A 45,827-nucleotide genomic window follows, 5' to 3' on the forward strand; every position below is an offset into this window, starting at 1 on the left:
AGCGGCTTCCCGAATCCGCTGTAATGCTCGCTTTGATTTCTGACTGACTAGAGAGGGCTCGCCCATGACCAAAACGTCGCTGGATAAATCGAAGATCAAGTTCCTGCTGCTCGAAGGCATCCATCCTTCCGCACTCGAAGTGCTGCGCAACGCGGGCTACACCAATGTGGAGACCGTGACGGGCGCGCTGGAAGGCGAGGAGCTCAAGCGCAAGATCGCCGACGTGCACTTCGTCGGCATCCGTTCGCGCACGCAGCTGACGGCCGACGTGTTCGCCGCCGCGCAAAAGCTCGTGGCCGTGGGCTGCTTTTGCATCGGCACCAACCAGGTGGACCTGGACGCGGCGCGCGAGCGTGGCGTGGTGGTCTTCAACGCGCCTTACTCCAACACGCGCTCGGTGGCCGAGCTGGTGCTGGCCGAGGCCATCCTGCTGCTGCGCGGCGTGCCTGCCAAGAACGCCTCCGCCCACCGCGGCGGCTGGCTCAAGAGCGCCGAGAACTCCTACGAAATCCGCGGCAAGACGCTGGGCATCGTGGGCTACGGCTCCATCGGCACCCAGCTGTCGGTGATGGCCGAGTCGGTGGGCATGCAGGTGCTCTTCCATGACGTGTCCACCAAGCTGCCGCTGGGCAATGCGCGCCAGGCCGCATCGCTGGCCGATCTGCTGGCCAGCAGCGACATCGTCACCCTGCACGTGCCCGAGCTGCCCTCCACCCAGTGGATGATCGGCGCCAAGGAAATCGCGGCCATGAAGCCCGGCGCCATCCTGATCAATGCCTCGCGCGGCACCGTGGTGGAAATCGAGCCGCTGGCCGAGGCCCTGAAGGCCGGCAAGCTGCTGGGCGCCGCCATCGACGTGTTCCCCACCGAGCCGCGCAGCAACAAGGATGAATTCGTCTCGCCCCTGCGCGGCCTGGACAACGTCATCCTGACCCCGCACGTGGGCGGCTCCACCATGGAGGCCCAGGCCAACATCGGCCTGGAAGTGGCCGAGAAGCTGGTCAAGTACAGCGACAACGGCACCACCACCTCGGCGGTGAACTTCCCCGAAGTGGCCCTGCCCGCCCACCCCGGCCAGAACCGCATCCTGCACGTGCACCACAACCAGCCCGGCGTGCTGTCGGCCATCAACCAGGTGTTTGCCGAGAACGGCATCAACATTGCCGGCCAGTACCTGCGCACCGACGAGAAGGTGGGCTATGTGGTGATCGACCTGGCAGCCCAGTCCTCGGGCCTGGCGGTCGAGAAACTGACCCAGGTTCCCGGCACCATCCGCTGCCGCGTGCTGTTCTGATGGCCAGGTTTCAGGATGCTGCGCTTGGGCGCACTTCCTGAAACTGGCGCATTGCCGGGTCGCCCTATCTGCCCGGCTGCAGCAGCAGCCGCATCAGGTCCGTGCGCGTGATCAGGCCAGTCAGCCGGCCTTCGCGCATCACGGGAATACAGGGCACGCTGTGCCGGGCCAGGGCGTTGAGCAACTGGCCCACGGGCGTGTCCTCGTCCACGCTGAGTTCAGGCGCATGAACCAGCTGGGGCAGCTCCGACAGACGGGGCACGGCCCGGCTCTTGCCGGGCAGGCGCTGGCCCAGCCAGTTCAACAAAGAAGGCTTTGCCGCAGATTCGGCCGGGCGCACGGGGCTCATCCACAGCCACTCGTACAGCTCGGCACGGGAGACCGTGCCGGCCAGGCCGCCATCGGCGTCCAGCACCGGCAGGCTCTTGGCCGGGTGAGCGCGAAAGCGTGCGGCCACGGCGTGCACGTCGTCGTCCAAGGAGCAGCTCACGGGATCGCGCGTCATCAGCTGGGCGCAGCGCACGCCGCCCAGCCGGTGCTCTATGGCGGTTTCCTCGGCGGCGGCCAGCAGCTCGGCCAGGTCATCGGCTTCCAGGTTGTTTTCCTGGCCGAAGCGCAGCAGCAGCCCCTCCAGATCGGCATGGGACAGGCCCAGGCGCGAGGCATGGCGGTGGGCCGCATCGGCGGGCGCGGCCTTGGGCGCCGTGTCGGCATGGTGGGGATAGCGCCGGCCCGTGGCGCGGTGGAGCGCCGTGGCCGCCAGGACCAGCGCCAGCGTCAGCGCGCCCACGGGCACGAAGGGCAGCATCCAGCCGGCGGCCAGCGAGGCCTTGGCGTTGAGCACCGTCAGCAGGGCCATGGCGCCACCCGGCGGGTGCAGCGAGCGCGTCAGCAGCATGCAGCCTATGGCGCCGCCCACGGCCAGCGCAGGGGCCAGCTGGGGAGGGCTCCACTGCAGCACGAACAGGGCCCAGAGCGCAGACACCGTATTGCCCACCACGCAGGACCAGGGCTGGGCCAGCGGGCTGGTGGGCACGGCGAACAGCAGCACAGCCGTGGCGCCCAGCGGCGCGAACAGGCGCAGGGGAAGATCCCAGGTGCCCGCATGCGCCAGCCAGACCAGGGCCGTGGCCATTCCCATGCCCACGATGGAGCCCATGGCCACGCGCCACATGTCCGCAGGCGCGGGGCGTGGCACCACCGGCCCCCATGCTTTTCTGTTCCAGCCCATGGCCTTGTTGTCTTGTTGTCTTTGCCTGCGCGGCCCTGGGGCAGGGCTGCAAAAGCGCGTCATTTTAGGAAGGGACGCCGCTCTTGCTGGCAGCATGGGCTTTGCACCCTTTCGGTGCAGCGCGCCTGCCGGCTCAGTCCACCACGGACTGGTACACGCCCTCGCGCATCACCCAGCGGTAGGGAATGCGCTGAGCCATGGACTGCATCATGAGGATGGCGAACAGGTCCTCCTGCGGATCGATCCAGAAGAAGGTGCCGTAGATGCCGCTCCATGAAAAGTCGCCCACGCTGCCCGGCAGCGGGTTGAGGCCCGGCGCCGTGCGCACCGCAAAGCCCAGGCCGAAGCCCTGGCCCACCTCGGGCGAGGGCAACTGGGCGCCGAAATACGCCATGTCCGGCCCCATGCGCACGCTGGCGGGCAGGTGGCTGGAGGTCATCAGCTCCACGGTCTTGCGCGAGACCAGGCGTACACCGTCCAGCGTGCCGCCGTTGCGCCAGAACAGGCACAGCCGCGCGTAGTCCGCCATGGTCGAGACCATGCCACCGCCGCCCGACTCGAACATCATGGCGCGCGTGACCGGGGGGATGGGCGGCATCTGTTTCTGCGGCCCTTCGGGCTGGGGCCGCGCGGCGCGTGCGATCTCGCTGTCGGGCGCATGAAAGCCCGTGTCGGCCATGCCCAGCGGCCCGGTGATGTGCTCGCGCACGAAGGCGGCCAGCGTCTGGCCGCTGACCACCTCGACCACGCGGCCCAGCACATCGGTGGACATGCCGTATTCCCAGGTCTCGCCGGGCTGGGCCACCAGCGGCAGCTGCGCGAGCCTGGTGATGAACTGCGCATTGGTGAACTTGCCGCTGAACAGGCCCGCATCCAGGTACATCTTCTTGACGGGGTGCTCGGTGCCGGCGAATCCATAGGGAATGCCGGAGGTGTGGCGCAGCAGGTCCTGCAGCGTGATGGAGCGTGCCAGCGGCGCGCGCTCCAGGCCCACGCGCAGCGCGGCCAGCTCGGGCAGGTACTGCTCCACGGGCTCGATGATGGACAGCCGACCCTGCTCGGCCAGCATCATGATGGCCAGCGAGGTGATGGGCTTGCTCATGGAGGCGATGCGGAAGATGGCATCGGGCCGCATGGCCGTGCCGGCCTCGGGGTCCAGCAGGCCGAAGCTCTCCAGATAGGCCAGCTTGCCGCGCCGCGCCACCAGGGCCACGGCGCCCGGGATCTCGCCGGTGTCCACGCCGCGCTGCAGCCGGGCCGACAGGCGCGCCAGGCGCGCGCCGCCCAGGCCTACGGCTTCAGGGGAGTCGGCCCAGGGCAGGCCGGGGATGTGCAGGCGGTCGGTGCTGGTGGTCATGCTGTCTCCTCAGGTGCGATGGCAGGGATTCTGGAGACATGCAGGCGCAGGCGCTGTTCGGTGCGGGACAGCCGGCGCGGAGCGTGCACACGAAAAAAAGCCCGCCACGGTGGGCGGGCCTGGTGGACCGGGTGGACCGGGCGTGTGGTCAGGCCAGCTTGGCCTTGAGCAGCTCGTTGACCTGCGCCGGGTTGGCCTTGCCCTTGGAAGCCTTCATGACCTGGCCGACCAGGGCGTTGAAGGCCTTGTCCTTGCCTGCGCGGTACTGCTCCACGTTGGCCGGATTGGCGGCGATCACCTCGTCGATGATCTTCTCCAGCGCGCCCGTGTCGTTCATCTGCTTGAGGCCCTTGGCCTCGATGATGGCGTCCACGTCCTGGCCCTCACCTGTCCACAGCGCCTCGAACACCTGCTTGGCGGCGTTGTTGGAGATGGTGCCGTCGCCGATGCGCTGGATCAGCGCGGCCAGCTGGGCGCTGGAGACCTTGGCGGCCTCCATGCCGATTTCCTCGGTGTTCAGGCGGCGCGAGATCTCGCCCATGATCCAGTTGCTGGCCAGCTTGGGCGCATTGCAGGCCCGGGCCGTGTCCTCGAAGTAGGCGGCCATGGCCTGGCTTTGCGTCAGCGTGGTGGCGTCGTACTCGGGCAGGCCATATTGCTCGACAAAGCGCGCGGCCATGGCGCGCGGCAGCTCGGGCATGTCGGCCCTGACCTGTTCCACCCACTCGGGCGCGACCACCAGCGGCGGCAGGTCGGGGTCGGGGAAGTAGCGGTAGTCGGCCGCGTCTTCCTTGGTGCGCATGGAGCGCGTCTCGCCCGTGTCGGGGTCGAACAGCACGGTGGCCTGCTGGATGCGGCGGCCGTCCTCGATTTCCTCGATCTGCCAGCGGATCTCGTAGTCGATGGCCAGCTGCATGTTCTTGAAGCTGTTGAGGTTCTTGATCTCGCGGCGCGTGCCCAGCGGCTGGCCGGGCTTGCGCACAGAGACGTTGGCGTCGCAGCGAAAGCTCCCTTCCTGCATGTTGCCGTCGCAGATGCCGATCCAGGTGACGATCTGGTGCAGCGTCTTGGCGTAGGCCACGGCTTCTTCCGTGCTGCGGATGTCGGGCTCGGTCACGATCTCCAGCAGCGGCGTGCCGGCGCGGTTCAGATCGATGCCCGACTGGCCGATGAAGTCCTCGTGCAGCGACTTGCCGGCATCTTCCTCCAGGTGGGCGCGCACCAGGCGGATGGTCTTCTTCTCGTCGCCGAGGAAGAAGGACACCTCGCCGCCCTGGACCACGGGAATCTCGAACTGCGAGATCTGGTAGCCCTTGGGCAGGTCGGGATAGAAGTAGTTCTTGCGTGCGAAGATGCTGCGCGGCGCAATGTGCGAGCCCAGCGCCAGGCCGAGCCGGATGGCGCACTCGACGGCCTTTTTGTTCATCACCGGCAGCGTGCCGGGCAGCGCCATGTCCACGGCGCAGGCCTGGGTGTTGGGCTCGGCGCCGAAGGCGGTGCTGGCGCGGCTGAAGATCTTGGACTGGGTGGCCAGCTGGGCGTGGGTCTCGAAGCCGATGACGACTTCATAGCCCTGGATGAGTTTCGCGGTCATGGGGTCTCAGATGCCCTTCGGAGCTTGAAGGTGGAAATCGGTGGCCTGCTGGAAGCGGTGGGCGGCGTTGAGCAGCTGGCCTTCCTTGAAGTAGTTGCCGATCAGCTGCAGGCCCACGGGCATGCCGGCCTCGCCAAAGCCTGCGGGCACGCTCATGCCGGGCAGGCCGGCCAGCGATGCGGGCAGCGTGAAGATGTCGGCCAGGTAGTTGGCCAGTGGGTCGCTCTTTCCGCCCAGCTGCCAGGCCACGGTGGGCGCGGCGGGGCCGGCGATCACGTCGCACTGCTGGAAGGCGGCCTGGAAGTCGTCGGCGATCATGCGGCGGATCTTCTGCGCCTGCAGGTAGTAGGCGTCGTAGTAGCCCTCGGACAGCACGTAGGCGCCGATCATGATGCGGCGCTTGACCTCGTCGCCGAAGCCTTCGGCGCGGGTCTTCTTGTACATGTCCACCAGGTCCGTGTAGTCCTTGGCGCGGTGGCCGAACTTCACGCCGTCGAAGCGCGAGAGGTTGGACGATGCCTCGGCCGGGGCCAGGATGTAGTACACGGGAATCGACAGCTCGGTGCGCGGCAGCGAGATAGGCACCAGGCGGGCGCCCAGCTTCTCGTATTCCTTGAGCGCGCCATCCACGGCGGCGCGCACGTCGGCCGACAGGCCTTCGCCGAAGAACTCGGCGGGGATGCCGATGCGCAGGCCTTCGATGCCGTCGTTCAGGCGGGCCGTGAAGTCCTCGGCGGGCACGTCCAGGCTGGTGGAGTCGCGGTCCAGGTCGGGGCCGCACATCTCGGACAGCAGCAGGGCGCAGTCCTCGGCGCTCTTGCCCATGGGACCGGCCTGGTCCAGGCTGGAGGCGAAGGCGATCATGCCGTAGCGGCTGGCGCGGCCATAGGTGGGCTTGATGCCCGTGATGCCGCAAAACGATGCGGGCTGGCGGATGGAGCCGCCCGTGTCGGTGCCGGTGACGGCGGGCGCCAGGCCGGCGGCCACGGCCACGGCCGAGCCGCCCGAGGAGCCGCCGGGCACGCGGTCCAGGTTCCAGGGATTGCGCACGGGCGCGGGTGCGTCGAAGCCCACGGGCGCGACGGCCGAGTTCTCGTTGGCCGAGCCCATGGCGAATTCGTCGCAGTTGAGCTTGCCCAGCGTCACGGCGCCGGCCTCGGCCAGGCGGGTGACCACGGTGGCGTCGAAGGGCGAGCGATAGCCGGCCAGCATCTTGCTGGAGGCCGTGGTCGGGAAGTCGCGCGTGACGAAGATGTCCTTGTGCGCAATGGGCACGCCAGCCAGGCGACCGCCCTTGCCTTGGGCAATAAGGGCGTCGGCAGCGCGGGCCTGGGCCAGGGTGGCCTCTTCGTCGATGCTGACGAAGGCGCCCAGGTTCTGGTGCGCCTGGGCGCGGGCCAGGAAATGCTGGGCGGCTTCGACGGCGCCGAGCTTGCGCTCGCGCAGCAGGGCCGACAGGGCCGACACGCCGAGCGTGTGCAGATCAGTGGTTTGCTGGGTCATGTATGGGATGCGGAAAACGGGGACGGATGCCAGGGGACAGGAAGCAGGGCGAGCGACGCCCGGCGCTCACTCGATCACCTTGGGGACCAGGAACAGGCCGCGCTCGACGGCCGGGGCGCTGCGCTGATTGGCGTCGCGCTGGTCGGGCTCGCTGGCAATGTCCTCGCGCAGGCGCAGGGCAATGTCCTGGATGGCGGCGACCGGATGTGACAGCGGGCTGACGCCCGAAGTATCCACAGCCTGCATCTTCTCCACGATGCCGAAAAAATCATTGAGCTGGCCTAGCATGCGCTCACTCTCTGCGGAAGAGAGCTCGAGCCGTGCGAGGTTCGCGATGCGTGCGATGTCTTGTGCGTTCAGTGCCATAGGAATTTTGAAGGGGGCAACGGGATGTAAACCCGCATTTCAAGCCCCGGCAGTACAAGTTATTCACAGGGGATACGGTATTATCTCGGCTTTGCCGCAAGACCCTCTCCGAGCTGGTCATTGTGCGAAAAGCCAACCCCATCCAGACTCCCTAACTTTCATCCCGGCGATGGCAGGCCGACGAGCATGCCGTGCCTGAGAGGACTCTCGTAATGTTCGGAGCTTTCCGTCGGTATTTCTCCACCGACCTTGCCATTGATCTTGGCACAGCCAACACCCTGATTTTCGCCCGCGACAAGGGCATTGTTCTGGACGAACCCTCCGTTGTCGCCATCCGCCACGAAGGCGGCCCGCATGGCAAGAAGGTGATCCAGGCGGTGGGCCGTGAAGCCAAGGCCATGCTGGGCAAGGTGCCCGGCAACATCGAGGCCATCCGCCCGATGAAGGACGGCGTGATTGCCGACTTCGTCATCACCGAGCAGATGATCAAGCAGTTCATCAAGATGGTGCATCCGCGCTCGGTGCTCACGCCCAGCCCGCGCATCATCATCTGCGTGCCCTGCGGCTCCACCCAGGTCGAGCGCCGCGCCATCAAGGACGCGGCCGAGGCGGCAGGCGCCACCTCTGTCTACCTGATCGAGGAACCCATGGCCGCCGGCATCGGTGCCGGCCTGCCGGTGTCCGAGGCCTCGGGCTCCATGGTGGTGGACATCGGTGGCGGTACCACCGAAGTCGGCGTGATCTCGCTGGGCGGCATGGTCTACAAGGGCTCCGTGCGCGTGGGCGGCGACAAGTTCGACGAAGCCATCATCAGCTACATCCGCCGCAACTACGGCATGCTGATCGGCGAGCCCACGGCCGAATCCATCAAGAAGAACATCGGCTCGGCCTTCCCCGGCTCCGAAGTCAAGGAGATGGAAGTCAAGGGCCGCAACCTCTCCGAAGGCGTGCCGCGCAGCTTCACCATCTCGTCCAACGAGGTGCTCGAAGCCCTGACCGACCCGCTCAACCAGATCGTCAGCGCCGTCAAGAACGCGCTGGAGCAGACCCCGCCCGAGCTGGGCGCCGACATTGCCGAGCGCGGCATGATGCTGACCGGCGGCGGCGCGCTGCTGCGCGACCTGGACCGCCTGCTGGCCGAAGAGACGGGCCTGCCCGTGCTCGTGGCCGAGGAACCGCTGACCTGTGTGGTGCGCGGCTGCGGCATGGCGCTGGAGACCATGGACCGCCAGGGCAGCATCTTCACCAGCGACTGACGCGGCGCAGGCCGGGGCCCGTTGTCGCGGGCCCGGGCGGCAGCCGACCGACTGCAACGTTTTTCTTCTCCCTTCCGTGGTGACCTGCATGCTTGCCCTGCCTTCCTTCGCACCGGGCCCGGCCCGTGCTTTCCAGGCCGCAGCAAGTGCGGCAGGGCAGGCCCTGCCGCGCGGGAGGGGCGCATGAATCCCAACACCCTGGACCACTCGGCGCCCTCGCTGTTCAAGCGGCGGCCCTCGCGCGTCTCCCAACTGGCCATCTACAGCGCATTGGCGCTGTTTCTGATGGTGGCCGACGCGCGTTTCAGGATCACCGACCCCGTGCGCGTGGCCGTGTCCACCGTGCTGTACCCCGTGCAGTGGGTGATGCTCAAGCCGGTGGAGGCCGTGCACGACGCCAGCCGCTACCTGGGCTCGCTGGACGAGGCCCAGGCCCGGGAGCAGGGCGCGCGCAAGGAACTGGTGGCCATGGCCCAGCGTGCCTCGCTGGCCGACGAACTGATCCAGGAAAACGACCATCTGCGCGAGCTGCTGCAGCTGCGCGACCGCCTGACCACGCCCGGCACGGCGGCCGAAGTGGTCTACGACAGCCCCGACCTCTATACCCGCCGTGTGGTCATCGACCGCGGCCAGGTGGACGGCATCGCCCAGGGCTCGCCCGTGCTCGATGAAAAGGGCGTGGTCGGCCAGGTCACGCGCGTGTATCCGCTGCGTTCCGAGGTCACCCTGCTCATCGACCGCGACCAGGCCATTCCCGTCTTCAACCCGCGCACCGGTGCACGCAGCGTGGCCTATGGCGACCCGTCGCCGCTGCGCACCGGCGGCATCGAGCTGCGCTTCATGCCCAGCAATGCCGATGTGCAGGAAGGCGACCTGCTGACCACCAGCGGCGTCGACGGCCTGTACCCGCCGGGCCTGCCCGTGGCCAAGGTGGTCTCGGTGGAGCGCCGCGCGGACTCGGCCTTCTCCCGCATCTACTGCGAACCCGTGGGCCGCGTGCAGGGCGTGCGCCACGTGGTGGTGCTCAAGCCGCTGGACCGCGCCACGCATCCCGAGGCGGAAGGCGCTGCCGAACCCCTGCGCGCCGGCAAGGGCAAGGAAAAAGACAAGGGCAAGGAAAAAGACAAGCCCAAGGATGGCAAGGGCAAGGAAGCCTCCAAGGACGGTGGCAAGGCCGGCAAGACAGATGCGCCGGCCACGCCTGCAGCACCCGCTGCTCCCGCCGCACCCGCCTCCGCCAGGAAGGAGCCCGCATGATCATGCCGCGCGGCCAGCAGCTGCTGCTGCCGGTCAATCCCCTGTTCATCGTCGTCAGCCTGCTGGCGGCGCTGGCACTCAACATGCTGCCCTTGGGACGCCAGGCCTGGCAACCCGACCTGCTCATGGTGCTGCTGGCCTTCTGGGCATTGAACCAGCCCCAGCGCGTGGGCATGGGCGTGGCCTTCCTGCTGGGCCTGTGCATGGATGTGGACCGCTCCTCCCTGCTGGGCCAGCATGCGCTGGCCTATGCGCTGCTGGTGTTCGCGGCCGGCGCCATGGGCCGGCGCCTGTCGTGGTTCTCCACGCCCGTGCAGGCGCTGCACCTGCTGCCGCTGTTTGCCGTGGTGCACGGCCTGCAGGTGCTGCTGCGCATGGTGGCCGGTGGCATCATGCCCGGCCCGCTGGTGGTCGTCGCGCCTTTGATCGAGGCCCTGCTGTGGCCCCTGGTCAGCGGCCTGCTGCTGGCGCCTCAGCGCCGCCCGCCGGACAGTGACGAGAACCGTCCCCTGTGAGGCTTGACGCGTGATGGAAATCCGCAATACAGAAGCCGAGCTGCAGCGATTCAGGTTGCGCGCATGGGTGATGAGCGTGGTGGTGCTGCTGGCCTTCGGGCTGGTGGTGGCGCGCTTGCTGGTGCTGCAGGTGCAGCGCCATGAGGAGCTGTCCGAGCGCGCCGAAAGCAACCGCACGGCCGTGGTGCCCATCGTGCCCAACCGGGGCCAGATCCTGGACCGCAACGGCGTGGTGCTGGCCACCAACTACTCGGCCTACACGCTGGAGATCATGCCCTCGCGCGCGGGCAACCTTGAAGAGACCATCGACAGCCTGGCCGAGATCGTCGAGATCACGCCGCGCGACCGGCGCAAGTTCAAGCGCCTGGTGGACGACTCCCGCAGCTTCGACTCCCTGCCCATCCGCACGCGCCTGACCGATGACGAGGTCGCGCGCTTTGCCGCGCAGCGCTACCGCTTCCCGGGCGTGGACATCAAGGCGCGGCTGTTCCGCACCTATCCCATGCAGGACACGGCCAGCCATGTCATCGGCTACATCGGCCGCATCAACCAGCGCGAGAAAGAGGCGCTGGAAGACTCCGACGACGCCGCCAACTACCGTGGCACCGACGTCATCGGCAAGCTGGGCGTGGAGCAGAGCTACGAAACCGACCTCCACGGCCAGACCGGCTGGGAGGAAATGGAAACCTCGGCCGGCGGACATGCCGTGCGCAAGCTCGGCAGCCGCCCCGCCACGCCCGGCGACAGCCTGGTGCTGTCGCTGGACATCAAGCTGCAGCGCATGGTGGAGGAGCTGTACGGCGACCGCCGCGGCGCCCTGGTGGCCATCGATCCGCGCAGCGGCGAAGTGCTGGCCATGGTCAGCCGTCCCACCTTCGACCTGAACCTCTTCGTCGATGGCATCGACCAGGAGAGCTGGACCACGCTCAACGAATCCATCAACCGCCCGCTGCTCAACCGCGCGCTGCGGGGCACCTATCCGCCGGGCTCCACCTACAAGCCCTTCATGGCGATTGCCGCGCTGGAGTCGGGCAAGCGCCGCCCGGACACCACCATCATGGACAACGGCAGCTGGACCTTCGGCGGCCACACCTTCCGCTCGGGCCACCCCAACGGGCCGACCAACCTGCGCCGCTCCATCATCAAGTCGTCCAACGTGTACTACTACATGCTGGCCAACGACATGGGCGTGGACATGATCCACGACTACATGAAGCCGCTGGGCTTCGGCCAGCTCACCGGCATCGATGTGCGCGGCGAGGCGCGCGGCGTGCTGCCCAGCACCGAGTGGAAGCGCAACACCTACAAGCGGCCCGAGCAGAAGAAGTGGTACGCGGGCGAGACCATCTCGCTGGGCATCGGCCAGGGCTACAACAACTTCACCATCCTGCAGCTGGCCAATGCCATGTCCACGCTGGCGGCCAAGGGCGTCAAGCACCGCCCCCACCTGGCCGTGGGCCGTGTCGATGCCGTCACGCAGCAGTTCTCGGCCATCAACAAGGACCCAGGCACCAGCATGGGCTACAAGCCCGAGAACGTGGAGGCCGTGCGCGCCGCCGTGGCCGCCGTGACGGTGGAGGGCACCTCGCGCGGCATCTTCGGCAACGCGCCCTACACCTCCACCGGCAAGACCGGCACGGCCCAGGCCGTGGGCGTGCGCCAGAACGAGAAGTACAACGCGGCACGCCTGTCCGAGTTCCAGCGCGACCACTCGCTGTACATCGCCTACGCGCCGGCCGACAACCCCACTATTGCCGTCGCTGCCATCGTGGAGAACGCCGGCTTCGGCGCCGCTGCCGCCGCACCGCTGGCGCGCCGCGTGTTCGACTACTGGCTGCTGGGCCGCTACCCCAGCCTGGAAGACATGGCCGCCATGCGCAAGGGCCAGGCCGGCGTCCCCATAGGCACCCCGCGCCGCGTCTCCGAAATCACGCTGGATGCGGAAACCGTGAACCTGCCCGGCCTGCCGCGCTACGAGCCGCCCGAGGCATCGGCGCCTGTGGCATCCAACCGCGCTGCCGCGCTGCCGCCGCCGTCTGCTGGCGAGCTGGAGGATTGAGAAAGCAAAAAAGCCGGCATTGCCGGCTCTTTGCTTTCTTGAGCAGCCTGTGTGCGCAGGCCCGGGCCTCAATGCCCCATGCGACCGATGAACGCCGCGATCCGCTCGCTGGCCGGGTTGCCGAAGAATTCGGCCGGTGGCGCCTCGTGGGCGATGCAGCCCTGGTCGAAGAACATCACGCGGTCGGCGACCTCGCGGGCGAAGCCCATTTCGTGGGTGACCACGATCATGGTCATGCCGCCGCGTGCCAGCTCGCGCATCACGTCCAGCACCTCCTGGACCATCTCCGGGTCCAGCGCGCTGGTGGGCTCGTCGAACAGCATCACCTGCGGCTCCATGGCCAGGGCGCGGGCAATGGCCACGCGCTGCTGCTGGCCGCCCGACAGCTGCCACGGGTACTTGTGGGCGTGGGCCTGCATGCCCACGCGCTCCAGCAGGGCCATGGCCTTGGCATTGGCCTGGGCGCGCGGCGTTTTGTGGATGCGGCGCGGCGCCAGGGTCACGTTGTCCAGCACCGTCATGTGGCCGAACAGGTTGAACTGCTGGAACACCATGCCCACTTCGCAGCGCTGCTTTTGCAGCGTGGCTTCGTTGTCGGTGACTTCGACGCCGTCGATGGTGATGCGCCCGCCATCATGCGGCTCCAGCCGGTTGATGGCGCGCAGCAGCGTGGACTTGCCCGAGCCCGAGGCGCCGATGATCACCGTCACCTCGCCCGTGCAGAACTGCGTGGAAACGCCCTTGAGCACCTGGTGGCTGCCGAAGGATTTGGTGACCTTGTCGGCCACGATGTAGGGCATGCCCCGTGCCAGCTTGTCGGCGCTCATTTGTGGCGGCCCTCCACGTCGAAGCGGTACTCCACGGCAGCCGTGACCTGGGTCACCAGCGTGGTCAGCACCAGGTAGGTCACGCCCACGGTGACCAGGGTCTCCACGGGCTGGAAGGTGGCCGACTGGATGCGGTTGCCCACATTGGTCAGCTCCACCACGCCGATGGCGTACGCCAGCGACGAATCCTTGAGCAGGGCCACGAAGTTGCTCACCAGCGGCGGCAGCGAGATCTTGAAGGCCTGCGGGAACACCACGTCCATGAAGACGCGGCTGCGCGGCAGGCCCAGCGCGCGCGCGGCCTCGGCCTGGCCGCGCGGCACGGCCTGCAGGCCGGCACGCACGGCTTCGGCGTTGTAGGCGCCCACGTTCAGCGCCAGCGCAATGCAGGCGGCGGCGAAGTCGGGCAGGTTCAGGCCCGGGATCAGCACCGGCAGCGCGAAGTAGATGAACAGGATCTGCACCAGCAGCGGCGTGCCGCGGATCGCCCAGACGTAAAAGCCTGCAGCCCAGCGCAGGGCGGCCGTGCGTGAGGTGCGCGCCAGCGCGGCGGCGATGCCCAGCACCAGGCCGGCGGCGCCGCTGGCCAGCGTCAGGTACAGCGTGGTGCGCGCGCCATCGGCGAAGGTGTCGGCATTGGAGCCTATGGGCTCGGGCAGCAGGGACAGCAACTGCCCCAGCAGCGAAACCACGAGCACCATCAGCAGCAGGGCCGTGACCAGGGTGGCGTTGCTGCGCTGCGAGCGGCTCCAGTGGGCGGGCCAGAGGACGGTAAGCATAGGTGGGCTAGAAACAAAAAGGCGCCCTGCAAGTGGGCGCCGGTCGGGCAGATCTGCCCGGGGCCTCAGTCAGGGCAGCGGATGTCTTCGTGGAAATATTTCTGCGACAGCTTGGCGTAGCTGCCGTCGGCCAGGGCGTCCTTGAAGGCCTTGTTCCAGGCGTCGGCCAGCGACTTGTTGTCCTTGGCCACGGCGGCGGCGATGCGCTCGACCAGCAGCATCTCGCCCTGCTTGAGCTGGGCATTGGGGTTCTTCTGCTGCAGTTCCTTGGCAATGAAGCGCTCGGTCACCCAGGCGTCCACCCGCTTGGACAGCAGCGCATTGCGCGCGGCCTCGTTCGTGGGGAAGTTGACCAGGCGCTTGATGCCGGTCACGTTCTTCTCCATGTACTGCAGATAGGTGGAGCCGGTCTGCACCGACACCGTCTTGCCCGCCAGGTCCTTGGCCGAACGGATGGCCGGGTCCAGCGACATCACGATGCCGCCCGAGCAGTAGTGGGGCTGGGTGAAGGTCACGGCCTTCTCGCGCTCGGGCGTGATGCCGTGCGAGGAAATCACCAGATCCCAGCGGTCCTGCTGCAGGCCGGTCAGCAGGGCGTCGAAGCTGATGGTCTTCCACTCGTACTTCACGCCCATCTTGCCGGCCAGCATCTGTGCCAGCTCGACCTCGAACCCGGTCAGCTGCTTGCCCTCGAAATGGGCAAAGGGCGCGTAATAGCCTTCGGTGGCCAGGCGCAACGTGCCTTCCTTCTGGATGGCGTCGAAGGGGCGGGCCTGAACGCCTGCGGCGGTCCACAGGGCCAGCGCGGCGGCGGCGATGACGGTAATGCGTTTCATGGAAGCTCCAGGAGGGCTGTCGCTCAGGACCTGACCCCGGCGCCGCAAGAGGGGGAAAGCGCCAACGCACGGATCGGTGCATGGCCATGGACGGCGGGGCCGATTGCGTGGCTGCGCGGCGGGTCGGGTGCAGCCGCTGGCAGGGGTGCGACATGCACCTGCCGCCGCAGCTCAAGGCGAAAAGTCGGCAATTATAGAAGGTTGCCGTCGCCGATGCCGATGGCAGGTGTTGCGGATGCCGCTGGCCTGCGTGCTCAGGCGATGAAGGCGTCGTAGCCGGTCTTGAGGATCAGCAGGCTCACCACGCCGATGAAGATGACCCGCACGAAGCCCGTTCCATGGCGCAGGGCCATGTGCGTGCCCAGCATGGCGCCCAGCACGTTGGCCACCGCCATGGGGACGGCCAGGTGCCACCAGATATGGCCCTTGAGCGTGAACAGCGCCAGCGCCGCCAGGTTGGTGGCCATGTTCAGCAGCTTGGCCGAGGCCGAGGCGTTCAGGAAGTCATAGCCCATCAGCCGCACGAACAGGAACACGAAGAAGCTGCCCGTGCCGGGGCCGAAGAACCCGTCGTAGAAGCCGATGGCCAGGCCGATGGCGCAGGCGATCAGCGTCTCGGCGCGGCCCGAATAGCGCGGCGTGTGGTTGCGGCCCATGTCCTTGCGCGCCAGCGTATAGACCAGCACGCCCAGCAGCACCAGCGGCAGCAACTGGCGCAGGAAGTCGGGGGAGATCTGCGTGACGGCCCAGGCCCCCGCAAAGGAGCCCGCCATGCCCACGCAGGCGGCCGGCATCATCGCGCGCCAGGGCAATTGCACCTTGCGGCCGTACTGCCAGGTGGACATGGCCGTGCCCCAGACGGAGGCGCTCTTGTTGGTGCCCAGCAGGGTGGCCGGTGGTGCGGTGGGGAAGGTGGCGAACAGCGCGGGCAGCAGGATGAGGCCTCCGCCGCCCACGATGGCGTCCACGAAGCCGGCCAGCATCGAGGCCAGCGAGACGATGATCCATTCCATAGGGCGGCGATTGTCGCACCGCCACGGTGCCGGATCAGGCTGGCCGCAGGCATAAAAAAAGCGCCGGACTTGCCGGCGCTCTGGGAAATGCATCTTGGGATGCTATTTATGAATGTTGATCTGGTTGTGTACGAGTTGTCTCCTCGGCCCCTCTTGTGCAGCACTGTGGTACCGCGAGAGTGGATGGACTTTAATGGCCGCACCTGGGTGGTGCATCGGGGATTTCCCGCAGTTGCCGCGAAAGTGCGGGATTGCACCAGCAAGGGGCTGGGACGATGATTGCCGGTTGCCGGACGTTCAGCGCATGCGCAGCACCAGCTTGCCGAAAGCACCCCGCTCCAGATGCTCCAGGGCTGCCGGCAGATCGGCCAGCGCGTATTCGCTGTCGATCACAGGTTGCAGCTTCAGCCAGTCCACGGCACGCACCAGATCCTGCAGCGCACGCCGGTGTGCCACGCCGATGCCCTGAACGGTGGCGCGCCCCAGCAGCAGCGGATAGACCGAGCCGCGCAGCTCGTCACCCTGCAGATTGCCGATCACCGACACGCGGCCTCCCTGTGCCAGGGCCGATAGCGAGCGGCCGAAGTTATCCCCCCCGGCCAGTTCCAGCACATGGTCGGCGCCGCGTCCTCCCGTGAGGGCGCGCACCTCGGCGGCCCAGTCCGGCGTGCGGTGGCGGTGGATGCCGTGGTCTGCACCCAGCTGCGCAGCCCGCGCCAGCTTGTCGTCGCTGCCCGAAACCACCACCACGCGCGCACCCTGGGCATGGGCGATCTGCATGGCGAACAGCGCCACGCCGCCCGTGCCCATGATGACCACGGTGTCCCCGGGCCGCGTGGGCGCGGACTCGGCCAGCGCGAACCAGGCCGTTGCGCCCGCGCACGTCAGGGTGCTGGCCTGCGCAAAGTCCAGCTGACGGGGCGCGGCGACCAGGTTGTCTTCGCCCAGCACCACGTATTCCGACAGCATGCCCGGCCCGGGCGAGCCCAGCGGCAGGCTGGTGCGCGGCTGCACGCCGTCCTGCCAGCCGCAGAAGAAGGTGCTGATCACGGCGTCGCCAACCGCGAACTCCGCGACGCCCGGGCCGATGGCGACCACCTCGCCAGCCATGTCCGAGCCGGGCACCAGGGGCAGGGCCGGCCCCATGCCCATGCCGTCGCGCAGGGTCAGCAGATCGCGGTAGTTCAGCGATGCCGCATGCACACGCACCAGTACCTGGCCCTGCCCGGGCTCGGGAATGGGGACTTGCACCAGCTGCAGGTTTTCATGGCCCAGGGCGGGCAGTTGCCATTGCTGCATGAATGGGGAAGACGCAGGCACGGTCATGGAAGGCGGTCCTTTCGAGGCAGATATCAAACAGGACTTCAGTCTATTGATTCCTCCATAATTGCATTGATTCAATTGAGGCTATGGTTTGTAGAATTTATGGAACCAATTGCAAATGACAGGCTGGCAGGCGTCAGCGCTTTCGTCGCCTCGGCCGAGGCCGGCAGCTTCGCCCAGGCGGCCGAGCGCCTGGGCCTTACGCGCTCGGCTGTTGGCAAGGCCGTGGCGCGGCTGGAAGAGCGCCTGGGCGCGCGGCTGTTCGTGCGCACCACGCGCAGCCTGGGGCTGACCGAGGACGGCCAGATGTTCTACGAGCGCTGCGCGCAGGCGCTGGAGGACCTGGATGCCGCCCGGCACATGCTGGAAGCCGGGCGGCGGGAAGTGGTGGGCCGGCTGCGCATCAGCGCACCCGTGGTCTTCGGCCGCCACCACGTGGCTCCCTTGCTGCTGGAGCTGGCGCAGCTGCATCCGCGCCTGCGCATCGAGGCCAGCTTCACCGACCGCCAGCTGGACTTCGCCGATGACGGCATCGACCTGGCCATACGCAGCGGGGAACTGTCTGACAGCGACTGGCTGGTTGCGCGGCGCCTTGGCATGCAAACCATGGTGCTGTGCGCATCACCCGCCTATCTGCAGGCCCATGGCGCGCCGCGCAGCGTGGCCGACCTGGCCGGGCATCGCTGTATTGCCTATATGCGCAGCGGCCGCGCCGCCCCCTGGAGGCTGGCCGGTGAGGATGGATCGCTGGCCGCGCCCGTGCTGGAACCGGCGCTGGGCTTTGACGACATAGAAACCATCGCCACGGCCACGCTGCAGGGCGCGGGCCTGGCCCACATGCCGCTGTGGCGGGTGCGCAGTGCGCTGGACAGCGGGGCGCTGGTGCGCCTGCTGCCCGACGTGCCGGCCGCGCGCATTCCCCTGCATGTGCTGTGGCCGCGCACGCGCTTTCTGCCCTACCGGCTGCGCGTGACCATCGATGCGCTGCTGGCGGCGATTCCGCCGCTGCTGCAGGAGCAGTCCTAGGCGGCCAGCGCAACGGCCGGTTCCGTGCTCTGCCGTGCCGGCTCCTGGCCCCGGCCCTGCCTGTCCGCAAGAATCCAGCCGGCGGCCTTCTCCGCCATCATCAGCGTCGGGCTGTTGGTGTTGCCACTGGTGATGCGCGGCATGGCGCCTGCATCGATCACGCGCAGGCCCTGTACGCCGCGCACGCGCAGGCGGCTGTCGAGCACGGCCATGGGGTCGTCGGCGCGGCCCATTCGCGTGGTCCCCACCGGGTGGAAGATGGTGGTGGCAATGTCGCCGGCCAGGCGGGCCAGGTCCTCGTCGCTCTGGTATTGCACGCCGGGCTTCCATTCCTCGGGGGCAAAGCGCGCCAGCGCGCTCTGGCTGACGATGCGCCGCGTCACGCGCAGGCTGTCGGCGGCCACCTGCCGGTCCTCGGGCGTGGACAGGTAGTGCGGCGCAATGGCAGGCGCCTGGCGGAAGTCCCCGCTGCGGATGCGTACCGTGCCCCGGCTGGTGGGGTTGAGGTTGCAGACGCTGGCCGTGAAGGCCGGAAAACCGTGCAGCGGCTCGCCGAAGGCGTCCAGCGACAGCGGCTGCACGTGGTACTGGATATTGGGGTGCGCCTGCTGGGGGCTGCTGCGCGTGAAGGCGCCCAGCTGCGAGGGCGCCATGCTCATGGGGCCGCTGCGGCGCAGCAGGTACTCCAGGCCGATGCCGGCCTTGCCCCACAGCGAATTGGCCATGGTGTTGAGCGTGCGCGCCCCCTTGATCTTGTAGACCGAGCGGATCTGCAGATGGTCCTGCAGGTTCTCGCCCACGCCGGGCAGGTCGTGGCGCACGGCGATGCCGTGGCCTTGCAGCAGCGCCCCCGGGCCTATGCCCGACAGCTGCAGGATCTGCGGGGAGTTCACGGCGCCCGCGCACAGCAGGACCTCCTGGCTGGCCTGCACATCGACCATTTCCGAGCCGGTCCAGACCTGGGCGCCGCTGCAGCGCAGGCCGCCGGCGGGCAACGGCTCGAACAGCAGCCGGCTGACCTGGGCATGGGTCCACAGCTCGAAGTTGGGGCGGCCATAGCAGGTGGGCCGCAGGAAGGCCTTGGCGGTGTTCCAGCGCAGGCCGCCCTTTTGGTTGACCTCGAAGTAGCCCACCCCCTCGTTGCTGCCGCCGTTGAAGTCCTCGGTGGCCGGAATGCCGGCCTGCTGGGCGGCTTCGGCAAAGGCGTCCAGGATGTCCCAGCGCAGGCGCTGCCGCTCCACGCGCCATTCGCCGCTGCCGCCTGTGCCCGTGCCGCCGTGCAGGGCGCGAAAGCGCGCATCGGCGTTGCCCCCGGCGTCCAGCCGCCAATGGCTTTCATGCTGGCGAAAGGCCGGCAGCACCTGGTCCCAGCGCCAGGCGTCGTCGCCGGTCAGCTCGGCCCAGCCGTCGTAGTCGCGGGCCTGGCCGCGCATGTAGATCATGCCGTTGATGCTGGAGCAGCCGCCCAGCGTCTTGCCGCGCGGATAGCGCAGGCTGCGGCCGTTGAGCCCTTCGTCGGGTTCGGTCTGGTAGAGCCAGTCGGTGCGCGGATTGCCGATGCAGTACAGGTAGCCCACGGGGATGTGGATCCAGTGGTAGTCGTCCTTGGCGCCCGCCTCGATCAGCAGCACGCGGCTGCGGCCGTCGCGCGAGAGCCTGTTGGCCAGGAGGGCGCCTGCCGTGCCGGCGCCGATGACGATGTAGTCGAAGGTGGTATTGCTCATGGAGATGGGCGGGCGTCCGCTGCGGGCCGGAACGTCCTTGGGAGCCGGGGTTGGTGCTTCGGCCCATTGTGCGGACGGCATGCGCACTGTCGAGAGGGAAAGCGCGCTGGACTCCTTTTTTCGCAGCAGCGCATGCAGCAGCGATGGCGGTCCCGCTGGTTTTTTGATAAAAATTGCACGCGTAGGGCAAAGCCGTCGCGCACACGGCGTTGCGGGGCAATCTGCGGGCCGCGCCGCTCGGTTATCCTGCGGTCTTGGCGGGCGTGCCACCGTGCCTGCCCACGCGCCTCGGCCTCGCCTTCGCAACCCCCAAGGACTTCCTGCACTTGTCTGCCCTCAACAATCCCCCCCAATGCAGCCTGCGCCGTGACAACGACGGCCAATGGGCGTTGCTGACCGGCTCCTGGGGCGCGGCCGAGCTGGGCCGGCGGGCGCAATGGCGCAGGCTGCGTGCACAGCTGGCCGACGCCAAGGGCGATGACCTGGGCTGGAACCTGCAAGGGCTGGACTGGCTGGACCACGTGGGCGCGCAACTGCTGTGGAACCACTGGGGCCGTCGCCTGCCCGCACGCCTGGCGGCCAGCGACGCGCAGCGCGCCATGCTCGACCGCGTGGCCCGTTTTTCCAAGGAGCCTGCACCGCCGGCCCCGCGCCTGAGCCTGCTGGAGCACATCGACAGCCTGGGCTGCCTGGTCATCAACGCCTGTGGCCATTTCGCACAGCTGACGCGGCTCATCGGCCAGTTGCTGATCGACCTGGTGCGCTTTGCGCGTGCCCCGCACCGGGGCCCCTGGCGCGACATTTCCGGCCACCTCTACTCCATGGGCGCCACGGCCCTGCCCATCACGGCCCTGGTGGGCTTTCTGATCGGCGTGGTGCTGGCCTACCTGATGGCGCTGCAGCTGCGCCAGTTCGGGGCGGAATCCTTCATCGTCAACATCCTGGGCATCTCGCTGATCCGCGAGCTGGGCCCGCTGCTGGCGGCCATCTTGGTGGCGGGCCGCACGGGCTCGGCCATCACCGCCCAGATCGGTGTGATGCGCGTCACCGAAGAGCTGGACGCCATGCAGGTCATGGGCATACCGCACGGCTTTCGCCTGGTGCTGCCGCGTGCGCTGGCGCTGGCCATTGCCATGCCCCTGGTCTCGCTGTGGACCACGCTGGCCGCGCTGGCCGGCGGCATGCTGGCCGCCGACCTGACCATGGGCGTCACGGGCGCCTACTTTGCCGAGGCGCTGCCTGCCGCCGTGAAGATCGGCAACCTCTGGATCGCCATGGGCAAGTCCGTGGTCTTCGGCGCCCTCATCGCCTTGATCGGCTGCCACTGGGGCCTGCGCGTGGAGCCCAATACGCAGAGCCTGGGCAAGGGCACGACGGCCTCGGTGGTGTCGGCCATCACCATGGTCATCGTGGTGGATGCGATCTTCGCAATCCTTTTCAAAGATGTCGGAATCTGATGGCCATGGACACCGAAACCTCCTCCACGCCCGCAGCCGACGAGCCCATCGTGCGCATCGCCGGGCTGTGGAGCGTGTTCGGCGAAGGCGAGAACGCCTTTGCCGTGCACCAGGACCTGGACCTGGATGTGCAGCGCGGCGAGATGCTGTCCATCGTCGGCGGCTCGGGCACGGGCAAGACCGTGCTGCTGCGCCAGATGCTGGGGCTGCTGGAGCCCACCAAGGGGCGTGTCGAAGTGCTGGGCCGCCCGGCCAGCGAAATGGGCCGCGAGGGCGCCGCCAGCCGCGTGGGCATGCTGTTCCAGCACGGGGCGCTGTACTCGGCCTTCAGCGTGCTGGACAACGTGGCCTTCGCGCTGCGCGAGCAGGGCACGCTGCCCGACGAACTGGTGCGCGACGCGGCCCTGGTCAAGCTGCAGATGGTGGGCCTCAAGCCCGAGCATGCCTCGCGCATGCCGGCCGATCTCTCGGGCGGCATGATCAAGCGCGTGGCGCTGGCGCGGGCGCTGATCATGGACCCGCCCCTGCTGCTGCTCGACGAGCCCACGGCCGGCCTGGACCCCACCAGCTCCGACGAATTCTGCGAACTGCTGCGCGAGCTGCGTGCCGAGCTGGGCCTGACCGTCATCATGGTCACGCACGACCTGGACACGCTGTTCGCACTGTCCTCGCGCGTGGCCGTGCTGGCCGAGAAGAAGGTGCTGGTCAGCGGCCCGCCGCGCGAGGTGGCCGAGTTCAAGCATCCGTTCATCGAGCATTTCTTCCAGGGCGAGCGCGGCAGGCGCGCGATGAGCACGGTATGAGAAGCCCCCCTGAGTCGCTTCGCGCCTTCCCCCCTCTCGCTTTGCGGGGGGGGGCGTACGGGCACCCGGCGACACCCTCGCGGCGGGGCGGCCCTTGCTCGGTGTCCCTTGCCTTGGGGTGCGCCGATTTTGAAGGCCGCGCTCTGAGTGCTGGCCCTGGGGGCTGTGGCCCCATGCCTTGTTTTGCTGGGCTCAACGTTATGGACCATTGATATGGAAAACAAATCACATGCCATGGCGGCCGGCATTTTCGTGCTGGTCGTGGCGGCCCTGCTGGCGGGGCTGGCGATCTGGCTGACGCGCGATACGCGGCAGTACAACGAGTACGAACTGTCCACCAAGGATGGCATCAGCGGCCTGCAGGCCCAGGCGGCCGTGCGCTACAAGGGCGTGGCCGTGGGCAAGGTCACGCGGATCGGGTTCGATCCGCAGACCAATGGCAATGTGCTGATCCGCATCGCCATCGGCGTGAACACGCCCATCACGCCCACCACGTTCGCCGTGCTGGGCTACCAGGGCGTCACGGGCCTGGCCCATGTGCAGCTCGATGATGCGGACCAGCCCCAGCCCCAACTGCCCCCGGGCCCCAGCGGCCTGCCGCGCCTGCCGCTGCGCTCTTCGCCGCTGAGCATGCTGGCCGACCAGGGGCAGGTGCTGCTGGAGCGCGCCGATGAGATCTCGCGCCGCCTCAGCGACATGCTGGACACCGACAACCAAAAGCGCGTAAGCCAGGCGCTGGAGAACATTGCGGCCGCTGCCGCAGGCGTGCAGCAGCTCACGCAGAACCTGGACCGCACGCTGTCCACCCAGGTGCCGCAGCTCGCCGCCGACGCCCACAACACCCTGCAGTCGCTGGAGAAGGCCAGCAACGGAGCCGCCGCCGTGGCGTCCGAGCTGCAGCAGACCGTGCGCCGCGTGAACGCGCAGGACGGGCCGCTGGAGCAGATCGCCCAGAGCACGCGCGCACTGACCCGCATGGCCGATTCGCTGGGCCGCAGCACGGTGCCGCACGCCAACCGAGCGGCCGATGATGTCTCGCGCGCCGCGCGCCAGATGGGCACGGCCGCCAGCCGCTTCAGCGACAACCCGCAGGCCGTGATCTACGGGCCGGGCCAGGCCCGTCCGGGGCCGGGCGAGCCCGGCTTCGTCGCCCCGTCTGCAGCCACCCAGCCCTGACCGAGGAACCCGCATGTCCCCATCTCGCAAGACCGCCGTGGCCAGCGCTGGACTGGCCGCCGCCCTGATCCTGCTGGCCGGCTGCTCGGCCCTGCCGCAGCCCCCCGCCCAGCCCGCACGCTATGACTTCGGGCTGGCGCCGCTGTCCACGCCCGCGCAGTCCGCCACATCCGCCGCCCCGCAGGCACGCACGCCGCTGGCGCTGGCCGATGTGGAGGCCCCCGCCCTGTCCGACGGCAGCACGGCCATGTTCTACCGCCTGGCCTATGCCAACGGCCAGGAACTGCGCCCCTACCAGCTGGCGCGCTGGAGCCAGCCTCCTGCACTGCTGCTGCAGCAGCGCCTGCGCAGCCAGCTGGGCCTGCAGCGCCCCGTGCTGGCCAGCAGCGAAAGCGTGGCCCAGCCGCGCCTGCAAGGCGCCGTGCCCACGCTGCTGCGCGTGGACATCGAAGAGTTCAGCCAGGTCTTTGACGCGCCCGGCTCCAGTGCCGGCGTGGTGCGCCTGCGCGCCACCCTGGTCGAGCAAAGCGGTGCTGTGGACCGCCTGCTCGGACAGAAGGTGTTCGAGGTGCGCAGTCCTGCAGCTTCGGGCGATGCGGCGGGCGGCGCCCAGGCCCTGGCCAAGGCCACGGATGCGGCCATTGCGCAGATCGATGCGTGGCTGGGGCAGCAGGGGCACTGAGCTGCTGCTGGATTTCCAGCCCATCCATTCTCTTGAGAACGGCTGGTGGGTGCATTGCATCCGCTGGCCGTTTTTTGTTTTCGGCAACTGGCTCTGCAAGCAAGTGGACTTTTTCTGCCCCTGCCGGATGGTTGCTTTTCGAGGCCGGGTCTCGGCCCGGCAGCCGACTGCCCTTTTCTTGATTCGCCAAGAAAGGTCAGATCACGAAGCAAGCCTGTCCTTCGGCAGGCTTGCAACCCCGCAACCGCCACGGCGCAGGTGCGGACATACGGGGAAAAGGCCGGGTACTCAGGGCAGGGGCGGGCCGCGCCTGACCCAGCGCTTCCCGCGCGTCCGTCAGGGGCTGTAGTCCCGATCCCACCGTCTCGGCTGCCCCTGGGACGACCGTCAACACTAGGTCCAGACTACGGCGCGCGGCGCGCAGGTTTTTTACAGTGAAACCGTCGCTGATGCAGATCGCGGCTTTGAAAAAAACAAGGCCTGATTGCACGGCACGACTTCAACATCACTGAAAGGAACAAGCCATGAATGAAGACCGCATCAAGGGCAACTGGAAGCAATTCACCGGCAAGATCCGTGAGCAATGGGGCAAGCTCACCGATGACGATCTGGACGTGATCGCCGGCAAGCGCGAGCAATTCCTGGGCAAGCTGCAGGAGCGCCAGGGCCTGGCCCGCGACGCTGCCGAAAAGCAGCTGACCGACTGGCAAAAGCGCAACCCCGACTTCCGCTTCGAAGACTGACGAGGGTGGACTGCGGATGGGCTGGTCGCCCTGGCCGGCGCCGCCATCCGCTCCTCGACAGCCAGCGTGCCTGAGGGCACGCACCAATGGCCCGCCGCCGCAGGCACCAAGGGCCGGTTCAGTACAAATACAAGGAGTTCCATCATGCAAACACCGCAACGCTTTCGCCACATGCTGTCCGCCGTCGCCCTGGGCCTGATGGCCTCCGGCGCCATGGCCATGACCAATGCCGAGCACACGGCCGCCAAGAACCAGATCGAGGCCGACTACAAGGCTGCCAAGGAACAGTGCAAGCCGCTCAAGGACAACGCCAAGGACGTCTGCGAGAAGCAGGCCAAGGGCCAGGAAAACGTGGCCAAGGCTGAGCTGGAGTCGCGCCGCAATCCTTCGCCCAAGAACAGCGAAAAGGCACTCAAGGCCAAGGCTGATGCGGACTACGACATCGCCAAGGAAAAGTGCGATGACCTCAAGGGCGACGCCAAGGACGTCTGCGTGAAGGATGCCAAGGCTGCCCATGTGCGTGCCGTCGAAGCCGCCAAGGTGAACAAGGCCCAGGCCGAACCTGCCGCCAACTCTGCCGCCAAGGCCGCCAACGTGGCCGAGACCCGCAAGGACGCTGCCGAGGAAACCCGCGAAGCCGACTACAAGGCTGCCAAGGCCCGTTGCGACACCATGAGCGGTGACGCCAAGGATGCCTGCGTGGCGGATGCCAAGCGTAAATATGGACAGTAAGCTGGTAGGCACCCCCTGAGGCGCTGCGCGCCTTCCCCCTCTCTACTTGCTTCGCAAGGGAGGGGGACGGCACCTTCGCCACGAGGCGGCTCTTGCTCGGTGCCCCTGGCCTTTTGGCCGCGCCAGTTTTATCCGCCTTGACCAAGCCCCGCTCGCGGGGCTTTGCTGTTTTCGGGTTGGCTGATGTGGGTCAAACGGGTTGGGCGGTGCTGTTCCTAAGCTGCAGTCTTTCATGATGAAGGCAGGAGAAGCATATGGCCGTGCTGGAATGGAGCGGAGCGCTGGCATTGGAGTTGCCGGCCATGGACGAGGTGCACCAGGAGTTCGTGCTGCTGCTGGCCGAGGTGGAGGCGGCCGATGATGCGCAGCTGTGCGTGCGCTGGGATGAGTTGATCGCGCATACGCAGGTGCACTTCGACCAGGAAGACCGCTGGATGCAGTCCACGCGGTTCACCAGCACCAACTGCCACAGCCTGCAGCACAAGGTGGTGCTGCAGGTGATGCGCGAGGGGGCGGCCAAGGCGGCAGCGGGGGATCTGGCCGTGATCCGCAGCATGGCGGGCGAGCTGGCGGCCTGGTTCGTGCACCATGCGCAGACCATGGATGCGGCGCTGGCCCTGCATCTGCGCAGTGCGGGCTTCGATCCCGCCACGGGCTCGCTGGCCCACCCCGAGGCCTTGCCCGAGCAGCCCATCACGGGCTGCGGCGGTGCCTGCGACGGCAGCGCCGACCGCGCGCGGGCCGTGCCGGCCTGATCCGGCGGGCCTTCAATCGGCCAGCCAGCCCGTTCAGGGCACGATCGCGGGCGAGGCCAGGATGGGGAAGATCTTCACCAGCCCGCCCGCCATCACCTCCACGGCCAGGGCCGCGAGGATCAGGCCCATGAGCCGCGTCATCACGTTGATGCCGGTCTTGCCCAGCACGCGCGCAATCGGGTCGGCCAGCGAAAAGCAGACCATCACCACCAGGGCCACCACCACGCCATAGCCCACCAGCGCCAGGTGCTGCCAGATGGTGCGTGCCTGGTCGGCATAGATCACCACGGTGGACATGGAGGCCGGCCCCGTCAGCAGCGGAATCGTCAGCGGCACCACGGCAATGCTGTTGCCCATGGCGGCCTTTTCCGCGCCTGCCGCCAGAGTGGGCGCGTTGGGCCGTTCCTCGGCCGGGCGGGCGTTGAGCATGTTCATCGCGCTGATCAGCAGCAGCAGGCCGCCGCCCACCTGGAAGCTCTGCAGCGAGATGTTGAAGAAGTCCAGCACCTGCAGCCCGATGATGGCGCAGGCCGCGATCACGCAGAACGAGGCCAGCGCCGCCGTGCGAATGGTCTGCTGGCGCTGCTGGGCGCTGAATCCCTCGGTGTAGTGGATGAAGAAGGGGACGATGGCCAGCGGGTTGATGATGGCCACCAAAGTGATCAGCGGTTTGAGGTCCATGGTTGCCTTGGAGCTAGAGGTTGCCGCCCGAGATATCGACCAGGCTGCCCGTGGTGTAGTGCGAGCCGTCGGACATCAGCCAGAGGATGGCGTCGGCCACCTCCTCGGCCCTGCCGCCGCGCTGCATGGGCACGTTGGGCGCCAGGCGCTCGACGCGGTCGGGCTGTCCGCCGCTGGCGTGGATGCCGGTCTCTATCAAGCCGGGCCGCACGGCGTTCACGCGTATGCCCTGGGCGGCGACTTCCTTGGCCAGGCCCAGCGTCATCACGTCCAACGCGCCCTTGGCGGCCGCATAGTCCACGTACTGGCCCGGTGCGCCCAGCCGCGAAGCGATGCTGGAGACGTTCACGATGGCGCCACCCCGTCCGCCGTGGCGGGTGCTCATGCGCCGCACGGCCTCGCGCGCGCAGATGAAGCTGCCGATGGTATTGACGCGGAACATGCGCTCCAGCCGCTGCACGCTCATCTCGGCCACGGTCTGCGCGCGGTCCACCACACCGGCGTTGTTGACCAGGGCATCCAGCCGGCCGAACTGCGCATCCACCGCACCGAACAGGGCCAGCACCTCGGCTTCGTCGCCCACATCGGCCTGCACGGCCAGCGCGCGGGTGCCGGCCAGTTGCACGTCGGCCACCACGGCCTCGGCCGCATCGCGCTGGTGCTGGTAGCTGATCACCACGTCCCAGCCCCGGTGCGCTGCCATGCGTGCCGTTGCGGCGCCTATGCCGCGGCTGCCGCCGGTGATGAGCACGACTTTTCGTTCCATCGAATGTCTCCTGTGAAAGAATTGCCGCACGGGCCGGCCCGCCGCCATTACAGCATTGCGGGGCGCGTCCGCCCACCGGGAAATCACAACAGGTTCTCAGACAGAAAGGAACGCGGACATGGGCAGTTTTGTGCAGTTGACTTCATTGGATGGCACGTCTTCGCCGGCCTGGGTGGCCCGCCCCGACGTGCCCGCGCGCGGTGCCATCGTCGTGCTGCAGGAGATCTTCGGCGTCAACGCCCATATCCGCGCCGTGACCGACCGGCTTGCGGCGCGGGGCTATGTGGCCGTGGCGCCGTCACTGTTCACGCGTGTGGAGCCGGGTGTGGACCTGGGCTACGGCGACGCCGACCGTGCCAAGGGCATGGCGCTGAAATCCGCCGCCGAGGCGCTGCCCCAGCCCGGCGTGCTGCCCGAGATCGAGGCCGCCATCGCCCATGCCGCCACGCTGGTGCCCGGCGGCAAGGTGGGCATCGTGGGCTTTTGCTGGGGCGGCCTGTGGGCCTGGCGCGCGGCCTGCAACCTGCCCAGCCTGTCGGCTGCGGCCTGCTACTACGGCGGCGGCATGACCACGCCGCTGGAGATGGGCCGCGAGCCGCTGTGCCCCGTCATCGCCCACTTCGGCCGGCGCGATGCGCACATTCCCGTGGACGCCGTGCAGGCCTTCGCCCAGGCGCAAAAGCATGTGCAGGTGCACCTGTACGACGCAGACCACGGCTTCAACTGCGACCAGCGCAGCGCCTACGACGAGGCCAGCGCCCTGCAGGCGCGCGATCGCACGCTGGCCTTCTTCGACCAGCACCTGGCCTGATCTGCCGTGCCGGGCGTGGCCCGGCATGGAAAATCCAGGCATCGGGATTTCCGGGAGTGCTGCTTGAAACCCGGTGCCTGATGCAATAGGCTTTCCAGAAGTCTCAACAGGAAAGGATGTCCATGCGACCGTCCGTGGTGCTCGACATGAATCGCAGCGCAGTGCGTGAAATGGCCAGCCGTTTCCGCACTGCGAACCCGCGCGTCTTCGGCTCCGTGCTGCATGGCACCGACCGGGACGGCAGCGACCTCGACCTGCTGGTCGATGCATTGCCGGGCGCGACGCTGTTCGACCTGGGCGGCCTGCAGGCCGAGCTGGAATCGCTGCTCGGCCTTCGCGTTGATCTGCTGACGCCCGGAGACCTGCCGCTGAAGTTCCGTGCCCAGGTGCTTGCGGAGGCGCAGCCGATATGAACGGGCATCGCCTTCCCGATTACCTCGATCACATACAGCAGGCCGCAACGGATGCCTGTAGCTTCGTGGAGGGCTTGGCCAAGGAGGATTTCCTGGAGGACAAGCGCACCCAGCAGGCCGTCATCATGAGCCTCGTCATCATCGGCGAGGCTGTCACGAAGGTCATGGATGGCTATGCCGAGTTCGCCCAGACACACGGGCAAGTGCCATGGCGCAACATGCGCGGCATGTGCAACCGCATCGCCCATGGCTATTTCGACATCAACCTCGATCTGGTGTGGGACACCGTGCAGACGGCCTTGCCTGAATTGCTCAGGCAATGGCCATCCATTCGCCGGGATGCGGACGGCGCCAGGCCGGGCTGACCGGTGCTGCGCGAGTGTCCGCAGCTGGCCTGATCAACCCCCGGGGTCCGGATCACAGGCCGGCCCCGGCGTCGCCTTGCGCGCCTGCACGGTCTGCAGCGTGCCCCGCAGCGCGCGCTGCTGCGCGGTCAGGAAGCTCATCAGCCCGCCCAGGTCGTTCAGTTGTTGGTCGGGGCCGGCCATGCAGCACAGGTCGATCACCAGGCCCATCTGGTGCATGCAGTCCTTGATGCGATAGACCTCGTATTCGGAAATGGGGTAGTACAGGCCGGTCTCTTCCCCGGGCGGGCCTAGGGTGGAAGAGGGAGGGGTGGCAACTGATTCGCCGGATGGAGTGATGTCAGCCATGGCAGCTCCTACGTGACATAAAGAGCCTGCCGCCACTCCGCCAAGAGAGGTGGCAGGACTGTGCAGGTTGGCGGACCGGACGTAGGACCGGCACCCCCTTACGGAGGTCCCGCACAGCCCCGCCAAAACGGAACCGTGCCCGGCGCAGCACCGGGAAGATGAAAAAGCCGCTGCCTCGTGAAAAAGGCGTGCGGCTGCTGCGCCTACGTTGTTCCGGGCCGCCAAGCCCGTATCCCCCGAGGGGATCGCGAAATGGTACTCCAAATGCGCGCCCTGCCGCGCTCTGAAGCCAGCTTCAGCCCTGGGGCTGCTGCGCGTGCAGCCCCATGTGGTACAGCCCCCAGGGCGCCTGCGCAAAACGTTCCTTGAGCGGCTTGCCTGCCAGATCGGCAATGCGGTCGGCGTCATACATGGCCCATTGCGGGCCCAGGCCGCCCAGGCCCAGGCGCAGGCCGTCCATGTGCGTGGCCAGCAGCATGCGCCATTGCAGGGCCTGCGCCAGCGGCAGCTGGGCGCGGTAGCCGTCGATGGCCTGCAGGGTGATCCACTGGCCCTTGGCCGCTGCGGCGGCGGTGTCCACGCCGGCCGCCTGCAGCACGGTGGCCAGCAGCGGGCCGCGCAGCCGGTGGGGCTGGCCGTCGTATTCGATATGGGGCGTGATCTCCACCGTGGGCAGGCGCTCCAGCGCACCGGCCCCTGTGGTCCAGGCCGAGTCGAAGGCCAGGCCATGGTTTTTCAGCAGCAGATCGGCCACCGGGTCCAGCGGCCCCCGGTTGCCGCGCACGCCGGGGCCGCTGATGGTGAGCACGGCGGCTTCGGTGCTTTTCCCGGGGGCGGCGGGGGCGGCCAGGGCGCTTTCGCACAGGGCCAGGCCGGTGGCTGCGCTGGCGGCCAGCAGGCTGCGGCGTGAAAGCGGGCTCCGGCTTGCGGATGCGGTCATGGGGAACTCCTGGGGGTGCGTGGCGATGTGCCAGCGCCGATTTTCCGTGAACTCCTCTCCCTTCGCGACAGCGCAGCGCCTGCAGCGGTCAAAAGGCCCAGCAGCGCCAAGGCGGGCAGGCCCAGGCCCGGCACGGGCGTGGCCGTGGGGCCGGCAGGACCCGCTAGCGGCACGGCCAGCAGCACGGGGTCGCTGATGGCACCCGGCGCGGGATTGCTGTCGCCCGTGGCGGCGGCGGTGGAGCTGCCGTTGTTGTCGGTGACGGAAAAGCGCAGCGTGCGGCCCTGCAGGCTGTCGATGGGCCAGGGCACCCATTGCTGGTCCAGGTACTTGAACAGGCGGGCATGGGCGGGAATGGCCTCGGGCAGCGTGAGCGTGACGCCCAGCTTCTCGCCCGGCATGCAGTACATGGCCTGGAAGCTGGCCTGTCCCCAGGGATAGCGGTGCCCCGCGGGCAGGCTGCCGGTGGCTGCCGTGAAGGCGGGCGCGCCGTCGAGCACGCAGCCGCCGCTGGGGCTGTCCAGGGCCAGGGTGACGGCGCCGCCGGGGCCGGAGCCCGTGTACGTGGTGTCGGGCACGAACATGGCCAGCACGTTGCGCGCCCGGTCCATGGTCACGGTGCAGGAGGCGGCGTTGCCGCTGCAGTCATTGCCCCAGCCTGCGAACCTGTAGGCCGGAGCGGGCGTGGCCGTCAGCGTGACCAGGGTCTGGGCGCCGGAGGGGTAGCTGGCGCTGCACTGTGCCGGTGTGCCGCCGCCGGAAGGCTGCGTGCATTGCACGATGCCGCCGTCCAGGGGCACGGGCAGGTCGCCGGCCGTCACGCTGCCGCCTGGCGTGCTGACCTGCACGATCAAGGCAGCGGCACCCTGCAGTTCCACCGCGCCCATGTCGCAGCCCGCGCCCTGGGGACGCACCTGGCCGCGCTGGTCGATGAGGCCGTTGCAGTAGTAGGACGGTACGGCGTCCACGGCCGGCGAGCCTGCGGCCGGCAGCAGGCTGGGCGTGGCGCCGCCGTTGTTGTGCAGGCTTGCCAGCAGGGGGTCCTGGTCGAAAAGATTGGTGCCCCTGTCGTCGATGTCGATGGCGCCAAGCGGCAGGCCGGCGGTGCTGACGGTCCTGAGAATGCTGTAGTCCAGGCTCACCAGCGGGTTGTTGCCGTCCTTGTTGTAGATCTCCGGGCCTGTCGCGCCAGTCGCGTTCCACAGAATGCTGGAGACCAGGGCGACAGGGTTGGCATACCCGGTGGGCCAGGCGGCATCGTTGTACAGAGCGTGGCCTCTGCCGTTCGCCTGGCTGGTGCCCGCCTGGTTGCCGGCGAAGGTGGTGAAACGGACCAGCGAACTGCCCGTGAACGAGGTGCCCACCGTGCGGTAGTACAGGGCGCCGCCATGGCGGCCTGCGCGGTTGCCGGTGAAGGTGACGTCCTCGATGCGCAGGGCATTGGCCGTGTTGTGCACCAGGTGGTAGAGGGCGCCTGCGTCCGCGCTGGCCGAATTGCCGGTGAACAGGGACTGGCGTATCTCCATGGCATTGGCGCCGTTGCCCCAGCCTTCGCTATAGATGGCACCGCCCATGGCTGCGCTGTTGCCGCTGAAGCTGGCCTGGCGGATCAGGGGGCTGGCGGTGCCGGCGTTGTCGGAAAGGTTGAAGAGGGCGCCGCCCTGGCCGGCATTGGACTCGGCCTTGTTGCCGCTGAACACCACGTTGAGCAGCGTGGGGCTGCAGGCGCTGCCCGCTCCCGCGCCGTTGCAGTACAGGCCGGCACCGTGGTAGCTGGTGCCGCCGGACTGGCCCGCCGTGATGGTGAGGGTGTCCAGCCGTGTGTTGTCCCGTGTGTAGGGGCCGCCGCTGCTGCTGTTGCCCCGCCCGCCGATCACCACCACGTTGAAGCTGTTGCCGCCCTGGATGTCCGTGGCGGCGGGCGTGATGCCGCCCGCGCGGTTGCTGTCATTGCCATCGATGTCGCCGGACAGCACGGTCAGGCGCGGGTCGGTGGTGCGTTCCTCGGGTGCGGCGCTGTTGCCGGTGTAGCCGCCCAGCAAGTGCACCGGGGCGTTGATGGCAAAGCTGGCGCTGCGGTCCGTGCCGGCCGTAGGCCGGTAGATGCCCTGCTTGAGCCGGATGCTGCTGCAGGCGCCACTGCCCAGCGCGGCCTGCAGCGTGGTGGCGCTGCTCCAGTCCAGGCCGCTGGCGGCGGCGCTGCCGTCGCTGGCCGCATGGCAGGTGAGTTGGCTGCCGGCGGGCGCGGCCTGTGCGCCCGGGGCGGCGCCCAGCAGGGCGGCCAGGGCCAGGGCGCGGGGCACGGCGCGGGTCAGGGCGGTAATGCCGGCCTGCGCGGTGCGGGGCATGGGCAGGAGGGCCATCGTCTATCTCCTTGAACCTTGAAGTCGGTGCCGGGTGGCCTGGGCGACCATAGCCACTGGCGCCTTTCCTGTATGTCCCCCTTTCGGGCGACAAGACGGGGCACCCCTATCCATGTGAACATGCGGGCCTTGCCGCCATGGCAGGTCCGCAGAACTTTTGGCCCATGCACGCAGACCCTCCAGACAGTCCAGCCAGCCCCGCCGGAGCCGGCAATGCCGCGCCCACACCCATCCGCGTGGCCGTGGTGGAGGACGACGCCGCCTGCCGCCACGCCCTGGTGGGCGTGATCAATGCCGCGAAGGACATGGTCCTGTGCTGGGCGGCAGCCAGCCGCACGGAGGCCCTGCACCAGCTCGGCCGCGCCGATGGGGCCGGTGCCATGGACGTGATGCTGGTGGACCTGGGCCTGCCCGACGGCAGCGGCCTGGAGGTGATTGCTGCCGTGCGCACCCGCCACCCCGGGGCGGCGGTGATGGTCAGCACCATCTTTGGCGACGAGCAGCATGTGCTGGCCGCCATCGAGGCCGGCGCCATGGGCTATCTGCTCAAGGACCTGGCCGCCGACGCGGTGCTGGAGGAAGTGCGCAGCCTGCACGCGGGCGGCAGCCCCATCAATCCCATGGTGGCGCGCAAGCTGCTGCTGCGCCAGCAGCGGGCCGGGGCGGTGGCCGGGCTGCAGCCGCCTGCCGAGCCGCAGGCCGCCGCGCAGGCGCTGTCCACGCGCGAGCTGGAGGTGCTGCGCCTGGTGGCGCGCGGCCACACGCTGGACGAGGTGGCGCGCCAGCTGGGCGTGTCGCGCCACACGGTGCGCACCTTCGTGCGGCGCATCTACGGCAAGCTGCAGGTGTCCAGCCGCACGCAGATGATGCATGTGGCCTTGCAGCGCGGCTGGCTGGCCGAGGGGCGGCAATGAGCGCCGCCACGGTGGGCAGATGACGCAGCCGCTGCTGCAGGGGAGGGTCTTGCTGGTTTCGGCGGGACTGGTGGCGCTGGCGATGCTGCTGGCGGGGGCATTCGGGCTGCGTGGCCCCGTCGCAGGTGAAGCGGTGCAACTGCGCCAGGCGCAGCTGTGGCGGTCGGACAGCACGCACTGGGCGCCGCCTGCGGCGCTTGCGTCGGCCGACGACGCGGTGCTGGATGCATCGACGCCGTGGAGCGATGTGGACCTGCCCTATGGGGGCGACAGGGCCGTGTCGGGCAGCGGCGACCTGGCAGCGGCGCCGCCCGAGGTGCGCTGGTTCCGCGCCGTGGTGCCGCCTGAAGCCCTGGTGCCTACGCCGCAGGGCGCGCGCCTGTATATCCCGCGCTGGCAGACGGTGGGCACGGTGGCGGTGTATGTGGATGGGAAGCTGGCCTGGCAGACGCGCGGCAGCCGGGTGTGGAACAGTTTCAACCGGCCGGTGTGGCTGGACCTGGGCGGGCTGGCGCAGCCGGGCAGGCCGCTGCAGGTGCATGTGCGCATGGCCAGCCAGCAGGGCGTGGGCGGGGCGCTGTCCAGCCTGTGGGCGGGGCCGGCCGAGTCGCTGCGCCTGTCCTGGCGGCTGCGCAGCCTGCTCCAGGCCGATATGGTGGTCTACACGGCGGGCTCCTACCTGGTGCTGGGCCTGTTCGCGCTGGCGCTGTGGACGCTGCAGCGGCGGCGCGGGGATGTGGTGTTCCTGCTGTTCTTCCTGATGTCGCTGTGCCAGTTGCTGGGCTCGCTGCAGTTCATGGTGGACGGCGAGGGGCTGGCCCTGTCGGACGGCTGGTTCTCCTGGCTGACGCTGGCCGGCCTCATGGGCGCCACGGTGGCGGCCTTCCATTTCCTGTGCCTGATGCAGCGCAGGCGCCGGCCCTGGCTGGGCCGGGTGCTGCAGGGCTATGTGGGCACGGTGCTGCTGGTGGCGGTGCCGCTGTGGGGGCCGGCGCACGAGACCATCCTGCCGCTGCTGCGGCTGCTGATGGTGCCGCCGGAGATCCTGGTGCTGTGCATGGCCGTGGCGGGCGCCTGGCGCATGCGCGATGGCGGCAGCACCATGCTGGCGGTGTGGATGCTGCTGTCGTTTCCCATCGGCTTCCATGACCTGGCGCTGCAGAGCTACCTGATCAGCATGGAGAGCATCTACCTGACGCCCTATGTGTACCTGGGGCTGTTCACGCTGTTCCTGCTGGTGGCCTACCGGCGCTACAACGGCGCGCTGGCCGTGGCAGAGAACGCCAACCTGCATCTGGCGGAACGGCTCAAGGCCCAGGAGGCGGAGCTGGCCCAGGCCCATGAACGCCTGCTGGCCGTGGAGCGCGAGCAGACGCTGATGCAGGAACGCCAGCGCCTGATGCGCGAGATGCACGACGGCGTGGGCTCCTCGCTGATGAGCGCGCTGCGCGTGGTGGAGTTCAACCAGGCCGGCACGGTGGACCTGGTGCAGCTGCTGCAGGAGTGCATCGATGACCTGAAGCTGTCCATCGACTCGCTGGAGCCGCTGGACTGCGACCTGCTGGCGCTGCTGGCCGGGCTGCGCTACCGGCTGGGGCCGCGCCTGGAGGGGGCGGGGCTGCGGCTGCACTGGGAGGTGAGCGACCTGCCCGCGCTGCCCTGGCTGGACGCGCAGGCCGCCCTGCATGTGCTGCGCATCCTGCAGGAGGTGCTGACCAACATCATCAAGCACAGCGGCGCGCGCGAGATCACGGTGCGCACGGCACAGGCCCCGCTGGACGGCCGGGCCGGCGTGCAGGTGCTGGTGGAGGACGACGGCCACCCCTTCGACCGCGCCCAGGCACCCACCGAGGGCCGCAAGGGACTGGTGAACATGCGCACGCGTGCGCTGGCGCTGCAGGCGCGGCTGGACTGGGCGCCGCTGGCCGGCGGCAATCGCTTCACGCTGTGGATGCCGCTGGAGCGGGCGGGGCCCTAGCCCTGCGCCGTGCGCGCCATGTAGCGCTTGCGCCAGAAGAACATGGTCAGGCCCACGGCAATCGTCGTCATCGAGCCCATGGCCCACCAGAAGCCGTCCTGCTTGTGCACCAGGGGGATGAACTCGAAGTTCATGCCGAAGATGCCGGCAATCAGGTTCAGCGGCAGGAACACGGCCGTCAGCGCGGTCAGCGTGCGCATGATGTCGTTGGTGCGGTTGCTCTGCACCGAAAAATGCATCTGCACCACGGTCTCGGTGCTTTGCTCCAGCCGCCGCACATGGTGGACCACGCGCTCTATGTGTTCCAGCACGTCGCGGCTGCGCACCTTGAGCAGGTCCAGCTCGCGCAGCGCCGCCGCGCCCTCGGGGGGCGCCCAGGTCTCCAGCGCGTCCGTCCAGTCCTGCACGGCGGCGCGCTGGTCTTCGCAGACTTCGTCCAGCTCATGCAGGGCCAGCCGTGCGTCCAGCAGCGCCCCCCAGTTGGCAAAGCGCGTGCGCGGGCGCAGCAGCTCGGTCTGCCAGTGGTCCAGCTGGCGCGACAGTTCGCGGCGCAGGTCCAGGAAGCCGTCCACGATGAGGTTGACCACGCGCAGCATGAGGTCGGCCGGGCTGGCCGGCAGCCGCGTGCCGGATGTGGGGTTCAGCCGTCCCTCGCGCAGATCGCTGGGCATGGCGGCCAGCAGCCGCGCGGCATAGGCGTCGCGCACGGTGCAGTCGTCGGGGTGCACGGACAGCAGCACCTGGTCGAACATGGCAAAGCCCACGGGGCTGGTGTCGATGTTGCGCAGCACGGGCGGGCCTGTGCGGCGCACGGGAGGCGAGGGGGGCGCCGCCTGCGCCGCAGGCGAAGAGGCCGTGCCGGCCTGCGCGGCGGCACGCGCCTGCCCGCTGGCCAGGCGGCGAAAGACCAGCAGGTCGTACTGCGAGGTGTAGTCGTAGCGCGATGGCAGCTGGGCGTTGAGCAGGTCCGAGACATGCAGGTCCACCAGCTGCTGGCCCGACAGCAGCTGCAGCGTGCGCTGCACGTCGGCCAGCCGCTCCTGCAAGGTGGCGCGGGTGCAGGAGATCCACAGGAAGCCCTGCGCGGGCGCCTGCCCGGGCAGGTCGGCCAGTTCGGTGGCGCCGCCCGGCTGCAGGTGGAAGATGCGCATGTTCCTGGCGTTCCCGGCTGGGGGAGCGGCTCCCGTGCCCGTGGGCGGCGTCACCGGCGGCATGCGTTCAGCCGCGCAGCTTGCGCGCGGCGTCGATGGCGAAGTAGGTCAGGATGCCGTCGGCACCCGCACGCTTGAAGGCCAGCAGCGATTCCATCATCACCTGGTCATGGTCCAGCCAGCCGTTGGCGGCGGCGGCCTTGAGCATGGCGTACTCGCCGCTGACCTGGTAGGCGAAGGTGGGCACGCCGAATTCGTCCTTGACGCGGCGCACCACGTCCAGGTACGGCATGCCGGGCTTGACCATGACCATGTCGGCACCCTCGGCCAGGTCCTGGGCGACTTCGCGCAGGGCCTCGTCGGTGTTGGCGGGGTCCATCTGGTAGACGTTCTTGTCGGCCTTGCCCAGCGCGCCGCGCGTACCCACGGCATCGCGGAACGGGCCGTAGAAGGCGCTGGCGTACTTGGCGCTGTAGGCCATGATGCGGGTGTGGATGTGGCCGTGGGCCTCCAGCGCCTCGCGGATGGAGCCGATGCGGCCGTCCATCATGTCGCTGGGCGCCACCATGTCAACGCCGGCCTCGGCATGGGTGAGGGCCTGGCCCACCAGGACCTGCACGGTCTCGTCATTGATGATGTAGCCGGACTCGTCGAGGATGCCGTCCTGGCCGTGGCTGGTGTAGGGGTCCAGGGCCACGTCGGTCATCACGCCCAGTTGCGGGAACTCCTTCTTGAGCGCCCGCACCACGCGCGGGATCAGGCCGTCGGGGTTGAGCGCCTCCTTGCCGTCGGGCGTCTTCAGCGAGGTCTCGATGGCGGGGAACAGCGCCAGGAACGGGATCTCCAGCTGCACGCACTGCTCTGCCACGGGCAGCAGCAGGTCCAGGCTCAGGCGGTCCACGCCGGGCATGGAGGGCACGGCCTCGCGCTGGTTCGTGCCTTCGTGCACGAACACGGGGTAGATGAAGTCATGGGCCGTGAGCACGTTCTCGCGCACCAGATTGCGCGTGAAGGCGTCGCGGCGCAGGCGGCGGGGGCGGTTGTGCGGGAAGGGGGTGGGGCTGGACAGATGCATGCCGAAAATTGTGCCCCATTCCCGCCGCAGGCCCCGCAACCCCGGCGACGACGCCGGCACGCGGGACTCGGCTTTTGCGCCTGCGCAGCCTGGCGCACCCCTGTACGCACGTACACTGCCCGCATGCTGTGGGTCAAAGCCTTTCATATCGTTTTCGTGGCAAGCTGGTTCGCGGGCCTGTTCTATCTGCCTCGCATCTTCGTCAACGTGGCCATGGTCACGCCCGGCTCGGTGGCCGAGCGCGAGCGCCTGCTGCTCATGGCACGCAAGCTGCTGCGCTTCACCACGCTGCTGGCCGTGCCCGCATTGGGCCTGGGCCTGTGGCTGTACCTGGGCTACGGCATCGGCAAGGGGCCGGGCAACGGCTGGATGCACGCCAAGCTGGCCGGCGTGCTGCTGGTCATCGGCTACCACCATGCCTGCGGGCGCCTGCTGCGCAAGCTGATCGACAACCGGGACCAGCACAGCCACCGCTGGTTCCGCTTCTTCAACGAGGTGCCGGTGCTGCTGCTGGCGGCCATCGTCATCCTGGTGGTCGTCAAACCTTTCTGAGAAACCGATCCAACGAAGAGGGAGGCAGGGCGTGGTGCAAAGGACTTCGGCCTGGCCGCTGGCACTGGTCTATGCGGTGCTCATCGTTTTCGCCAGCCTGTTTCCCTTCGATGGCTGGCGTGCCCAGGGCATTGATCCGCTGGTCTTCCTGACGGCAAAGATCCCGCCGCCGTACTGGACCTGGTTCGACGTCAATACCAATATCGTCGGCTACGCGCCGCTGGGCTTTTTCCTGGCGCTGGCCCTGGTGCGCAGCGGCAGCCCGCGCGCGGCCGTGCCGCTGGCGGCGCTGGCAGGCACCCTGCTGTCGCTGTCCATGGAGTTCCTGCAGATCTACCTGCCGCGGCGCGTTCCCTCCAATCTGGATCTGGTGCTCAATGCGGGCGGTACCTTGTTGGGCGCGCTGGTGGCGCTGCTGCTGGAGCGCCTGGGCGCCCTGGCGCGCTGGAGCGCCTTTCGCACCCATTGGCTGGGCGAGGATGGCGGCGGCGCCATGGTGCTGCTGGCGCTGTGGCCCTGGGCGCTGCTCTTTCCCGCCGCCGTGCCCTTCGGTTTGGGCCAGGTGCTGGAGCGGCTGGAGCAGGGCCTGCTGGACCTGCTCGAAGGCACGCCCTTTCTCATGTGGCTGCCGCTGCGCGAGTCGGCCCTGACGCCGCTATCGCCCGTGACCGAGATGCTGTGCGTGATGCTGGGCCTGTGGGTGCCCTGCCTGCTGGCCTATTGCGTGATGCGCCACATGGGTCGGCGCGCCGTGCTGGCGGGCTCGGCCATCGTGATCGGCATCGCGGTCTCGGCGATGTCGGCCGCGCTGAGCTGGGGGCCTGCCCATGCCTGGGAGTGGGTGGACCTGCCGGTGCGCATGGGCGTATGGGGCGGCGTGGGCCTGGCCATGGTGGCCCTGCCGCTGCCGCGCCGCGCCTGTGCAGCCCTGCTGATGCTGGTGCTGGTGCTGCAACTGAGCATCCTGAACCAGGCGCCCACCAGTGCCTATTTCTCCGAGACGCTGCAGGCCTGGGAGCAGGGGCGTTTCATCCGCTTCTACGGGCTGGGGCAGTGGCTGGGCTGGCTGTGGCCCTATGCCACCCTGGTCTACGTGCTGCTCAGGGTGGCGCGCCGCGATGCAGGGCCGCTGCCGCCTGCACCTTCAGCGCCCCCGGCGCCTTCGGGGCAGCAGACGCAGGCCTAGAATCCGCTGCATGAGCGAAAACCCACGTCCCGGGGCCGAAGGCGGCCAGCAAGGCGCAGGCAACTACTATGCGCGCCACATCTTCTTTTGCCTCAACGAGAGGCCTGGCGGCGAGGACTGCTGTGCGCTGCACGGCGCCAAGGCAGGCTTCGACCACTGCAAGAAGCAGGTCAAGCAGCTGGGCCTGGCCGGCAAGGGCCAGGTGCGCGTGAACAAGGCCGGCTGCCTGGACCGCTGCGCGGGCGGGCCCGTGGCCGTGGTCTACCCCGAAGGCACCTGGTACACCTTCGTGGACGAGACCGATATCGACGAGATCGTCGAGTCCCATCTCAAGAACGGCCAGCCCGTGGAGCGCCTGCTGCTGCCGCCCGACGTGGGCCGCTGAGCACCGGCTGGAACTTTGGGCCTTTCCGGGCATCAGTGCTTTGTCAGCTTGGACTGGCTGCTACTACTAGGATAGCGATTGTGAATGCGCAGACCGAACGTTTGACCCTGACCGGCCTTGCCGGGGCCGTGGAGGCCCTGCGCGACGCGCCGGCCGCCGATGCGACTGCGCGCGGCGTGGCCATCATCGCCCACCCCCATCCGCTGTTTGGCGGCACCATGGACAACAAGGTGGTGCAGACCCTGGCGCGGGCCTTCGTGCAGTGCGGCTACACGGCCGTACGCTTCAACTTCCGTGGCGTGGGTGCCAGTGCCGGCGAGCACGACGCAGGCATCGGCGAGGCCGAGGACATGCTGTCCGTGGTCCGCCAGGTCGCTCCCGAAGGGCCGATCGCGCTGGCGGGCTTTTCCTTCGGCGCCTTCGTCACCAGCCATGTGCTGGCGGGCCTGTGGAATGAAGGCCGGGTGGAAAAGGCTGTGCTGGTGGGCACGGCGGCCAGCCGTTTCTCGGTGGCCCCCGTGCCGCCCGAAGCCCATGACCGGACATTGGTGGTGCACGGCGAGGCCGATGACACGGTGCCGCTGTCGGCCGTCATGGACTGGGCGCGCCCGCAGATACTGCCTGTTACCGTCGTGCCAGGGGGCGGTCATTTCTTTCACGGACAATTGCCGCTACTCAAGAGTCTCGTGGTCCGCCATTTGCGCTCACTTCCCTAGCGGCCCGCGCCGCTGCTCAATAGGCCCGCCCCAGCCGGCGGCATCTTCCGCCTTTCCTGCTTTACCTGCCCTTTAGCGAGAGTTTTCCTCATGAAGCCCATTTCCTCCACGCTGCGAGTCCTGGCACTGGCAGCGGCCATGGCGCCGGCCCTGGCGCTGGCGCAGATCACCCCGCCCCAGCCGCCCGAGATCGCGGCGCGCAACTATCTGCTGGTCGATGTCACCGCCAACCAGGTGCTGGGTGCCAAGGACATCGATGCGCCCATCGAGCAGGCCTCGCTGACCAAGCTCATGACCGGCTACCTGGTCTTCGACGCACTGCGTGCGAAGAAGATCACGCTGGAGCAGCGCCTGCCCGTCAGCGAGCGCGCCTGGAAGATGCCGGGCTCGCGCATGTTCATCGACCCCAAGATGCAGGTGCCGGTGGATGACCTGATCAAGGGCATGATCGTGCAGTCCGGCAACGACGCCACCATGGCCCTGGCCGAAGGCGTGGGCGGCTCGGCCGAGAACTTCGTGCGGCTCATGAACGAGCAGGCCAAGGCGCTGGGCATGAAGAACACCAGCTACAAGAACCCCGAAGGCCTGACCGAGCCCGGCCACCTGACCACGGCGCGCGACCTGTCCATCCTCGCGCAGCGCCTGATGCAGGACTTCCCCGAGTACATGCACTACTACTCGACCAAGAAGTACTTCTACCCGGGCACGCCGGCCTCCAACGGCACCAACCGCAACTCGCTGCTGTTCCGCGACCCGACCGTGGACGGCCTCAAGACCGGCCACACCGCTGCGGCCGGCTACTGCCTGGTGGCCACGGCCAAGCGCGATCTGCCCAACGTGGGCAGCCGCCGCCTGATCTCCATCGTGCTGGGCGCCGCCAGCGAGAACGCGCGCGCCAATGAAAGCCAGAAGCTGCTGAACTGGGGCTATGCGGCCTTCGACTCGGTCAAGCTGTTCGACGCCGAGCAGGCCGTGGCCACGCCCGAGGTCTGGAAGGGCAAGGCGGGCACCGTCAAGATCGGCCGCACCACGCCCATCGTGGTCACCGTGCCGGCCGGCAGTGGCGGCAAGCTGAGCACCGAAGTCGTGCGCCAGGACCCGCTGATCGCTCCGTTCACCAAGGGCCAGGCCATGGGCACGCTCAAGGTCAAGCTGGGGGCCGACACCGTGGCCGAAGTGCCGCTGGTGGCGCTTGAAGGCGTGGAGCAGGCTGGCTTCTTCGGCCGTGCCTGGGATGCGATCCGCCTCTGGATCAAGTAAGCCCCGCGCCTGTCGCGCAGGCCCTCGCGTACCGGCTTGAAGGGGGTGCAGTTGTGCGATCTCCTGCAAGCTGGTACAGTCGAGGGCTTTTCGGAATTTCCGAAGGGATTCACGTTTTCGCTTTTCGCAAGCAATTCACGTTTAGGGACGTTTATTAATGCCAACCATTAACCAACTCGTGCGTCAGGGCCGCACGGTCGAAGTTGTCAAATCCAAGAGCCCTGCTATGGAAAACTGCCCTCAGCGCCGCGGCGTGTGCACCCGTGTGTACACCACGACGCCCAAGAAGCCTAACTCCGCTCTGCGTAAGGTTGCCAAGGTGCGCCTGACCAACGGCTTCGAGGTCATCTCCTACATCGGTGGTGAAGGCCACAACCTGCAAGAGCACAGCGTTGTGCTGGTGCGCGGCGGCCGTGTGAAGGACTTGCCCGGTGTGCGTTACCACATCGTGCGTGGCTCCCTTGACCTGCAAGGCGTCAAGGACCGCAAGCAAGCCCGTTCCAAGTACGGCGCGAAGAAGCCCAAGGCCAAGTAAGCCCTGCGTTTTTTCGAAGAAGGTGCTGTATCCCGCGTGGCGCGAGATCCAGCGTAGTGACCCCAAACGCAAGTGTTTTGCGCGGGTCGAGTAAGTGGGAGTCCTGTTGGCTCTCGCGGTGTCTGAAAAGACGCCAACTGAAGCAAGATAGAGGTAAAAAATGCCACGTCGTCGCGAAGTCCCCAAACGTGAAATCCTGCCGGATCCCAAGTTCGGCAATGTCGAGCTGTCCAAGTTCATGAACGTGATCATGGAAGGCGGCAAGAAGGCGGTCGCAGAACGCATCATCTACGGTGCCCTGGACCTGATTCAAAAGAAGCACCCTGACAAAGACCCGCTGGAAGCCTTCATCGTTGCCATCAACAACGTGAAGCCCATGGTCGAAGTGAAGTCCCGCCGCGTCGGCGGTGCCAACTACCAGGTGCCCGTCGAAGTGCGTCCCGTGCGTCGCCTGGCCCTGTCCATGCGTTGGCTGAAGGAAGCTGCACGCAAGCGCGGCGAGAAGTCCATGGCCCAGCGCCTGGCCAACGAGCTGCTCGAGGCCACCGAAGGCCGTGGCGGCGCCATGAAGCGCCGTGACGAAGTGCACCGCATGGCCGAAGCCAACAAGGCGTTCAGCCACTTCCGCTTCTAAGAGCGCTTCGCTCCTGATCAGACGGGCCGCATGCATTTTTGCCTGCGGCCTTGTCTCGATTAGGAGCGTCCCCAGATAAGACTGCTGTCCGTCTGCACCATGAGGCTGGAACGGGCAGAGACTCCCTCCATACGATCAATCAAGGATCCATCATGGCTCGCAAGACCCCCATCGAGCGCTACCGCAATATCGGTATCTCCGCCCACATCGACGCCGGCAAAACCACCACCACCGAACGTATCCTGTTCTACACCGGTGTGACCCACAAGCTGGGCGAAGTGCACGACGGCGCTGCTACGACCGACTGGATGGAGCAAGAGCAAGAGCGCGGCATCACCATCACTTCCGCTGCAGTGACCTGCTTCTGGAAGGGCATGGACCTGTCCTACCCCGAGCACCGTTTCAACATCATCGACACCCCCGGCCACGTGGACTTCACCATTGAGGTGGAGCGTTCCATGCGCGTGCTGGACGGCGCCTGCATGGTGTACTGCGCCGTGGGCGGCGTGCAGCCCCAGTCGGAAACCGTGTGGCGTCAGGCCAACAAGTACAAGGTGCCTCGTCTGGCCTTCGTGAACAAGATGGACCGTACTGGCGCCAACTTCTTCAAGGTCGTCGAGCAGATGAAGCTGCGCCTGAAGGCCAACCCCGTGCCCGTCGTGATCCCGATCGGTGCCGAAGAAAACTTCAAGGGCGTGGTCGACCTCGTCAAGATGAAGGCCATCATCTGGGACGAAGCCTCGCAAGGCATGAAGTTCGAATACCACGAAATCCCCGCCGAGCTGGTGGAGACCGCCAACAAGTGGCGTGAAAACCTCGTGGAAGCGGCTGCCGAAGCCAGCGAAGACCTGATGAACAAGTACCTGGAAGAAGGTACTCTGTCCGAAGAAGACGTGAAGGCCGGCCTGCGCGCTCGTACGCTGGCTACCGAAATCCAGCCCATGCTGTGCGGTACCGCCTTCAAGAACAAGGGTGTGCAGCGCATGCTGGACGCCGTGATCGACTACCTGCCGGCGCCTGTGGACATCCCTGACGTCACCGGTACCGATCCCGAAAACGAAGAAACCAAGCTCAGCCGCAAGGCAGACGACGGCGAAAAGTTCTCGGCCCTGGCCTTCAAGCTGATGACCGACCCGTTCGTCGGCCAACTGACCTTCGTGCGCGTGTACTCGGGCGTCCTGACCAAGGGCGACACCGTGTTCAACTCGGTCAAGGGCAAGAAGGAGCGTATCGGCCGTATCGTGCAGATGATGGCCAACGAGCGCGTGGAAGTCGAAGAAATCCGCGCCGGCGACATCGCTGCCTGCGTGGGCCTGAAGGACGTCACCACCGGCGAAACGCTGTGCGCCGTCGAAGCTCCCATCGTGCTGGAGCGCATGGTCTTCCCCGAGCCCGTGATTGCACAGGCCGTGGAGCCCAAGTCCAAGGCCGACCAGGAAAAGATGGGCATCGCCCTGTCGCGCCTGGCTGCTGAAGATCCGTCCTTCCGCGTGCGCACCGATGAAGAATCGGGCCAGACCATCATCGCCGGCATGGGCGAGCTGCACCTGGAAATCATCGTTGACCGCATGAAGCGCGAATTCAACGTGGAAGCCAACGTGGGCAAGCCCCAGGTGGCCTACCGCGAAACCATTCGCCAGAAGGTTACCGATGTGGACGGCAAGTTCGTTCGCCAGTCCGGCGGCAAGGGCCAGTACGGCCACGTCGTGCTGACCCTGGAACCCCAGGAAGCCGGCAAGGGCTTCGAGTTCGTCGACGAAATCAAGGGCGGTGTGGTTCCTCGCGAATACATCCCTGCGGTCGAGAAGGGCGTGATCGAGGCGCTGACTTCCGGCGTGCTGGCCGGCTACCCCGTGGTGGACGTCAAGGTGCGCCTGACCTTCGGTTCGTACCACGATGTGGACTCGAACGAAATGGCCTTCAAGATGGCTGCCATCTTCGGCTTCAAGGAAGGCGCCAAGAAGGCCAGCCCCGTCATCCTCGAGCCCATGATGGCCGTGGAAGTCGAGACGCCTGAAGACTACGCCGGCACCGTGATGGGCGACCTGTCCTCGCGTCGCGGCATGGTCCAGGGCATGGACGACATGGCCGGCGGTGGCAAGTCCATCAAGGCCGAAGTGCCGCTGTCGGAAATGTTCGGCTACGCCACTTCGCTGCGTTCGCAGACGCAAGGCCGCGCTACGTACACGATGGAGTTCAAGCACTACGCCGAAGCTCCCCGCAACGTGGCCGAAGCCATCGTGGCTGCTCGCGCCAAGTAAGGCTTTTTGTATAATCGAAGGCTTTTGAGTCGCAGCTCCTGAAAAGGGGCTGCGATTTTTGCCGGTCTGCGATCCCATGCCGTCCTGTCACCTGTGCGGGGCGACCAAGCAATGGGATGCAGACCTTAAACATCACACAGGTTTTGCTCTTTCGGAGAAATCATGGCAAAGGAAAAATTCGAGCG

General features: G+C 67.8%; 44 protein-coding genes. 26 read left to right on the forward strand and 18 right to left on the reverse strand.

Annotated features, from left to right (window positions below; translation table 11 throughout):
• Positions 1-64 precede the first annotated feature (64 nt).
• On the forward strand, positions 65-1,294 hold the full coding sequence (serA, locus tag ACF8ML_RS18160) for a phosphoglycerate dehydrogenase (RefSeq protein ID WP_016453593.1): 1,230 nt from the start codon (positions 65-67) through the stop codon (positions 1,292-1,294).
• 64 nt (positions 1,295-1,358) lie between these two features.
• Here serA and ACF8ML_RS18165 read toward each other — a convergent pair whose 3' ends face one another.
• The 5 genes from ACF8ML_RS18165 to gatC form a co-directional block, all read right to left on the reverse strand.
• Positions 1,359-2,525, reverse strand: a complete 1,167-nt coding sequence (locus ACF8ML_RS18165) for an HPP family protein (RefSeq protein WP_047326953.1) — start codon at positions 2,523-2,525, stop codon at positions 1,359-1,361.
• A gap of 133 nt (positions 2,526-2,658) precedes the next feature.
• The gene (locus ACF8ML_RS18170) at positions 2,659-3,882 is read right to left on the reverse strand and encodes a serine hydrolase domain-containing protein (RefSeq protein WP_392407587.1); all 1,224 of its coding nucleotides are present in this window, start codon (positions 3,880-3,882) and stop codon (positions 2,659-2,661) included.
• 148 nt (positions 3,883-4,030) lie between these two features.
• Complete coding sequence (gene gatB, locus ACF8ML_RS18175) at positions 4,031-5,476, reverse strand: Asp-tRNA(Asn)/Glu-tRNA(Gln) amidotransferase subunit GatB (protein WP_017404913.1); 1,446 nt, start codon at positions 5,474-5,476, stop codon at positions 4,031-4,033.
• A gap of 6 nt (positions 5,477-5,482) precedes the next feature.
• The gene (gene gatA, locus ACF8ML_RS18180; RefSeq protein WP_016448551.1) at positions 5,483-6,979 is read right to left on the reverse strand and encodes an Asp-tRNA(Asn)/Glu-tRNA(Gln) amidotransferase subunit GatA; all 1,497 of its coding nucleotides are present in this window, start codon (positions 6,977-6,979) and stop codon (positions 5,483-5,485) included.
• A gap of 66 nt (positions 6,980-7,045) precedes the next feature.
• A complete protein-coding gene (gene gatC, locus ACF8ML_RS18185; protein WP_016448550.1) occupies positions 7,046-7,345 on the reverse strand; it encodes an Asp-tRNA(Asn)/Glu-tRNA(Gln) amidotransferase subunit GatC in 300 nt (99 codons plus the stop codon).
• A 212-nt stretch (positions 7,346-7,557) separates the two neighbouring features.
• On the opposite strand from gatC, the gene ACF8ML_RS18190 reads away from it, so the two are divergent.
• The 4 genes from ACF8ML_RS18190 (at position 7,558) to mrdA (ending at position 12,432) form a co-directional block, all read left to right on the forward strand.
• Entirely contained in the window at positions 7,558-8,601 is a 1,044-nt protein-coding gene (locus ACF8ML_RS18190; RefSeq protein ID WP_012202293.1) for a rod shape-determining protein, read from the forward strand.
• Between the two features lie 183 nt (positions 8,602-8,784).
• Positions 8,785-9,858, forward strand: a complete 1,074-nt coding sequence (mreC, locus tag ACF8ML_RS18195) for a rod shape-determining protein MreC (RefSeq protein WP_043791091.1) — start codon at positions 8,785-8,787, stop codon at positions 9,856-9,858.
• A complete protein-coding gene (gene mreD, locus ACF8ML_RS18200) occupies positions 9,855-10,373 on the forward strand; it encodes a rod shape-determining protein MreD (protein ID WP_016448548.1) in 519 nt (172 codons plus the stop codon). The genes mreC and mreD overlap by 4 nt, the downstream gene beginning before the upstream one ends.
• Positions 10,374-10,386: 13 nt before the next feature.
• The gene (gene mrdA, locus ACF8ML_RS18205; protein WP_017404915.1) at positions 10,387-12,432 is read left to right on the forward strand and encodes a penicillin-binding protein 2; all 2,046 of its coding nucleotides are present in this window, start codon (positions 10,387-10,389) and stop codon (positions 12,430-12,432) included.
• A gap of 68 nt (positions 12,433-12,500) precedes the next feature.
• Here mrdA and ACF8ML_RS18210 read toward each other — a convergent pair whose 3' ends face one another.
• The 5 genes from ACF8ML_RS18210 to ACF8ML_RS18230 form a co-directional block, all read right to left on the reverse strand.
• Positions 12,501-13,259 (reverse strand): amino acid ABC transporter ATP-binding protein, encoded by a 759-nt coding sequence (locus tag ACF8ML_RS18210; RefSeq protein WP_016448544.1) that lies wholly within the window; start codon positions 13,257-13,259, stop codon positions 12,501-12,503.
• Entirely contained in the window at positions 13,256-14,038 is a 783-nt protein-coding gene (locus ACF8ML_RS18215; protein WP_016448543.1) for an amino acid ABC transporter permease, read from the reverse strand. Before ACF8ML_RS18215 ends, ACF8ML_RS18210 begins: the two co-directional genes overlap by 4 nt.
• A gap of 65 nt (positions 14,039-14,103) precedes the next feature.
• The gene (locus tag ACF8ML_RS18220) at positions 14,104-14,874 is read right to left on the reverse strand and encodes an ABC transporter substrate-binding protein (RefSeq protein ID WP_017404916.1); all 771 of its coding nucleotides are present in this window, start codon (positions 14,872-14,874) and stop codon (positions 14,104-14,106) included.
• A gap of 254 nt (positions 14,875-15,128) precedes the next feature.
• Entirely contained in the window at positions 15,129-15,887 is a 759-nt protein-coding gene (locus ACF8ML_RS18225; protein WP_392407588.1) for a sulfite exporter TauE/SafE family protein, read from the reverse strand.
• A gap of 297 nt (positions 15,888-16,184) precedes the next feature.
• Positions 16,185-17,213, reverse strand: coding sequence for an NAD(P)-dependent alcohol dehydrogenase (locus ACF8ML_RS18230; RefSeq protein WP_392407589.1), 1,029 nt, complete (start codon positions 17,211-17,213; stop codon positions 16,185-16,187).
• Positions 17,214-17,312: 99 nt separating this feature from the next.
• Here ACF8ML_RS18230 and ACF8ML_RS18235 point away from each other — a divergent pair, with 99 nt between their 5' ends.
• Positions 17,313-18,236 (forward strand): LysR family transcriptional regulator, encoded by a 924-nt coding sequence (locus tag ACF8ML_RS18235; RefSeq protein WP_279493990.1) that lies wholly within the window; start codon positions 17,313-17,315, stop codon positions 18,234-18,236.
• Here ACF8ML_RS18235 and ACF8ML_RS18240 read toward each other — a convergent pair.
• On the reverse strand, positions 18,233-19,960 hold the full coding sequence (locus ACF8ML_RS18240; protein WP_016448538.1) for a GMC family oxidoreductase: 1,728 nt from the start codon (positions 19,958-19,960) through the stop codon (positions 18,233-18,235). The two genes, ACF8ML_RS18235 and ACF8ML_RS18240, sit on opposite strands and share 4 nt — an antisense overlap.
• A gap of 326 nt (positions 19,961-20,286) precedes the next feature.
• Between ACF8ML_RS18240 and ACF8ML_RS18245 the strand changes: the two genes are divergently transcribed.
• The 7 genes from ACF8ML_RS18245 (at position 20,287) to ACF8ML_RS18275 (ending at position 26,308) form a co-directional block, all read left to right on the forward strand.
• Positions 20,287-21,417, forward strand: coding sequence for an ABC transporter permease (locus tag ACF8ML_RS18245; RefSeq protein ID WP_016448537.1), 1,131 nt, complete (start codon positions 20,287-20,289; stop codon positions 21,415-21,417).
• On the forward strand, positions 21,417-22,220 hold the full coding sequence (locus ACF8ML_RS18250) for an ABC transporter ATP-binding protein (RefSeq protein WP_016448536.1): 804 nt from the start codon (positions 21,417-21,419) through the stop codon (positions 22,218-22,220). The genes ACF8ML_RS18245 and ACF8ML_RS18250 overlap by 1 nt, the downstream gene beginning before the upstream one ends.
• 213 nt (positions 22,221-22,433) lie before the next feature.
• Positions 22,434-23,396, forward strand: coding sequence for an MlaD family protein (locus tag ACF8ML_RS18255; protein ID WP_016448535.1), 963 nt, complete (start codon positions 22,434-22,436; stop codon positions 23,394-23,396).
• A 13-nt stretch (positions 23,397-23,409) separates the two neighbouring features.
• On the forward strand, positions 23,410-24,078 hold the full coding sequence (locus tag ACF8ML_RS18260) for an ABC-type transport auxiliary lipoprotein family protein (protein WP_016453581.1): 669 nt from the start codon (positions 23,410-23,412) through the stop codon (positions 24,076-24,078).
• Between the two features lie 524 nt (positions 24,079-24,602).
• Positions 24,603-24,821, forward strand: coding sequence for a CsbD family protein (locus ACF8ML_RS18265; protein WP_012202308.1), 219 nt, complete (start codon positions 24,603-24,605; stop codon positions 24,819-24,821).
• Positions 24,822-24,965: 144 nt separating this feature from the next.
• Positions 24,966-25,553: a hypothetical protein gene (locus ACF8ML_RS18270; protein WP_016448533.1), complete on the forward strand. Its 588-nt coding sequence runs from the start codon at positions 24,966-24,968 to the stop codon at positions 25,551-25,553.
• A gap of 254 nt (positions 25,554-25,807) precedes the next feature.
• Positions 25,808-26,308 carry a hemerythrin domain-containing protein gene (locus ACF8ML_RS18275; protein ID WP_016448532.1) on the forward strand — a complete coding sequence of 167 codons (501 nt, stop codon included), beginning with the start codon at positions 25,808-25,810 and terminating at the stop codon, positions 26,306-26,308.
• Between the two features lie 33 nt (positions 26,309-26,341).
• On the opposite strand, the gene ACF8ML_RS18280 is transcribed toward ACF8ML_RS18275, so the two are convergent.
• On the reverse strand, positions 26,342-26,989 hold the full coding sequence (locus ACF8ML_RS18280) for a MarC family protein (RefSeq protein WP_016448531.1): 648 nt from the start codon (positions 26,987-26,989) through the stop codon (positions 26,342-26,344).
• 13 nt (positions 26,990-27,002) lie between these two features.
• Positions 27,003-27,755 carry an SDR family oxidoreductase gene (locus tag ACF8ML_RS18285; protein WP_154833232.1) on the reverse strand — a complete coding sequence of 251 codons (753 nt, stop codon included), beginning with the start codon at positions 27,753-27,755 and terminating at the stop codon, positions 27,003-27,005.
• 118 nt (positions 27,756-27,873) lie between these two features.
• Here ACF8ML_RS18285 and ACF8ML_RS18290 point away from each other — a divergent pair, with 118 nt between their 5' ends.
• From ACF8ML_RS18290 to ACF8ML_RS18300, 3 genes are all read left to right on the forward strand, one after another.
• Positions 27,874-28,566, forward strand: coding sequence for a dienelactone hydrolase family protein (locus ACF8ML_RS18290; RefSeq protein WP_016448529.1), 693 nt, complete (start codon positions 27,874-27,876; stop codon positions 28,564-28,566).
• A 122-nt stretch (positions 28,567-28,688) separates the two neighbouring features.
• Positions 28,689-28,979 (forward strand): nucleotidyltransferase family protein, encoded by a 291-nt coding sequence (locus ACF8ML_RS18295; protein WP_047326971.1) that lies wholly within the window; start codon positions 28,689-28,691, stop codon positions 28,977-28,979.
• The gene (locus ACF8ML_RS18300) at positions 28,976-29,344 is read left to right on the forward strand and encodes a DUF86 domain-containing protein (RefSeq protein WP_392407592.1); all 369 of its coding nucleotides are present in this window, start codon (positions 28,976-28,978) and stop codon (positions 29,342-29,344) included. Before ACF8ML_RS18295 ends, ACF8ML_RS18300 begins: the two co-directional genes overlap by 4 nt.
• A gap of 33 nt (positions 29,345-29,377) precedes the next feature.
• Here ACF8ML_RS18300 and ACF8ML_RS18305 read toward each other — a convergent pair whose 3' ends face one another.
• From ACF8ML_RS18305 to ACF8ML_RS18315, 3 genes are all read right to left on the reverse strand, one after another.
• Positions 29,378-29,692, reverse strand: a complete 315-nt coding sequence (locus ACF8ML_RS18305) for a hypothetical protein (RefSeq protein WP_047326964.1) — start codon at positions 29,690-29,692, stop codon at positions 29,378-29,380.
• Between the two features lie 295 nt (positions 29,693-29,987).
• Entirely contained in the window at positions 29,988-30,632 is a 645-nt protein-coding gene (locus tag ACF8ML_RS18310; RefSeq protein WP_374006571.1) for a molybdopterin-dependent oxidoreductase, read from the reverse strand.
• Positions 30,629-32,995: a choice-of-anchor Q domain-containing protein gene (locus ACF8ML_RS18315; RefSeq protein WP_209672785.1), complete on the reverse strand. Its 2,367-nt coding sequence runs from the start codon at positions 32,993-32,995 to the stop codon at positions 30,629-30,631. Before ACF8ML_RS18315 ends, ACF8ML_RS18310 begins: the two co-directional genes overlap by 4 nt.
• Positions 32,996-33,159: 164 nt before the next feature.
• On the opposite strand from ACF8ML_RS18315, the gene ACF8ML_RS18320 reads away from it, so the two are divergent.
• A complete protein-coding gene (locus ACF8ML_RS18320) occupies positions 33,160-33,909 on the forward strand; it encodes a response regulator (protein WP_392407593.1) in 750 nt (249 codons plus the stop codon).
• Between the two features lie 19 nt (positions 33,910-33,928).
• On the forward strand, positions 33,929-35,887 hold the full coding sequence (locus ACF8ML_RS18325) for an ATP-binding protein (RefSeq protein ID WP_392407595.1): 1,959 nt from the start codon (positions 33,929-33,931) through the stop codon (positions 35,885-35,887).
• Here ACF8ML_RS18325 and ACF8ML_RS18330 read toward each other — a convergent pair.
• Together ACF8ML_RS18330 and hemB are read right to left on the reverse strand one after the other, a co-directional pair.
• Positions 35,884-37,101, reverse strand: a complete 1,218-nt coding sequence (locus ACF8ML_RS18330; RefSeq protein ID WP_047326968.1) for a magnesium transporter CorA family protein — start codon at positions 37,099-37,101, stop codon at positions 35,884-35,886. The two genes, ACF8ML_RS18325 and ACF8ML_RS18330, sit on opposite strands and share 4 nt — an antisense overlap.
• 4 nt (positions 37,102-37,105) lie before the next feature.
• On the reverse strand, positions 37,106-38,113 hold the full coding sequence (hemB, locus tag ACF8ML_RS18335) for a porphobilinogen synthase (RefSeq protein WP_047326969.1): 1,008 nt from the start codon (positions 38,111-38,113) through the stop codon (positions 37,106-37,108).
• A gap of 123 nt (positions 38,114-38,236) precedes the next feature.
• Between hemB and ACF8ML_RS18340 the strand changes: the two genes are divergently transcribed.
• The 8 genes from ACF8ML_RS18340 to fusA all read left to right on the forward strand — a co-directional run bounded on the left by ACF8ML_RS18340 (position 38,237) and on the right by fusA (position 45,642).
• A complete protein-coding gene (locus ACF8ML_RS18340; RefSeq protein ID WP_016453572.1) occupies positions 38,237-38,665 on the forward strand; it encodes a CopD family protein in 429 nt (142 codons plus the stop codon).
• Positions 38,666-38,696: 31 nt separating this feature from the next.
• Complete coding sequence (locus ACF8ML_RS18345; RefSeq protein ID WP_016448520.1) at positions 38,697-39,851, forward strand: VanZ family protein; 1,155 nt, start codon at positions 38,697-38,699, stop codon at positions 39,849-39,851.
• Positions 39,852-39,861: 10 nt separating this feature from the next.
• Positions 39,862-40,236 (forward strand): ferredoxin, encoded by a 375-nt coding sequence (locus ACF8ML_RS18350; RefSeq protein WP_016448519.1) that lies wholly within the window; start codon positions 39,862-39,864, stop codon positions 40,234-40,236.
• An 80-nt stretch (positions 40,237-40,316) separates the two neighbouring features.
• Positions 40,317-40,952 carry an alpha/beta hydrolase gene (locus ACF8ML_RS18355; RefSeq protein WP_017405508.1) on the forward strand — a complete coding sequence of 212 codons (636 nt, stop codon included), beginning with the start codon at positions 40,317-40,319 and terminating at the stop codon, positions 40,950-40,952.
• A gap of 90 nt (positions 40,953-41,042) precedes the next feature.
• Positions 41,043-42,212, forward strand: coding sequence for a D-alanyl-D-alanine carboxypeptidase family protein (locus ACF8ML_RS18360; protein WP_016453570.1), 1,170 nt, complete (start codon positions 41,043-41,045; stop codon positions 42,210-42,212).
• A gap of 157 nt (positions 42,213-42,369) precedes the next feature.
• The gene (gene rpsL / locus ACF8ML_RS18365) at positions 42,370-42,747 is read left to right on the forward strand and encodes a 30S ribosomal protein S12 (RefSeq protein ID WP_003059441.1); all 378 of its coding nucleotides are present in this window, start codon (positions 42,370-42,372) and stop codon (positions 42,745-42,747) included.
• A gap of 160 nt (positions 42,748-42,907) precedes the next feature.
• Positions 42,908-43,381 (forward strand): 30S ribosomal protein S7, encoded by a 474-nt coding sequence (gene rpsG / locus ACF8ML_RS18370; protein ID WP_016448516.1) that lies wholly within the window; start codon positions 42,908-42,910, stop codon positions 43,379-43,381.
• A gap of 152 nt (positions 43,382-43,533) precedes the next feature.
• Positions 43,534-45,642, forward strand: a complete 2,109-nt coding sequence (gene fusA, locus ACF8ML_RS18375; RefSeq protein ID WP_016448515.1) for an elongation factor G — start codon at positions 43,534-43,536, stop codon at positions 45,640-45,642.
• Positions 45,643-45,827 lie beyond the last annotated feature (185 nt).

This window comes from Delftia sp. WSY_10, from assembly GCF_043104705.1.
GTDB classification, from domain to species: domain Bacteria; phylum Pseudomonadota; class Gammaproteobacteria; order Burkholderiales; family Burkholderiaceae_C; genus Comamonas; species Comamonas tsuruhatensis.

Excerpts from the sequence above, each read along its gene's own strand:
- serA (WP_016453593.1), top strand. The coding sequence starts at position 65 with ATGACCAAAACGTCGCTGGATAAATCGAAGATCAAGTTCCTGCTGCTC.
- ACF8ML_RS18165 (WP_047326953.1), bottom strand. The coding sequence starts at position 2,525 with ATGGGCTGGAACAGAAAAGCATGGGGGCCGGTGGTGCCACGCCCCGCG.
- ACF8ML_RS18170 (WP_392407587.1), bottom strand. The coding sequence starts at position 3,882 with ATGACCACCAGCACCGACCGCCTGCACATCCCCGGCCTGCCCTGGGCC.
- gatB (WP_017404913.1), bottom strand. The coding sequence starts at position 5,476 with ATGACCGCGAAACTCATCCAGGGCTATGAAGTCGTCATCGGCTTCGAG.
- gatA (WP_016448551.1), bottom strand. The coding sequence starts at position 6,979 with ATGACCCAGCAAACCACTGATCTGCACACGCTCGGCGTGTCGGCCCTG.
- gatC (WP_016448550.1), bottom strand. The coding sequence starts at position 7,345 with ATGGCACTGAACGCACAAGACATCGCACGCATCGCGAACCTCGCACGG.
- ACF8ML_RS18190 (WP_012202293.1), top strand. The coding sequence starts at position 7,558 with ATGTTCGGAGCTTTCCGTCGGTATTTCTCCACCGACCTTGCCATTGAT.
- mreC (WP_043791091.1), top strand. The coding sequence starts at position 8,785 with ATGAATCCCAACACCCTGGACCACTCGGCGCCCTCGCTGTTCAAGCGG.
- mreD (WP_016448548.1), top strand. The coding sequence starts at position 9,855 with ATGATCATGCCGCGCGGCCAGCAGCTGCTGCTGCCGGTCAATCCCCTG.
- mrdA (WP_017404915.1), top strand. The coding sequence starts at position 10,387 with ATGGAAATCCGCAATACAGAAGCCGAGCTGCAGCGATTCAGGTTGCGC.
- ACF8ML_RS18210 (WP_016448544.1), bottom strand. The coding sequence starts at position 13,259 with ATGAGCGCCGACAAGCTGGCACGGGGCATGCCCTACATCGTGGCCGAC.
- ACF8ML_RS18215 (WP_016448543.1), bottom strand. The coding sequence starts at position 14,038 with ATGCTTACCGTCCTCTGGCCCGCCCACTGGAGCCGCTCGCAGCGCAGC.
- ACF8ML_RS18220 (WP_017404916.1), bottom strand. The coding sequence starts at position 14,874 with ATGAAACGCATTACCGTCATCGCCGCCGCCGCGCTGGCCCTGTGGACC.
- ACF8ML_RS18225 (WP_392407588.1), bottom strand. The coding sequence starts at position 15,887 with ATGGAATGGATCATCGTCTCGCTGGCCTCGATGCTGGCCGGCTTCGTG.
- ACF8ML_RS18230 (WP_392407589.1), bottom strand. The coding sequence starts at position 17,213 with ATGACCGTGCCTGCGTCTTCCCCATTCATGCAGCAATGGCAACTGCCC.
- ACF8ML_RS18235 (WP_279493990.1), top strand. The coding sequence starts at position 17,313 with ATGGAACCAATTGCAAATGACAGGCTGGCAGGCGTCAGCGCTTTCGTC.
- ACF8ML_RS18240 (WP_016448538.1), bottom strand. The coding sequence starts at position 19,960 with ATGAGCAATACCACCTTCGACTACATCGTCATCGGCGCCGGCACGGCA.
- ACF8ML_RS18250 (WP_016448536.1), top strand. The coding sequence starts at position 21,417 with ATGGCCATGGACACCGAAACCTCCTCCACGCCCGCAGCCGACGAGCCC.
- ACF8ML_RS18255 (WP_016448535.1), top strand. The coding sequence starts at position 22,434 with ATGGAAAACAAATCACATGCCATGGCGGCCGGCATTTTCGTGCTGGTC.
- ACF8ML_RS18260 (WP_016453581.1), top strand. The coding sequence starts at position 23,410 with ATGTCCCCATCTCGCAAGACCGCCGTGGCCAGCGCTGGACTGGCCGCC.
- ACF8ML_RS18265 (WP_012202308.1), top strand. The coding sequence starts at position 24,603 with ATGAATGAAGACCGCATCAAGGGCAACTGGAAGCAATTCACCGGCAAG.
- ACF8ML_RS18270 (WP_016448533.1), top strand. The coding sequence starts at position 24,966 with ATGCAAACACCGCAACGCTTTCGCCACATGCTGTCCGCCGTCGCCCTG.
- ACF8ML_RS18275 (WP_016448532.1), top strand. The coding sequence starts at position 25,808 with ATGGCCGTGCTGGAATGGAGCGGAGCGCTGGCATTGGAGTTGCCGGCC.
- ACF8ML_RS18280 (WP_016448531.1), bottom strand. The coding sequence starts at position 26,989 with ATGGACCTCAAACCGCTGATCACTTTGGTGGCCATCATCAACCCGCTG.
- ACF8ML_RS18285 (WP_154833232.1), bottom strand. The coding sequence starts at position 27,755 with ATGGAACGAAAAGTCGTGCTCATCACCGGCGGCAGCCGCGGCATAGGC.
- ACF8ML_RS18290 (WP_016448529.1), top strand. The coding sequence starts at position 27,874 with ATGGGCAGTTTTGTGCAGTTGACTTCATTGGATGGCACGTCTTCGCCG.
- ACF8ML_RS18295 (WP_047326971.1), top strand. The coding sequence starts at position 28,689 with ATGCGACCGTCCGTGGTGCTCGACATGAATCGCAGCGCAGTGCGTGAA.
- ACF8ML_RS18300 (WP_392407592.1), top strand. The coding sequence starts at position 28,976 with ATGAACGGGCATCGCCTTCCCGATTACCTCGATCACATACAGCAGGCC.
- ACF8ML_RS18305 (WP_047326964.1), bottom strand. The coding sequence starts at position 29,692 with ATGGCTGACATCACTCCATCCGGCGAATCAGTTGCCACCCCTCCCTCT.
- ACF8ML_RS18310 (WP_374006571.1), bottom strand. The coding sequence starts at position 30,632 with ATGACCGCATCCGCAAGCCGGAGCCCGCTTTCACGCCGCAGCCTGCTG.
- ACF8ML_RS18315 (WP_209672785.1), bottom strand. The coding sequence starts at position 32,995 with ATGGCCCTCCTGCCCATGCCCCGCACCGCGCAGGCCGGCATTACCGCC.
- ACF8ML_RS18320 (WP_392407593.1), top strand. The coding sequence starts at position 33,160 with ATGCACGCAGACCCTCCAGACAGTCCAGCCAGCCCCGCCGGAGCCGGC.
- ACF8ML_RS18325 (WP_392407595.1), top strand. The coding sequence starts at position 33,929 with ATGACGCAGCCGCTGCTGCAGGGGAGGGTCTTGCTGGTTTCGGCGGGA.
- ACF8ML_RS18330 (WP_047326968.1), bottom strand. The coding sequence starts at position 37,101 with ATGCCGCCGGTGACGCCGCCCACGGGCACGGGAGCCGCTCCCCCAGCC.
- hemB (WP_047326969.1), bottom strand. The coding sequence starts at position 38,113 with ATGCATCTGTCCAGCCCCACCCCCTTCCCGCACAACCGCCCCCGCCGC.
- ACF8ML_RS18340 (WP_016453572.1), top strand. The coding sequence starts at position 38,237 with ATGCTGTGGGTCAAAGCCTTTCATATCGTTTTCGTGGCAAGCTGGTTC.
- ACF8ML_RS18350 (WP_016448519.1), top strand. The coding sequence starts at position 39,862 with ATGAGCGAAAACCCACGTCCCGGGGCCGAAGGCGGCCAGCAAGGCGCA.
- ACF8ML_RS18360 (WP_016453570.1), top strand. The coding sequence starts at position 41,043 with ATGAAGCCCATTTCCTCCACGCTGCGAGTCCTGGCACTGGCAGCGGCC.
- rpsL (WP_003059441.1), top strand. The coding sequence starts at position 42,370 with ATGCCAACCATTAACCAACTCGTGCGTCAGGGCCGCACGGTCGAAGTT.
- rpsG (WP_016448516.1), top strand. The coding sequence starts at position 42,908 with ATGCCACGTCGTCGCGAAGTCCCCAAACGTGAAATCCTGCCGGATCCC.
- fusA (WP_016448515.1), top strand. The coding sequence starts at position 43,534 with ATGGCTCGCAAGACCCCCATCGAGCGCTACCGCAATATCGGTATCTCC.